Genomic DNA, 54002 nt, shown 5'->3' on the forward strand with positions numbered 1-54002 from the left:
TCGCCAGGCTTCTGAAAAGGCTGGGTTTTTGGGGACCGGTTGCCGCGCGAGTGCGGCTACCTGTCCCCGATTTGCGCGGACGGTTAGTGCGAGGGCCGGTCGCCAGCCGGCGCTGATCGGGGACAGGTAGCGGCTGCGCCGCAACCGGTCCCCTACCCCGTCACGAGCGAGAAGTCGGCGACCTTGCCCATGGAGGCCTGGACCTGTTGCAGCAGGCGCAGGCGGTTGTCGCGTTCGGCGACGACGTCGCTGTTGACCAGGACGGCGGTGAAGAAGGCGTCGACCGGGCCGCGCAGGGCGGCGAGAGCTGTCATGGCGCCGGTAAAATCCTCGGCGGCCAACGCGACGTCGAGCTTCGGCGTCAGGGTCTGGAGGGCGGCGAACAGGGCGGCCTCCTCGGCGGGCTGCGAGACGGCGGAGGGCGCGCCGGTCGGCAGGGCGCCCTTCTTCTCTTCGGCCTTGAGGATGTTGGCGGCGCGGCGGTAGCCGGCCAGCAGGTTGGCCCCGTCGTCGGTCTTCAGGAAGCCGTCGAGGGCTTCGACCCGGGCGACGATGCGGACCAGGTCGTCGTCATTGAGGGCGAAGACGGCGTCGACGAGGTCGAAGCGCTTGCCCTGGTCGCGCAGGGTGACCTTCAGGCGGTCGGCGAAGAAGGGCATCAGGTCGTTGGCCTGGACGCCACTGACGCTGTTGAGCGCCAGGCGCTTGCCCGACTCCAGAATGATGCGGATGACGCCGAGCGCGGCGCGGCGCAGGGCGTAGGGGTCCTTCGAGCCGGTCGGCTTCTCGTCGATGGAGAAGAAGCCGACCAGGGTGTCGAGCTTGTCGGCCAGAGCAACGGCGATGCTGACCAGCGCGGTCGGCACCGTGTCGCCCGGGCCTTGCGGGCGGTAGTGGTCGCGGATGGCGTCGGCCAGCACCGGGTCGAGACCGTCGGCGCCTGCGTAGTAGCGGCCCATGACCCCCTGAAGCTCGGGGAACTCGCCGACCATCTGGCTGGCGAGGTCGGCCTTGGCCAGGCGGGCGGCCTTTTCGGCAAGGGCGGGATCGGCGCCGACAAGGGGGGCGATCTCGCGGGCCAGGGCGGCGATGCGCTCGACGCGCTCGGCCATCGTGCCGAGCTTGGCGTGGAAGGTGACGCCGGTCAGCTTGCTAAGCCAGGCGTCGAAGCCCGACTTGCGGTCCTCGTCCCAGAAGAAGCGGGCGTCGCTCAGCCGCGCCGACAGCACCTTGGCGTTGCCGGCGGCAATGACCTTGCCGCCGTCCTGGGCGGCGATGTTGGCGACCACGAGGAAGTGGGGGGCCAGCTTGCCGGTCGCGGGGTCGCGGACGGCGAAGTATTTCTGGTGGGTGCGCATGGAGGTGCGGATGACCTCCGGCGGAAGGTCGAGGAAGGCCGGATCCATGTCGCCGAGGATCGGGACCGGCCATTCGGCCAGGCCCGCGACCTCGTCCAGCAGGCCCTGGTCCTCGACCAGTTCGAGGTTGCGGGCGAAGCAGAGGGTGCGGGCGCCCTCGAGGATGCGCTCCTTGCGCTCCTCGGCGTCGAGGACGACGTAGTGGCCGAGCAGGGCCTCGCGGTATTCGTCGAAGTCGCGGGCGCGGAACGACTGGGCGCTGCCCATGAACCGGTGGCCCTTCGAGATATCGCCGGCGGTCAGGCCCTCGAAGCTGATCGGCACGATCTCGCGGTCGAAGACGCAGAGGATCGACTGCAGCGGGCGCACCCAGCGCAGCTTGCCGCTGCCCCAGGTCATCGACTTGGGCCAGGGGAAGTTCCGCACGGTCTGTTCGACCAACTCGGCAATGATCTCGGTGGTCGGGCGCCCCTTGGACGAGATGCGGCCGAACCAGAGGCCGTCACGCTCCGACAGCTGGTCGCGGGTCAGGCCGGTCTTGCGCAGGAAGCCGTCGATGGCCTGGTCGGGCGAGCCGACGCGGGGGCCTTTGACCTCTTCATCGCGGTCGGCCTGGGCGACCGGCAGGCCTTCGATGACCAGGGCCAGGCGTCGCGGACCGGCGAAGGCCTTCATGCCCTCGCTGATCAGGCCGGCGGCCGAGAGGCCGTCGCGGATCATGCGTTCGAGGTCGCGCGCGGCCTGGGCCTGCATGCGCGCGGGGATTTCTTCGGAGAAGAGTTCGAGAAGCAGCTGGGGCATGGGAACTTTAGGGTTCGACCGGAGTGGCGGAGAACAGACCGTCGTACTGGGCGGCCTGCTCGGCAGGGAGGCGTTTGATCAGGATGCGGCTGGTGAAATGGCCCCAGATCTTGCCGTTGCGGGCATAGGACCAGTCCATGATGCGGGCCGGATCGACCTTGATCGTGTCGCCGGCCTTGATGTTGGTGACCAGCACCGGGTCGTTGTCGAGGACGCCGGAGATGGCGCCGCCCGGGCCGCGCTGCAGGTTGGCCACCCACATGGCCTCGGAACTGTCGCCCTGGATGAACTCGACCTTGAGGGCGGCCGATTGGCGGACCACCGGATCGTTCTCGAACCGGGTCCAGAAGCCAGGCAGGTTCCGCAGGGCCAAGGCCTTGGCGGCGTTGACCTCGGGATCGTCGCGGGAGACGTCGACGACATTGCTGTCGGCATCATCCTGGGCGAGCGCCGGCGCCGCGATGGGCGCGGACAGCAGCAAGCCCGCAGCAATTGCGATCAGCAGGCGGTTCATGCGGCCTCCTGCTGCTTGAGCCACTCGCTGGCGCAGAGCTTACAGAGGTCGCGGATGCGGCCGATGTAGCTGGCGCGCTCGGCGACGGCGATGGCGCCGCGGGCGTTCATGACATTGAACAGGTGGCTGGCCTTCAGGACATGGTCATAGGCCGGCAGGACCAGCTTCTGCCCCTGCGGACCGACGCCCTCGTCGAGGATGCGGACGACCTGGCGCTCCATGTCCTCGAACTGGCGCTTGAGGGTGTCGACGTCGGCGACTTCGAAATTGTAGGCGCTCATCTGGCGCTCGTTCTCAAGGAAGACCTCGCCGTACGACATGCCCCGATCGTTGAAGGGCAGGTCGTAGACGTTGTCGACGCCGAAGACGTACATCGCCAGGCGCTCGAGGCCGTAGGTCAGTTCACCGGCGACGGGGTTCACGTCGAGGCCGCCGACCTGCTGCATGTAGGTGTATTGCGACACCTCCATGCCGTCGCACCAGACTTCCCAGCCGAGGCCCCAGGCCCCGACCGTCGGGTTCTCCCAGTCGTCCTCGACGAAGCGGATGTCGTGCACCTTGGCGTCCAGGCCGATGGCGGCCAGGCTCCCCAGGTAGAGGTCCTGCATGTCCGGCGGGTTGGGCTTCAGCAGCACCTGGTACTGATAGTAATGCTGCAGCCGGTTGGGGTTCTCGCCATAGCGGCCGTCGCCCGGGCGGCGGCTGGGCTGGACGTAGGCGGCGTTCCACGGCTTGGGGCCGAGGGCGCGCAGAACCGTCGCCGGGTGCAGGGTGCCGGCGCCCACTTCCACGTCGTGCGGCTGCAGGATGACGCAACCTCGATCGCTCCAGTAGTTGTGGAGCGTCAGGATCAGGCCCTGGAAAGAGGTCGGTTTGGCGGCAATCATCTTCGTTGTTCGCAGGCGCAAAAAAAGTCGGCGGACCATAGGGCCCGCCGACTTCCGCTTCAACACTGCATGAGGGGCTAGTTGCCCTTCGGAGCCGTGCGTTTGCCCGCCCGCGACTGCGGCGGGTACTTGGCGCGGTTCTCGGCGGTGTCGAGGACCGGGCCGTTGGTCACCTTGGCCGGCTCGGCCGTGGCGGCCGCCACCGAAGCGGCGGGGTTCCGGGGATCGGTCGGGGCGGCCACCGGCGCGGGCGGGACCGCTTCGACCGGAGCGGCAGGATCAACCGGCGCGCCCGACGTCAGGTCGGTCGCGTTGGGGTCGGCCGGATCGGCCGGCGGGGCGGCGGCCGGGACCGTGGCGGCGTCGGCCGGCGGCGCACTGGGGACCGGCTGGTAGCTGGCCCGGATGATCCGGCCCTGCGGCATATCCGTCGTCATGTTCGCGGCCACGGGCGTGCCGGCGGGGGTCAGCACCTTGTCGACCACATGGATGAAGCCGTTGGTGGTTTTCACGTCGGCCTGGGTGACGGTGGCCGGACCGGCCGTGAAGGCCGCGCCGCTGTTGTCGAGCACGATCTCGCCGCCGGCGACCGTGGCCACCTTGCCGGCCCGCTCCTTGACCTTGGTCGAGTCGATGGGGGCGTTGATCAGGTGATAGGTCAGCAGCTTCTGCAGTTCCTGGGGATTGTCCTCCAGCCGCTTCAGTTCGCCGGGCGGCAGGGCCGCGAAGGCCGCGTCGGTCGGGGCGAACAGGGTCAGGCCCTTGTTGCCCTTGATCAGGCCGGTGAGATTGGTCTCGTCCAGAGTGCGGAGCAGGACGGTGAACTGGCCCGAGGCCTTGAGGGTGTCGACGATATCGCCCTTGGCGACAACGCTGCCGGCGGTCGGCGCGGCGGGCGTGGCCGGAACCGCGGGAGCAGCAGCCGGCGCGACGGGTTGCGCGGCAGCGGGCGCCGGGGCGGCGGTCTGGGCGAGGGCCGCGCCGCCGGCGAGAAGAGCGACAGTGGCGGCCGTGGTCAGGAGGGTCAGGGTCTTCATGGGGAGGGTCCTTTCTGATCGGGTCGGAACGTCGGCGCCGCCTCCGCCTTCAGGAGGAAGGCGGCCAGAAGCGACGCAAAGCGGCGGGCAGCCGGGAGGCGGCCCGCCGGAAGTTGAGGATTGGGAGCGGCTAGTTGCCGCGCGCGGCCGTCCGTTTGCCGGCCCGCGACTGCGGCGGGTACTTGGCGCGGTTCTCGGCGGTGTCGAGCACCGGGCCGTTGGTCACCACGGCCGGTTCGGCGGTGGCGGCGGCGATGGCGTAGGCCGGATCGCTGGCAGGCATGGCCATCGTCGTGGCCGGGGCGGCGCCCTCGACCTTCGCTTCCTGGTCGGCGGCGCGCATTTCGTCGTTCTTGTCGAAGGTGGAGCGCTTCTGATCGGGGCTGATCGGGCCGCTGGGGGTGGTGGTCTGGGTCGGCGGCGCCGGATCGGCGGCCGACTGGGCGGCGGCCTGGCTGGCGATGAGCACGGTGGCCAGGGCGGCGGCGGAGAACAGGATGTAGGGTTTCATGACGCTTGTCCTTGTACGCTTACGCGGAACGGACGGCCGGCGGACGCCGGCCGCGAGGGGGAAATCAGTTGCCGACCGGGCGGGTCTGGCGGCCGCCGTTGGAGTCCGGGCCGCCGTAGGCGCGGCGCGTGGCCGGGGTGTCGGGCACCGGGGTGTTGGAGACGACGGACGGGTCGCCGGCCTTCAGGAGATAGGCCTGGGCGACCGGGGTCGGCGAGCCGGTCGGGATGCCGGCCGGCTGCGAGGCCTCGGCGGCGACATCGGACCCGGGGGCGATGATCTGGCCGGTGGGCTGCGAGGCCGGGGCGGTTACATCGACGCCGGTGTCAGCCGGAAGCGGCTGCTCCTCGGCGGACGGAGTGGCGATCGGCGGGGTCTGGGCGAGGGCCGACCCGGCCAGGGCGCCGGCGAACGACAGGGCCGCCAGGCCGGCGGCGGTCTTGAGGACGGGGTTGAAACGCATGGCTTCCTCGACGGTCTTGCTTCATCAGCTGATGAAACGGTGAGCCCCCCGTCGGTCGTTGAGCGGTTGCCGGCCTGAGTCGGTTGCCCGCCATCACGCGCTCGTGAAGTCGCGCCGACCTACCGGCCGAGAAACACGAAGGCGGCGCCTAGGGCGATGAAGCCGAAGCCGACCAGGGTCGGCCAGCGGATCGGCTCGTTCAGCCAGAAGGTCGAGAAGATCACGAAGACGACCAGGGTGATGACCTCCTGCATGGTCTTCAGCTGGGCCGTCGACCAGACTGCCGAGCCGATGCGGTTGGCCGGCACGGCAAGCGCATACTCCGGCAGGGCAATCAGCCAGCTGGTCAGGATGACCAGCCACAGGGCGGCGCCCTTGTGCTTGAGATGGCCGTACCAGGCGAAGGTCATGAAAACGTTCGAGGCGATCAGAAGGCCGATGGGCGCCAGACGCGCGACCAGGGTCGAGGGCATGATTTGCTCCGTTGCGGGTGGCAGACCTTAGCCTTGGATAGCCCCGGAATGGGCGCCTCATTTTTGTGCACCGAGATTGGGCGCCGCCCAGTGAACGGGCGCGCCGCCGCTTTCTTGCCGATTCCCTAACGGCGCGGGCCCGGCCCCGGCGGTCCGTCCCGCTAGCGTGCCCCGGCACAAGAAACAGAGGGGCGCGCGCCTGACCGGCGGGCGAACAAGGCGGATGAAACTGATCATAGCGGTGGTCAAACCCTTCAAGCTGGACGAGGTGCGTGAAGCCCTCGTCGCGGCTGGCGTCGAGGGGATGACCGTCTCCGAGGTGAAGGGCTACGGCCGTCAGAAGGGCCAGACCGAGATTTACCGGGGCGCCGAGTACCAGGTGAACTTCGTGCCCAAGGTGAAGGTCGAGGTGGCGGTCGACGACAGCGCCGCCGGCAAGGCCGTGGAGGCCATCAAGGCCGCCGCCGCCACCGGCAAGATCGGCGACGGCAAGATCTTCGTCCTCAGCCTCGAGGACGCGGTGCGGATCCGCACCGGCGAGTCCGGCGCCTCGGCGCTGTGATCAAAGAACAAGGGGATAAGCAGATGAAATCACTCAAGTTCGGCAGGTTGGCGGGGCTGATGCTCGCCGCCGCCATTGTCGGAGCGCCGATGGCGGCTCCGGCCTTCGCCCAGGACGCCGCCGCGCCGGCCGCCGCTGAAGCGGCGCCTGCCGCTCCCGCCGCGGCGGCGCCGGCTCCCGCGCCTGAAGCTGCGCCTGCCGCCGCCGAGGAAGCGGCCCCGGCCCCGGCGCCCGAGAAGGGCGACACCACCTGGATGATGGTGTCCATGGTGCTGGTGCTGCTGATGATCGTGCCGGGTCTGGCGCTGTTCTACGGCGGTCTGGTCCGCTCCAAGAACATGCTCTCCATGCTGGTCCAGGTGACCACCGTGGCCTGTATCGGCATCCTCTGCTGGGTGGGCTGGGGCTACAGCCTGGCGTTCACCGACGGCGCGGGCCTCAACAAGTTCGTCGGCGGCCTGGCCAAGGTCGGGCTGAACGGGGCGATCTTCAACGCCGAGGGGGCCTTCACGAACGTGGAGACCTTCTCCAAGGGCGTGGTCATCCCCGAACTGATCTTCGTGGCCTTCCAGGCGACCTTCGCGGCCATCACCGCCGCCCTGGTGCTTGGCGGCCTTGCCGAGCGCATGAAGTTCCTCGCCGTAGTGGTGTTCGCCGTCCTGTGGCCGCTGCTCAGCTACTATCCGCTGGCCCACATGGTCTGGTGGTGGGCCGGCGCGACCAGCGGCTTTGGTCAGACGGCGGACGCCCTGTCGGGCAGCGCCGGCCTGCTCTGGGGCTGGGGCGCGCTGGACTTCGCCGGCGGCACCGTGGTGCACATCAACGCCGGTGTGGCCGCCCTGATCGGCGCCATCGTGCTGGGCAAGCGCACAGGCTATCAGAAGGAACCGATGCAGCCGCACAGCCTGACCCTGACCATGGTCGGCGCCGGGCTGCTGTGGGTCGGCTGGTTCGGCTTCAACGCCGGCTCCAACCTGGAAGCCAACGGCTATGCGGGCCTCGCCCTGATCAACACCCTGGTGGCCACCGCCGCGGCGGGCGTTTCCTGGCTGATCGTCGAGCAGGTGACGCGCGGCAAGGCATCGGGCCTGGGCCTGGCGTCGGGTATCGTCGCCGGCCTGGTGGCGATCACCCCGGCGGCGGGCTTCGCCGGTCCGGTGGGCGCGATCGTGCTGGGCCTGATCGTCTCGCCGGTCTGCGTCTTCTTCTGCTCGGTCGTGAAGAACGCGCTGAAGTACGACGACAGCCTGGACGCCTTCGGCATCCACGCGGTCGGCGGCATCGTCGGCGCCATCGCCACCGGCATCCTGGTCAATCCGAAGCTGGGCGGCGCGGGCGTGGTGGACTTCACCAACGGCACGACCGGTTACGACTTCGGCTTCCAGATCATGGCCCAGCTGAAGGCCGTCGGTGTGGCCGTCGTCTGGTCGGCCGTGGCCTCCTTCATCGTCTTCTTCCTGATCAAGCTCATCTTCGGCCTGCGCGTCAGCGCGGAAACCGAGGAAGACGGTCTGGATATCGCCGAGCACGGGGAGCGCGCCTATCACTAAGCGATAGGAACGCTTTCCCTCTCCGGGGGGAGATCAGCGGGGGGCGTGACGGGAAACCGTCACGCCCTTCGGCGTTTTGGGGGGGCAGGCGACAGCGCCGGCTAAACCGGAGGACGGAGGCTAGCCGCCCAACCGACACCTGCGCACCCACCAGTCGGGCCGCATGCTTTCCAGCCGTTCGGCCAGGCCTTCGGCTTCGATGTCGCCGGCGCACAACGCAAAGCAGGTGGCGCCCGAACCGCTCATCCGGGCCAGCAGGGTTTCCGGCTCGCCGCGCAGGGTTTCCAGCACCTCGCCGATGGCCGGCGTCAGGGCGACGGCAGGGGCTTCCAGGTCGTTGCGGCAGGTGGCCAGGACGGCGGCGACCTCGACCACATCCTCGAAGGCTTCCGGCAGCCAGGGCCGCTCGGCGTCGCCCGGCGCGCCGGCCTCGTCATAGGCGCGGTAGACGGCGCCCGTGGGCGAGGCGACACGAGGATTGACCAGCACGGCGTCGAGCACCGGCATGCCGGGGGCGACGACCAGCGTCTCGCCCCTGCCCTCGCCGATCACCGTCTCGCCCCACAGGCAGGCGACGCCGTCGGAGCCGAGCTCGGCGGCGATGGCGTTGAGGGCCTCGTCCTGCATCGGCAGGTCCAGGGCCTGGCGCAGCAGTAGCAGGGTGGCGCCGGCGTCGGACGAACCGCCGCCGAGGCCGGCCGCGATCGGCAGCTGTTTGTCGAGGATCAGGCGGAAGGGCGGCAGCGGCCGGCCGGCGGCCTTGGTCAGGGCCCAGGCGGCGCGCAGGACCAGGTTATTGGGCTCCATGGCCAGGCCATTGGCGAACGGTCCGGTGACCTCGAAATCGAGGGCTTCGGACGGCTGCACGGCGACGCGGTCGCCGACGTCGGCGAAGGCCATCAGGCTGCTGACGGGATGGAAGCCGTCCGCCTGCAGCGCCCCGACATGGAGGTAGAGGTTGATCTTGGCGGGCGCGAACCGGCTCAGGGACATCTAGCGTTCGGCCACGACCGGCTTCACGCCCGACAGCCCGTCCTTCAGCTTGCCCTCGGCCTTGGCCTTCATCGCCGCTTCCGGCTTCAGCTGCAGCACGCGGGTCCACTGGAAGCGGGCCTCGATCTGGCGGCCGACCATCCAGTAGGCGTCGCCCAGGTGATCGTTGATGTCCGGGTCGGCCGGCTCCAGCGTCACCGCCCGCTCGAGGAAGTCGACGGCGTTGCGGTAGTCGCCCATGCGGAAGTAGGCCCAGCCCAGGCTGTCGATCATCGCTCCGCTGCGCGGATTGGCCGAGACGGCGCGCTGAACCATGTCGAGGGCGGGGCCGAGGTTCTCACCCCGGTCGATCCAGGCGTAGCCGAGGTAGTTGAGCAGCTCCGGCTCGTCGGGCTGCAGGCTGAGAGCCTTCTGCAGGTCGGCTTCGGCGCCCTTCCAGTCGCCGGCCCGGTCCTTGGCGACGCCGCGCATGTAGAACAGGCGCCAGTCGGCCTTGTCACCGTCGATGTCGATGACCCGGCTGATGGTGGTCACGGACTCGCCGTAGCGCTCGTTGGCGCGCAGCAGGTCGGCGTAGGTCAGCAGGGCGTCGCGCTGGCCGCCGGCGGCGGCGTCAGCGGCCATCTTGAGGGCCTTGTCCTTGTCGCCGGCCGCCTGCAGCGACCAGGCCAGGCGGGAGCGGGCGGCGCTGTACTCGCGGCTGCCGGCCTTGACCTGGGCATAGGCCGAGCGGGCGTTCTCGGCGTCTTCCAGGCCGGTGTAGACGTCGCCCAGCTCCAGCCACAGCTCCTCGCGGTTGGGATCGAGACGAGCCGACAGGCGCAGGTAGGCGAGCGACAGCTGGTACTGCTTTTCGGCAAGCATTGCCGAGGCCGGGATCAACAGGGCGCGGGCCGAGCCCTCGCGGATGGTCGGCATGGCCGGCGCCTTGCGCTTCTTTGCCGCGCGCTCGCGGGCGGCCGTCAGCTGGGCGTCGTCCGGGCGGACCTTGAGGGCGCTGTCGTAGACGGCCACGGCTTCGGCCCCGCGCTTGCGGCGCTCAAGGAAGGCCCCGTAGTCGGGGGCGAAGATGGCCGAGGCGTCGCCGAAGCCCATCAGGATCTTGTAGTTGGCGTCGGCCTCTTCGAGCTTGCCGAACCGCTCGAACAGCTGGGCCTGGCCGAGCAGGCCGAAGACCTCGACCAGCCGGTCGCCGCGCAGGGTCGGACGGGCCAGGGCCTTTTCCTGATCGCCGGCCGCGGCGGCGGCCCAGGGTGACAGCAGGACCGAAGCCTGGCGGTGCGGGAAGCCGACGCCGGTGTCGATCATGATGGTCTTGGCGGTGGCGGCGTCGTTGACGGCCAGGGCCTCGACGGCTCGGGTCAGCAGGCCCAGGCGCACGACCATGACGCTGGCCTCGCCCTCGGCCGGGGCGCTGGCGGCGGCGCGGGTGACGTCGCCGGAGAACAGGGCGGCCTGGAAGATCCGCTGCTTGAGCGTGGCGGTCTCGGCGCCCAGCGCCTCGGCGCGGGCGAAGTAGCTGGCGGCCTCGTCGTTCTGGCCGTCGGCCTGGGCCTTCTGGCCGGCGAGGAACTGGCCATAGCCCGACTGGCCCTCGGTATCGAGCTTGCTCTGAGCGGGACGCAGGCCGGCGTCCTCGGCGCTGGGCGCGCTGGTGGTGGCGCAGGCGGTGAGCAACAGGGCGCAGGACGCGGCGGAAACAAGGGCAAGGCGCTTCATGCCCCGTAACTTGCCCCAATCGGTGGCGGGAGCAAGGCGCTTCGCGCCGCGCGTCGTGTCAGCGAACCGCCTTGAGGCCTACATGTTCGGATAGTTGGGTCCGCCGCCGCCTTCCGGGGTCGTCCAGACGATGTTCTGGGACGGGTCCTTGATGTCGCAGGTTTTGCAGTGGACGCAGTTCTGGGCGTTGATCTGGAACTTCGGGTTGTTCCCGGCCTCGTCATACAGCACCTCATAGACCCCGGCCGGGCAGTAGAGCCGGGCCGGTTCGCCGTACTTGGGCAGGTTGACGTTGATCGGGACCGTCGGGTCCTTGAGCTTGAGGTGGGCCGGCTGGTCTTCCTCGTGGTTGGTGGCCGAGAGGAACACGCTCGACAGCTTGTCGAAGCTGATGACGCCGTCGGGTTTGGGATAGACCTTCTGCTTGAAGTCCTTGGCCAGGCCCGTGGAGGCGGCGTCGGTCTTCTCGTGTTTCATCGTGCCGAAGAAGGAGAAGCCGCCGGTCAGGTGGCCCACCCACATGTCGAACATGCCGGCCGCGCCGCCCAGGAAGGTGCCCAGCTTGCCGAGCAGCGGCTTCGCGTTGCGGACGACCTTGAGTTCCTTGGCCACCCAGCTCGACTCGTAGGCGGCCTGGTACTCGACCAGTTCGTCGGCCTCGCGGCCGGCCTGCAGCGCCTTGAAGGCCTCCTCAGCGGCCAGCATGCCGGTCTTCATGGCGTTGTGGCTGCCCTTGATGCGGGGGACGTTCACAAAGCCGGCCGAGCAGCCGATCAGCACGCCGCCCGGGAAGGTCAGTTTCGGCACCGACTGGTAGCCGCCCTCGGTGATGGCGCGGGCGCCGTAGGCGATGCGCTTGCCGCCCTCCAGGTAGGGCTTGACCGACGGATGGTGCTTGAAGCGCTGGAACTCGTCGAAGGGCGAGATCCAGGGGTTCTTGTAGTTGAGGTGCACGACGTAGCCGATGGCCACGTAGTTGTCCCCGAAGTGGTACATGAAGCTGCCGCCGCCGGTGTCGTTGTCGAGCGGCCAGCCGGTGGTGTGCTGGGCCAGGCCGGGGCGATGGTTGGCGGCCGGCACCTGCCACAGTTCCTTGATGCCGATGCCGTACTTCTGCGGGCTCTTGCCCTTCTGCAGGTCGAACTTGTTGATCAGGATCTTGGAGAGGGAGCCGCGAACGCCCTCGGCGAAGAAGACGTACTTGCCGTGCAGCTCCATGCCCGGCTCGTAGGAGCCCTTCTTCAACCCGTCCTTGCCGATGCCGACGACGCCGACGATGACGCCCTTCACCGAGCCGTCTTCACGGTAGACCAGGTCGCTGGCCGCGAAGCCCGGATAGATCTCGACGCCGAGGTTCTCGGCCTGGGTCGCCAGCCAGCGGCAAACGTTGCCCAAAGAGGCGATGTAGCAGCCGTCGTTGTGCATGAACGGCGGCATGGCGAACATCGGCAGGTCCAGCTCGCCCTGGGGCCCCAGGATCAGGAACTTGTCGGTGGTGACCGGCGTCTCGAGCGGCGCGCCCTGTTCCTTCCAGTCGGGGATCAGTTCGGTCAGCGCCCTGGGATCGATCACCGCGCCCGACAGGATGTGGGCCCCGACTTCCGAGCCCTTTTCCAGCACGGCGACCGAGACTTCCGTCCCGGCCTTCTCGGCCATCTGCTTGAGGCGGATCGCCGCCGCCAGGCCGGAGGGACCGCCGCCGACGATGACGACGTCGTACTCCATGGCTTCGCGTTCTTCGGCGGCCGTGTCGATGTCGCTCATGGTCAGTCCCCGGTTCGATCCTCTAGGGCGGTTATCGTGATCTGACGCGGCGGCGGTCAAGCAGGAATGGCGTGCGATACGGCGAATAAGCACAACATGCCGGGGTGACCGGGGGCGTCCGGGCCCCTATCGTGTCCCGGCAATGACTCCCGCCTCCGACCGCCGCGCCGCCGAGGCCCTGCTCGCCTTCTGGGCCGAGGCGGGGGTGGAGGCGCTTTATGCCGACGCGGCGATCGACCGGCTGGCCGAAGGCGCCGAGCGGCTGAAGGCCCGGGCGCGGCCGGCGCCGCCTCCCCCGCCGCCAACCCCGATCCGTCCGGCGAGACCGGGCGTTCCCAATATCGACATCGGCGGGGCGCTGGCCCAGGCCCAGCAGATGGCGGCCGCCGCCAACAGCATTGAGGCGCTGGCCGAGGCCATCGCCGCCTTCGAGGGCTGTCCGCTGCGTTACGAGGGCGCCCGCCAGTCGGTCTTCTATCGCGGGGCCATCGATGCGCCGGTGATGGTCATCGGCGAGGGTCCCGGGGCCGACGAGGATTCCGCCGGACAGCCGTTCGTCGGCCGGGCCGGCAAGCTGCTCGACAAGATGCTGGCCGCGGCGGGCCTGGAGGGCCGGGTGTTCATCACCAACACCGTCTTCTGGCGCCCGCCCGGCAACCGCACGCCGACGCTGGCCGAACAGACGGTCTGCGCCCCCTTCGTCGAGCGGGCCGCCGCCCTGGTCAAACCCCGCATGCTGCTGCTGGTCGGGGCGGCGCCGGCCAAGGCCGTGCTGAAACGGGACGAGGGCATCCTGGCCATGCGGGGCCGCTGGTTTGAATGGAAGTCGACAGACGGCGCCCTCGATCTGCCCGTCATGCCGACACTTCACCCCGCCTTCCTGCTGCGCCAGCCGGCAGCCAAGAAGAAGGCTTGGGCTGACCTCCTGACGCTGACCGAAAGACTTGATCGCCAGGGGCGCCCTGCCTAAAGCTGCACGCCTCTTGCAGTGGGGGCCCACTGAAGCGAAGGCGGCCTTTCGGGTTTCGGGTGTTTTCGAGGCCGCCCGCGCTTAACCCTTTGTCGGTTCGATCACTGTATCGAGGCCGGCGAATTCGAGTTCGGGGGTTTTCGGCATGGTTGCAGCCGGCGTGAAGCTTTGCAGATTGGCGGCCGCCCTGGTCGTCCTGATGCTGGCCGCCGTCTGGTTGACCACCCCGGCCCTGGCCGCCGAGCGCGTCCTGTCCAAGCCCGATGAAGTCCGCTACCGCGCCGCCTTCGCCGCCGCCGACCGGGGCGATTTCGACGAAGCCGACGAACTGCTGGCCAAGGTCAAGGACCGCTCGCTGGTCGGGCACGTCCTCTTCGTCAAGCTGATGCACCCCACCGCCTACAAGGCCAGCTACGCCGAGCTGAGCGACTGGCTGGAGGACTATGCGGAACTGGGCGGGGCCGAGCGCATCTACACCCTGGCCCAGAAGCGCCAGCCGCGCGGCACGCGCGAGCCGGAAAAGCCCAGCTTCCTGGCCGCCGCCCGTGTCTGGATGCAGGCCGGCAACGACACCAGCGCCGCCGACGCCAGCTTCGCCGCCCGCGACGCCTACTACTCCGGCCGCACCGCCGAGGCCTGGGCCCTGGCGCCGTCGGCGGGCGAGCCCTGGATCGCCGGTCTGGCCGGCTGGCGTCTGGGCAACGTCAAGGAGGCCCAGGGCTATTTCCTCAAAGTCGCCGAGGACGACAGCAACGACGACTGGATGCGCTCTGCCGCCTGGTTCTGGGCCGGCCGCTGCGCCGAGCGGCTGGGCGACAAGATGACCGCCCGGCTGCATTTCCAGCGGGCGGCGGGGACGCCCTATACCTTCTACGGTCTGATCGCGACGCGGAAGCTGGAGATCGAGGGCGGCCGCACCATCGCGCTCAGCCAGGCGGCCCCGGCCCCGCAGCCCGTGACCCCACCGCCGCCATCGGTGCGCAACCCGCTGCTGATCCAGGTCTCGACCCGTGACCAGCGCAAGGCCGAGTCCCTGATGGACCGCGACCAGCGGGCCCAGCGGGCCGCCGCCCTGGCCCAGATCGACCGCCCGGTCGAGGCCGCCCAGGAACTGCGCGTTGGCCTGGCCCTGGCCCGCAGCGAGACCGACCAGCGCGACTGGCAGACCCTGATCATCACCCTGAAGGTGCCGCTGCAGGCCGCGCCCTCGCCGACCGCCGGGCCGGTTTCGGTGAAGAAAAAGGCCCGCCCCTACCGCGCCGAGCCCTACGACGCGCCGGAGCTCTATCCTGACGGCGGCTTCACGCTCGACAAGGCGCTGGTCTACGCCCTGGTGCGCCAGGAGAGCCGGTTCAACCCCTATGCCTACAGCCATGCCGGCGCCGTCGGCCTGATGCAGGTGCTGCCGACCTCGGCGGCCGAGGCGGCGGGCGACGATCACCTGCTCTACAACATCATGCCGCTGTTCGATCCGCCGGTGAATCTGCGGATCGGCCAGGATTACATGACCTGGCTCATGGAGCGGGGTCTGGGCGGCGGCGACGAGGCCTACGACCTGTTCCGCGTCATCGCCGCCTACAACGGCGGGGCCGGGGCGGTGCTGAAGACCCGCAAGCGCATGGAGCCGGACGCCGACGCCCTGCTGTTCATGGAAAGCCTGCCGGCCCGCGAGACGCGCGAGTATGTGGAAAAGGTGGCGTTCGGATACTGGACGTACCGGCGGATGTGGGGGCAATCGACCTCCACGCTGGACCAGGCGGCGCGGTACGACCGCCTCGTGGACCTGCGCAGCGACCGCTAGGGCTTATCGAAGCGGTCAACGATTATACCACGGCGCCGTGCCGGGAAGCGCCTCGTTTGCCGCAAGCCTCTGATCTGCTGTGATATTTCGGTAGCGGCAGGCGCTGTGAACGTTGGCGCCAGCGTTGACAGGGCGTAGGCGCCAGGGCGGGAAATGTTGGCGCCTTGTGAGACGGCCATGCCTACATGGCCCCCGGCGCCCGGAAAGTTACGGCGTTTTGCCGGTTTTCCTCGATGAATATGTCTAGACATATTGCTCAAAGGCCCGGCGGGCGGGCGTTTTAGCGGGTGATCAGGGCGTCCAGCCGGTCGATACGGCCAACCAGGCGCCTTTGCAAATCGCGCCCCTCCCCGCCCAGCTGGTCGTAGAGACGGCGCGAAATCAGCAAGCCCTCGTCACCCTTCAGCGGCAGCCGCAGGGCGTCGGCCAGCAGGCGCGAGGGGCGGCGGCCATCCTTCGAGGCGCGGAAACGGCCGGCCCGCTCCCATGTCCGGGCCATGTGCATGGCCGCCGCCGTTTCCCAGTCGGGCGACAGCTTGACGCCCGGCTCGAGGATCAGCAGCCAGTCTCCGCGCGCGGCAGCGCAGGCGGCGGACACGTTGCCTGGATGGACATCGGCCCCGGCGTCCTCGGCGATCTCGACCGTAGCGTCGGTTGAGCCGGCATCGGCGACCAGCACCTCCTTGACCAGCCCCTCCAGCGCGGCGCCGACCAGGCAGGTCAGGGTCACCGGCAGGGTGCGGGCGGCGTTGAGGGTAGGGATTACGACCGAGATCATCCGTGCTTCACTGCTCCTGAAATCAGCTTAGCCGGAGTCGGCCATGGTCCAGCCCTTGTCATTGAAGCTGGCGGCGATCGTCGCCCTGGCCGCGCTGGGCCTCGCCGCGCCGGCGCAGGCTTGCCGCCTGCTCGTCGCCCCGGATCACTATTGGACAGAGTACAGGGACGACGAAGCCGCCTTCGCAATCGCCCGGGTTACGGCAATCCGGCCCCATACAGCCGAGGAACTGGCGGACCTCCACAGCAAGGGCGTCACCGCACCCGGCGGCACCGGAAGGATTTCGGACAACTCAGGCCATGTCGATCTTCGGCTGGTGACGCTGCTACGCGGCGCGGCCCCGGCGACGTTTTCCGGGGTCTACGACGCCGGCCCGTCCTGCGGCCACAACTGGTCGCCGCAGATTGGTGAGTCCGTGCTCGTCATTGTCGGCAAATCCGGCTGGGTGCAGGCCTGGCCCTTTCTCGCAGCGCAGGTCAGCGAAAACTGACGGCTCTGCATGGACCCCGTTCGTACCGTTTTGTTAACCAAGATTACCAAAGCATAGTTCTTGTTTTGTTCGCGTTCGGGCCTATGCTCCGCCTGTGCCCCCCATACCGCTCCAGACCAAGGGCCGCGGCGCCCGCACCAACGACACCAGCCGCTTTCTCTCGATGGCGCGGGAGGCGTTCGACGATGGCTGGACGGCGGACGATGAGAAGCCGAAACCGCTGCGCACTGTGATCCAGGCCGACCAAGCCAAGAGCATCATCGCCAGCAACGACAGTCCCGACATCGGCTTCAACAAGTCGATCAATCCCTATCGAGGTTGCGAGCACGGCTGCATCTACTGCTACGCCCGCCCGGCCCATGCCTATCTCGGCCTGTCGCCGGGGCTCGATTTCGAGAGCAAGCTGTTCTTCAAGCCGCACGCCCATGAGCTGTTGGCCAGGGAGCTGTCGAGGAAGACCTACCGGCCCGAGGTCATCCACATCGGCGGCGACACCGACCCCTACCAGCCGGCCGAACGCAAGATGCGCGTCACCCGGCGGGTCATCGAGACCCTGTACCGGTTCAAGCACCCCTTCACACTGATCACCAAGTCGTCCCTGGTGCTGCGGGACCTCGACATCCTGGGGCCGGCCGCCGCCGAGGGGCTGTGCCGGGTGGCGCTGTCGATCACCACGCTCGACCGCAAGCTGGCCCGCAGCATGGAGCCCCGCGCCGCCACACCGGGCAAGCGGCTGGAGGCGGTCAGGGCGCTCAGCGCCGCCGGGGTGCCGACGGCGGTGATGTTCGCGCCGGTCATCCCGGCGCTGAACGACCATGAGCTCGAGGCGGTGCTGGAGGCGTCGGCCGAGGCCGGGGCGAGGACGGCGGGCTATGTCGTCATCCGGTTGCCACGCGAGATCGCCTCGCTGTTCCAGCAGTGGCTGTCGTCGGACCATCCAGGCCGGGCGGCGCGGGTGATGTCTCTGATCCGCCAGACGCGCGGCGGGGCCGACTACACCGCAGACTGGGGCAAGCGGCAGAAGGGCGAGGGGCCGGTAGCCGAATTGATCGCGGCGCGGTTCGCGGCGGCGAAGCGGCGGTTCGGGCTGGACGGCGAGATGCCGCCGATGGACCTCGCCGCCTTCAAGGTTCCGCCCAAGGCCGGCGACCAGATGGACCTGTTCGGCGAGGTGGTGAAGGCGGTGAAGCCGCAGCCGGACGTCACCGCCCTGCGCGGGGCGACGGCCAACCCGGTGCATGGGTTTCCGTTGAGCGAAGCGGCGAGCGCGGGGCCGGAGCCGTGCCTGCACAGGAAGCATACGTTCTGGCGAAACGGGGAGGACGAGGAGCCGCCGAGGCTGCCGGGTGTGAAGGAGGACGGGGCGGCGGAGTTTCCAGCCTCGCCGGCTCACGAACCCCGCGCACCGTCATCCCGGAAGACCGCGAAGCGGGCTATCCGGGACCCAGGGGGGCGTGATCTGGCTATCAAGCGCAGCGTTTCGGCCGGTGCGTTGCAGCCCCTGGGTCCCGGATAAGCGCTGCGCGCTTTCCGGGATGACGGGGAGTTTGTGCAGGCCTTACGCCGTCAGCGCGAGAACACACCCACGAGTTCAACGTGCGGCGACCAGAGGAACTGGTCGACGGGCAGGACCCGGTCCAGGGTGAAACCGGCCTCGACCAGCACTCTTGCGTCGCGGGCGAAGGTGGCCGGGTTGCAGGAGACGCCGACGACGCGGCCAACCTTGGAGCGGGCGATCTCGCCGGCCTGTTCCAGGGCGCCGGCCCGGGGCGGGTCGAAGACCACCGCGTCGATCTTGGCCAGCTCGCGTGACAGCACCGGCCGCTTGGCCAGGTCACGGGCCTCGGCGGTGATGGTCTTCAGGCCCGGCGCGCGGCCGGCGGCCGACTTGAGGGCGGCAATGGCGGGCGCCGAAGAGTCGGCGGCCAGCACCGTGCCGACCTCGGCCAGCCGGAAGGTGAAGGTGCCGACACCGCAGAACAGGTCGGCGATGCGGGCCGCGCCGCTGACCGCTTCCAGCGCGAAGTCGGCCATGGCCTTCTCGGCCTGGGGCACAGCCTGCAGGAAGGCGCCGGGCGGCAGGGCGACATGGGCCTGGCCGAGGGTGACGATGCATTCGCGGGTCGCGTAGATCGCTTCGCCGGCCATGGTGACGCGGGCGAAGTCGGCCTCCTGGGCGATCATCGCGGCCCGCACCCGGGCGTCGGCGGAGAGGCCGCCGCTCTTGGCCTCGACGCCGGTGACGTCGATGTCCAGGCCCGTGCGGGTCAGGGTGACATGCAGGGTCGGGGCCGACTTGGGGTGTTCGAGGAACGGCTTGGCCAGGGCCCGCAGGGCCGGCAGGGCGGCGACGATGCGCGGATCGGTGATCGGACAGGTCTCGATGGGGACCAGGGTCCAGCTGCGCCGTTCCTTGAAGCCGACCACGGCGCCGCCCCTGGCGGCGCGGGCGTGCAGGGCCAGGCGGCGGCGCGAGGCCGGCGGCGAGGCGAAGGTGGCCAGGACATCGGTTTCGAGCTGTTCGCGCGACAGGGCCTCGACGATGCGCTCGCGCTTCCAGGCCAGATAGGGCTCGGCCGCCCAGTGCTGCAGGGCGCAACCGCCGCAGACGCCAAAGTGCGGACAGGGCGGCGCCACCCGGTCGGCGCTGGTGGTCAGCAGGACGTCGATCTCGCCGCGCTCGCCGTCGATACGGGTCCGCACGGTCTCGCCCGGCAGGGTCAGCGGCACGAAGGTGCGGTCGCCGATTCCGTCGCCCTGGGCGCCGATGCGTGTGATTTCAATGTCACGGGTGGTGGTCAGCGGCTTGCTCCTGGCGGAACCCGCCGTGCGGCTGGTTGTTATGGCCCTGAGCGTCGCGGTGCAAGCCATGGACGCCAATCACATCCCGGCGCCTCCCTCCCCGGAGGCCCACCCCACGCAGAGAGAGGTATCTGTCATGCGCAAGATTGTTTCCCTGGCGACGATGGCCGCCCTGGCCATTCCGGCCTTTACCGCCCCGACCGTGGTGGCGGCCCAGTCCTATCGCGACTACGGCAACGGCAGCTCGCCCTGCCATTACGAGAAGAAGCAGGCCGAGCGTAAGGGCACCGTCGCCGGCGCCCTGATCGGCGGCGTGCTCGGCGCGGCCGTGGCCGGCGACGGCAACCGGGGCGAAGGCGCCCTGGTCGGCGGTACGGTCGGCGCCTTCGCCGGCAAGGAAGTCGGCCGCAAGAACGTGCGCTGCGCCAGCTATCCCAAGCGGATCAGCTATCGCCGCGACAACTGCCGCTGGGTGCAGGAGTACCGCGGCGGCCGCTGGCGCGGGTTTGAAGTCTGCCGCAACCGCAACGGCGACTGGCGTCCCAGCGGTCGTTATTGATCGCGGACTGACCTGAGACTTTGAAGGCGGGCCCCGGGAAACCGGGGCCCGTTTTCTATTTGCACTCTACGCGGGTCTTTTGGCCCAGAGCAGGAATTCGTGATTGCCGTCGCCGCCGGTGATCGGGCTGTCGGTGGCAGCCTCGACGGTCCAGCCCTGTTCGGAAACCCAGGCAGCGGTTGTGTCGAGGCAGTCCTGGCGGACAGCCGGGTCGGTGACCACGCCCTTGCCGACCCGGTCGCGGCCGGCCTCGAACTGCGGCTTGACCAGCAGGACCAGGTCCGCGCCGGGCGCGGCCAGCGCCAGGGCGGGGCCGAGCGCCTTGGTGACGGAGATGAAGGAAAGGTCGCAGACGACCAACTGAGGCGGCTCGGGGATCAGCTCTGCGTCGAGGGTGCGGGCGTCCTGGCCCGAGAGTTCGATGACCCGCGCGTCGCCGGCGATGCGTGGGTGCAGCTGGCCCTGGCCGACATCGACCGCGTAGACCCTGGCGGCGCCGCGCAGCAGGCAGACCTCGGTGAAGCCACCGGTCGAGGCGCCGACGTCGAGGACCGTGCGGCCCTCGACGGTCACCGGCCAGAGGCTCAGGGCGTGCTCCAGTTTCAGGGCGCCGCGGCCGACGTAGGGGTGGGCGGCGACGGCGGCAATGTCCGCGGACTCTTCGACGGCCTGCGAGGCCTTGGTGACCACGCGGCCATCGACGGTGACCCCGCCGGCCTCGATGGCGGCGCGCGCCTTGGCCCGGCTGTCGAACAGGCCGAGGTCAACAAGCAGGAGATCGAGACGGGTGCGCATAGCCCTCCATAGCCGTCATCCCGGCCGCAGCGAAGCGGAGAGCCGGGACCCAGGGGCCCCAAACGCAGAAAGGGCAGCGGCCCTTGCGGAGCCCCTGCCCTTCCTGGGTCCCGGGTCGGCCTGCGGCCGCCCGGGATGACGGTGATGGGTTATTTCTTCTTCGGATCTGCCGTCTTCGGTTTGGCGCGGATGGCGCCGGCCGGGAAGCCCGGCTTCATGAACTTGACCAGGACGCGCTGGCCGACCAGCAGCGGGGCGCCGTCGGCGCTGACCACCACCTCGACGACGCGCTCATCGCTGCGCTGGCTGGGATCGTCCGAGGCCAGCTTGCGGGCGCCGAAGACGCCGGCGCGGCGCAGGACCTTGCCGACATAGACCTTGTTGGGGTCCGATTCCGGCGTGATCTCGACCTGCTGTCCGTCCTTGATGTTGGGAATGTCAGCCTCGACGATTTCGGCGCGGACGATGCGGGCCGCGTTGGGCTCCAGATCGAACATGGTCGAGACGTTGAGGGTCGAGGCGCCGGCGCCGGGGTTGGCGTAGCGGCGGGCGATGCGGCCGTTGATCGGGGCGCGGATGATGGTCAGTTCCAGGGCGTACTCGGCCTCGGCCAGGGAGGCGCGGCTGGAGGCGACGGTGGCGCGCTGGGCGACGATCTGGGCTTCCCAGTCGCGGATTTCGTCCATCTTCTGGTCCATGCGCTGCTTGGCCACGAAGTTGCTGGCCGCCAGGTCTTCCAGGCGCCTGTACTCGCGGCGGGCGGCATTGAGCTTGACCTGCAGGACGCCGATCTGGGCCTCGGCCTGATGGACGCGCGCACGAGCGCTGGCCACGGCCAGGCGCGGATCGTCGTCTTCCTGGCGGGCGAGGATCTGGCCGGCGACGACCTCCTGGCCTTCCTCCACGTAGACGGCCTTGACCACCCCGCCACGGCGGGCCGCGACCTGGATGATGCCGCCCTCGACGTCGGCCTTGCCGTTGCCGATGGCCGCGAAGGGGCTGACCGGCATGGACTTGGCGGCCGCCTCGTCCTGTTTCTTTTTCTGGGCCGCGCCGGCCTTCATGAAGAAGAAGCCGCCGACCACCGCCACCACGATGACGGTGATGATCCAGAACCAGGGCCTGCGCAGAAATCCGGGCATTGAGAGGTCGTCCTTGAAAATCAGTGCGAGAGCGACGGCGGATTGGGATCGGGCGTGCGGCGCACGTCGTCCAGGATCTTGCCGTCCTCGATGTGGATCACCCGGTCGGCATAGGCCTCCAGGCGGGGGTCGTGGGTGACGCAGATCACCGCCGCGCCGTGCTCGGTCGCGGCGCGACGGAGGAGGCCGATGACGATCTGGCCGTTCTGGCCGTCGAGGGCCGAGGTCGGCTCGTCGGCGAAAATCAGGTCGGGGTTCTTGGCGAGCGCCCGGGCGATGGCCACCCGCTGCTTCTCGCCGCCCGACAGTTCGGAGGGGCGCTGGTTGATCTTGGAGCTCAGGCCGACCTCGTCGAGGGCCTGCAAGGCGCGGCGGCTGGCCTCGGCGGGGGAGACGCCCTGGTACTTGAGGGCGGTCATCACCTGCTGCTTGGCGGTCAGCGCCGGAAACAGGTTGAAGCCCTGGAAGATGAAGCCGCAATGGTCGAGGCGGAACTTGTCGATCTTGCCGGACGACAGGTCCCACAGGTCCTTGGCGCCGAGCGCCGAGACATGGCCCTCGTCGGGCTCCAGCAGGCCCGACAGCGCGGCGACGAGGGTCGACTTGCCCGAGCCCGAGGGGCCCATGACCATGGTCACGTCGCCGTGGCGGGCGTCGAAGTCGACGCCTTTGAGAACCTCGATATAGGTCTTGCCGGTCTTGAACCGCTTGACGATGCCGGTGGCCTTGAGGGCGATCTCGCCGACCTTGTTGGCGTGCTTCTGGCCATTCTTTCTGTTGGGGGCGCTCATCGCAGCAGGTCCGCGGGCTGGCTGTTCTTGAGGACGCCGAGGGACAGCAGGCCCGACAGCATGGCGATGATCAGCAGGAAGATGCAGACCATCCCGACGATCAAAGGCGGGAAGGCCATCGGCAGGGCGCCCATCGCCGCCAGGCCGGACACGCCCCAGGTCAGGGCCAGGGCCACCAGGATGCCGGCGATGCCGACCCAGAAGCTGAGCTCGATGACGATGACCCGCAGGTCGCCCATGGAGACGCCGAGGGCGCGCAGCGAGGCGAACTCCTTGATGTTGGCCATGATCGCCCCGCGCAGGGTCTGCCAGGTGATCGCCACCCCGATGAAGGCGGAGATGAGCACGGCCGCGCCCAGGATGATGGCGATGAAGCTCTCCTTGAACAGGGCGCCTTCGTTGGCTTCCGCCAGTTCGGCGCGGGTCCAGGCCTTGAACTTGCCGTCGCCCAGCTTGTTGAGTTGGGCCACGACGATGTCGGCGCGGGCCGGGTCGGCGATCTGGACCATCAGCGGCGCGACGCGCGGGCCGGTGTCGGCCTCGCCGAGCAGGCGCAGGGTGTCGCGCGACATGACCACGGTCGGCTGCATCATGTTGGGATAGCCGGTGGTGACCACGGCGACGGTCACGGTCTTGCCGTTGTAGATCGCCTTGTCGCCCTTCTTGACGCCCAGGCGGGCCAGGGCCGTCTGGTCGATGGCCACGGTGTAGGGCTGGCGCAGGGTCTCGACCATCTCGTCGGTGTAGTCGGTCGGCACCGTCACATAGCCCGGGATGGCGTCGATGATGTTGACGCTGACGAACTCCATCTTGCGGTTCTTCGGAACCGTGCCGGGCGGGGCCGTCGGGTCGATCTCGGTGATGTTCTGGAAGCGGCCGCCGGAGCCGTCGATGGGGGCGACCTGGATCACCTCGGGGTGGCCGATGACCAAGGGCATCAGGCGGCGCGGCAGGCCGGACGGGCCGCCGTTGAACAGCGCCGTGGCGCCGGGGCCCAGCACCATGATGTCGGCGCGGGCGCGGTCGATCTGGGCGGTGAAGCCCTTGCCGATGCCCATGAACATGCCGATGAAGAACAGCACGAGCAGGCCCGAACAGGCCAACGCGATGACGGCGGCCATGTAGCGGCGCCACTCGTAGATCAATGTAGCCAAAGCGAGCGACATAGGCGCCTGCAACCCTCCCGAACTGAACGCGGGTATGGACGAGAGCATCGCTCCCATCCAAGTTAAATCGGGGTAAGGCCTGCGCGAAAACCTAGCCACGGGGCATGACAGCGCGCTATTGCCGCATCAAGACGCAGCCAACAGCCGTCAATCCACTGAGAAGAGAGCGTTTATGACCCGTATCGCGTTGATGGCCGGCATTGCCGTCGCCACCGTTTGCGCCGCCGGCGCCGCCACTCCCGCCGCCGCCGATGAAGGCATGTGGACCTTCGACAACCTGCCGACCGCGAAGATCGAGGCCGACTACGGCGTCAAGCTGGACGCCAAGTGGCTGGACCATGTGCGGCTGTCGTCGGTGAGGATCGCCGGCTGCTCGGCCAGCTTCGTCTCCAAGGACGGGCTGATCCTGACTAACAACCACTGCGTCCTTGGCTGCACCAGCGCGCTGAGCTCCGCGACCACCGACTACGTCAAGAACGGTTTCCGCGCCAACCTGCGCGAGGAAGAGCTGAAGTGCCCGGGCCAGACGGCCGAGGTATTGCTGTCGATCACCGACGCCACCGCTGACGTCCGCGCCGCCGCTGCGGGCAAGACCGGTGAAGACTTCGTGCGGGCCCGTGACGCCGCGGCCAGCGCCGCCGAAAAGAACGTCTGCGGCGCCGAGACCGGCGTCCGCTGCCAGACCATCAGCCTGTACCGGGGCGGCCAGTACAAGGTCTACAAGTTCCAGCGATACACCGACGTGCGGCTGGTCTTCGCGCCGGAGCAGTCGATCGCCTTCTTCGGCGGGGATCCGGACAACTTCAACTTCCCCCGTTACGCCCTCGATTCGGCGTTCCTGCGGGCCTACGGCGCCGACGGCAAGCCGGTCCAGGCAAAGAACTTCCTGAAGTGGAACGCCTCCGCGCCGAAGGAAGGCGACCTGACCTTCGTGGTGGGCAATCCCGGCTCGACCGAGCGCCTGCTGACCGTCGCCCAGCTGGAGACCCAGCGCGACCTGACCCTGCCGATCGGCCAGCTGCAGCGCTCCGAGCTGCGCGGCCGCTATCAGGAATACGCCAAGGGCGGGCCCGAGCAGAAGCGCACCGCCGATGACGCCCTGTTCGGACTGGAGAACAGCTTCAAGGTCTTCTACGGCCGCGGGCTGACCCTCAACGACACCGCCTTCATGGACGCCAAGCGCGCCGCCGAAGCCGAACTGCGCGCCAAGGTGAAGGCCGATCCGGCGCTCTCGGCCAAGCTGGGCGATCCCTGGGCCGACATCGAAAAGGCGCAGGTCGCCTACCGCGACAGCTGGCTGGAGTACCGCCAGCTTGAGATCGAGGCCGGCGGCGGCGCCCGCCTCTACAACTGGGCCCAAACCCTGGTCCGGGCCGGCCGCGAGAAGGCCAAGCCGGCCGGCGAACGCTCGGCGGACTACAGCGACGCCGCCCTGGCGCGCATGGAACGCGGCCTGATGGCCAATACCCCGGTGATCGCCGGCATCGACCAGCTCAAGCTCGAGCACTGGATGCTGAAGACCCGCGAATACCTGACCGTCGACCACCCCGGCGTGAAGACCATCCTGGGCAAGGAAAGCCCGCAGGGTCTGGCCGCGCGTCTGGTCTCGGGCAGCAAGCTGGGCGATCCGGCGGTGCGCAAGGCGCTGTGGGACGGCGGCCTCGCCGCCCTGGAAGCCAGCGACGATCCGATGATCCAGTTCGTCCTGCGCACCGAGGGCCAGGGCCGCGTGCTCAAGCAGGCCTGGAACAACGAGGTCACCGCCCCGGTCGACGCGGCCGCCGAGCGCATCGCCCAGGCCCGGTTCGCGGTCTATGGCGAGAGCGTCTATCCGGACGCCACCTTCAGCCTGCGCCTGTCCTACGGCAAGGTTCAGGGCTGGACCTATCGCGGGACCACCGTGCCGGCCTTCACGAAGATCGGCGGGACCTTCGACCGCGCCACCGGCGAGGCGCCCTTCGACCTGCCCAAGAGCTGGGCCGACAAGAAAGCGGTGCTGAACCCCGACGTGGTGTTCGACTACGTGACCACCAACGACATCATCGGCGGCAACTCGGGCTCGCCCGTGATCGACGCCAAGGGCCAGGTGATCGGCGCCGCCTTCGACGGCAACATCCACAGCCTGGGCGGGGCGTACGGCTACGACGGCGCGCTGAACCGGACCGTGGTGGTCTCGACGGCGGCCATCACCGAAGCGCTGACCAAGGTCTACGGCCAGACCAACCTGGTGAAGGAACTCACCGGGAAGTAGGACGACCAGACCACCCTCCCCCTCCCCGCGAGGGGGAGGGACTGGTAGAGGGTCCCCATGGCCCTCTCCCCTGCCCTTCTCGCCGAGCTCGATGCCTTCCTGGTCGAGCTCAACCGTGCCTCCGCCGCCGCCATCCTGCCGCTGTTCCGGGCCGATCATGGGCTTGAGGACAAGGGTCTGGCCGGGCCGCCGGGGACGGTGTTCGATCCGGTGACCGAGGCCGACAAGGCCGCCGAGCGGGCCATCCGCGCCCTGATCAACGCGCGCTATCCGGACCACGGCATCATCGGCGAGGAGTACGGCGAAGAGAACGCCGACGCCGACTTCATCTGGGTGCTGGATCCCGTCGACGGCACCCGCGCCTTCATCGCCGGCCTGCCGCTGTGGACCACCCTGATCGGCCTGCGCCACCAGGGCAGACCCGTGCTCGGCTCCATCGGCCAGCCCTATATCGGCGAGCTCTACATCGGCGGCGCAGCCACCGGCTCGCGGCTGATGGCGCGCGGCCAGTCGACGCCGCTGAAGGTGCGTCCCTGCCCCAAGCTGACCGAGGCCACCATCTGCACCACCGACCCGGCCATCCTGACCGGCCCCGAGCTCGGCTCCTGGACACAGGTGCGGGCGGCGGCGCGGCTGGCCCGTCTCGGCCTCGACGCCTACGGCTACGCCATGGTCGCCATGGGCAAGATCGACCTGGCGCTCGACACCGGGCTGAAGGTCTGGGACGTCGAGGCGGTGATCCCGGTCATCGAAGGGGCCGGCGGTATCGTCACCCAGTGGGACGGCTCGCCCGCAAGGACCGACGGCGGCCAGTTCGCCTTCGCCGGCGACCGGGCCTGCCTCGAGGCGGCGCTGGTCACGCTGAAGCGATCAGCCCACTAGACCTTCGGAATCAGCGGATCGACGAAGCCGTCGAAGGCCGCCCAGACCTGGGCCCGGATGTCGTCGGTTTCCTGGAACAGTTCGTGATAGGCGCCCGGAACCTTGCGCCACTCGCCTTGCGGCATGCGCGCGACGATGGTCTGCTGGTCGTCGTTGTCGACCAGGGCCTCCAGCCCCGCCCCCAGGACCAGCACCGGCAGCTTCAGCGCCGCCACCTGCGGCGCCCGTTTCAGCCAGGCCGAGGCGGCGAAGGCGAAGTCGAGCCAGCTCCAGGTGCCGGCCCCCAGCCGCATCTCCGGACAGGCGGCCAGCTGGGCCAGCGTCCGGGCATAGCGGCCCTCGTCATGGGTCAGGATGTTGCCCTCGAAGGCGGTGCCGTGCGGGTCGCCGGGCTGGTTGAGGATGTAGTTTGCCCCCTGCAGCCGGGCCATCAACCAGGCCAGGGCGCGGGTCGGCCCCTTCGGACGGCCGGGCGTCTGCAGTCCCATCATCGGGGCCGACAGGAAGGCGCCGACGAACCGCTCCGCCTCGCCGTGGGTCAGTGCCAGCGTCGTCAGGCAACCGCCCATCGAATGGCCCACGGCGAGCCAGGGCTGGGGCACGCGGTCCGCGAAATGGTCGACCAGGCAGCTGTAGTCGGTGACGAAATCGCCAAACCCCACCGCATGGCCCTTCAGCCGGTCGGGCAGCAGCCGATGCGACAGGCCCTGACCTCGCCAGTCGTGGACCACGACCACGAAGCCGCGGTCCATCAGCTCGGTGACCACCTCATAGTATTTCTCGATGACCTCCGACCGTCCGGGGCTGAGCAGGACCGAGCCGCGCGCCTTGCCCGGCGGGATGAAGATCGCGCCGCGCAGCCGCGCTCCACCCGCCCCCTTGAACCACTCGGCCTTGCCGCCGGGCGGAACCGGCGCTTCGGGGATGTCGAGCAGGGGGGCGTCGATGTTCATGGTCGGGGGTTCATTTCTTCGGGCGCTCGTCGAGCTCGATGCGGCTGGGCGCGCGCGCAAGCTTGAGGGTGACAATGCCCGGCATCAGTTCGGGATCAAAGCTCGGCGCGCCGGCGGCGACCGGCAGCGGCCTGGAGGCGCCCTTGGCGTCGATGGCCGTGCCCGACCCGGCGCCGTGCAGCACCACACGCTTGATCTTGGGGGCGGCGAAACCGATCAGCCCGGCCTTGGCCTTGATCGCCTGCTGGCACTGGAAGACGGCGGCGTTCAGCTCGGCGGCGCTCAAGGTCGCGGCCGGAGCCACATTGGCCAGCATCATCATCTGGCCCTTGAACTTCGAGCCCTTCGGCGCGGATAGCTCGATCTTCGACTTGGCCTTGAACTCGGCCAGGGTCGGCAGGCGCGTCACCCGGCCATCGGCGCCGAGCGGCAGGGGTTTGCGGCTGCCGTCGGCCCCGACCAGGGTCATGGTCAGCGGGCCACCGGTCTCCATCTTGTAGAAGTAGGCAAGCGTGAACTTGGTCCGGCTCGCCGCCGGGATGCTCAGGAACAGGTCGAGGAACGGAAACAGCTTTCCGACCTCGATCAGCTTGGACTCGGCGAAGGCTTCGCCCGCCAGGCTGAGGGGCAGCAGGGCGGCCAGGCCCGTCAGGGCGGCGCGGCGCGTCGTGGTCATCAGTGGCCTCATGCGGATCGCCCCCCGGCGCCCCCAAACTGAAGAAAAGCAGGCTATCGCTCAAATGCAAAGCGGCGCGGAAGGAATGCCCCTCCGCGCCGCCCGCAAAGCCGTTTGGCTATGGCGTTTAGGCCATACGCGCGAACAGGGCGCCCATCTTCGGCTGCAGCGACATGGCGAGACCCATGTCCGACAGCTTCAGGCGGCCGCTCATGAAGGCCATGGTGGCGTCCAGCTTGCCCGCGCCCATTTCCAGCAGGTCCGCCAGGGAAATGGTCATGGTCAGGTCGGCCGGCGCGTCTTCGTTGGTGACCGTGCCGCCGTCGATGTGGATGAAGCCGTCGCCCTTGAGGTCGAACTTCAGGGTCTTGCCCAGACCGGAATCGTCGCCCACGGCGGCTCTCACGCGATCGGTAACTTCTTGCAGATTGCTCATGCCGCCTCTCCCTATTTATCAGGCGATCAAGCGATAGCTTTCTCGCGCCCGGCGAGCAAGCGAACAGCGATCTTGCGCGTCGAAAAAGGTGACGGGGGCGACACTTTCGTCTAACCTGCGATTTATTCGCAACAAGGACGCCGGGGACCGACCCATGCCCGACCTGACGCTGGAAGACCTCGACCGCCTCTACAAGCCGATGAGCCCGATCGTGAAGGCCAAGGTGCTGGACCGGGTCGACCCGCACGGGGCGAAGTTCATCAGCCTGTCGCCGTTCGTGGTGGTCTCGGCGGCGGGGCCGGACGGGTCCATCGACGTCTCGCCGCGAGGGGGTGAGCCTGGCTTCGTCAAGCTGGACGGCGAGCGCACCCTTTATGTGCCGGACCGGCCGGGCAACAACCGGCTGGACATCATCCGCAGCCTGCTGGCCGGTCCGGGGCGGATCGGGATGATGTTCATGATCCCCGGCGTCGACGACGTCTATCGGGTCAACGGCTCGGTCACGGCGACCGAGGACCCGGACCTGCTCGCGCGGTTTCCGGAGTTCGGCAAGCTGCCGAAGATTCTGCTGCGGGTGGCCGTCGAGGAGGCCTTCCTGCACTGCCCCAAGGCGCTGATGCGCTCAAGGCTGTGGGACGCCGAGGCCCAGATCGACCGGGCCCTGCTGCCCAGCGGCGCCGAAATGGTCATGGACCAGCTGGGCATGGGCAAGCCGCCGGTCAGCAACGAGGTGATTTTGGACAGCTACCGCGAGCAGCTGTAGCCGGCTCTAGCCGAACACCACGCCGGAGTGCTTTGGCCCGGCGAATTCCATCCGCCAGGGGGCCCTGGCGAAGCGCAGCTTGGCGGCGCTGGCCTGGGCGCTGGGGTTGTAGGCCGGAGCGCCCTTGAACATCGGCAGGGGCGCGGTCTTGCCGTCGGCCATCACCGCCGTGCCCGAACCGCCGCCCGGAAAGGCGACCTGGACCATCCGCGGGGCGACCATGCCGAACTTGCCGGCGGCCTTCTTCACAATGGCGTTGGCGTCGTTGAGGCAGCTTGCTACCTGTCGCGCGTCCATCTCGATGGCCGGCTTGGAGCCCCAGACCAGACCGATGCGGACCGAGAAGCCGCCGGCGTTGGGGCCTTCGAAGACCATCTTCGACTTCTCGACCAGCTGGCGAAGGTTCGGCTCCTTCTCGAAGCGGCCGTCGGCGGCGATCGGCACGTCGGTGCGCTTGCCGTCCTTGTCGATCCACCAGGCCTTGACGCCCTTGGGCGGGTTGCCGTTCTGGGTCAGGTAGAAGTCGACCTTCAGCCGCTGCTGCTCGGCCGGGCTCATGCGCAGGAAGTTGTCGAGGAAGACGAACACCTTGGAGACATCGGTCTCACGCGTGGCGGCCGCCGCCTGTTCCGCGAACAGCGGGACGGTCAGGAGCGGAGCAAAGAAGAGAACGCGGCGGCTGACGGTCATTTAGGCTTCACAAGCTTGAGGGTCATGCGATCGCTTTCGCCGATCGCATCATACTTGGCATGGTCGAAACCGGCCTTCGGCGGTTGCCCCCGGGGCGCCGACAGGCGCGTGGGCGGCAGGGTCCAGACCCCAAAGGGGTGCTTTCTGTCGTCTTTCGGGTTGGCGTTGATCTCACTGTCGGCGCTCAGCAAGAATCCTGCCTCTTTGGCCAGTTGGATCGCATAGTCCTGCTGGACGTAGCCATCGGCGGCCAGCGGGTCCTGTACAGCGCCCGGGACGCCGCGATGTTCCTCGATCCCCAACACCCCGCCCGGCTTCAGCGCCGCGAAGGCGTCGCGGAAGGCCTTGTCGGCGATACCGGCCGCCATCCAGTTGTGCAGATTGCGCAGGAACAGCACCAGATCGGCGCTTCCGGCCGGGGCCACGGGACCGCTGGTGGGCCCGAAGGCCGTGACCTCGACGGCGCCCAGGACCTTCTTGTTGTCGCTGAGTTTGCGCTTGTAGGCCTCGACCAGTTCGGTCGCCTGCGGGTCGGTGGTCTCGAGGTTGGCGACGTAGAGCTTGCCGCCGGTGGCGTCCAGGAACGGCGCCAGAATGTCGGTGTACCAGCCGGCGCCGGGCCAGAACTCGACCACCGTCTGTCCCGGTTTGAGACCCCAGAAGGTCAGGCTCTCCACGGGATGGCGCCAGGCGTCGCGGGCCTTGTCGGCGGGCAGGCGCCAGTCCCCGGCCACGGCGTCGGCGATGGTTGCGATCTTGCCGATCTCGGCGGGCTTCCCGCCATTCTGGGGGTCGGCCTTGGGCGCCGCCTCTTCCTTCTTGCCGCAGCCCGCCAGCGTCAGGCCGGCGGCGCCGGCCAACAGGGCCCGGCGCGACGGAAGAAACAGATCTGAACGCATGCGTACTGTCACTTTCAGGATCGCCCCCGCGCTCGCGACCGTGCCCATAGCGGCTATGGGCGCCCGCGTCAAAATCCCGATGTCTACTTCGGCTTCACGAACCGGAGGGTCATGCGGTCGCTTTCCCCAACAGAGTCAAAGGGGGCATGGTCGAAGTTCGGGTCGTCGGGCTGGCCGCGAGGGGCCGATTGCCGCACCGGCGGCAGGGTCCAGACGCCGAAGGGGTGATCCTTGTCGTCTTTCGGGTTGGCGTTGATCTCGCTCTTGGCGGCCAGCTTGAAGCCGGCCTTCTCGGCGGCGGCGACGACGAAGGCGGTCGACATGTAGCCGGTCGGGGCGCCGTCGGCCTGGGGCAGCGGATCGGCCCGGTGATCCTCGACGCCCAGCAGGCCGCCGGGCTTGAGCACCGCGAAGAAGTCGGCCAGCACCTTGTCGAGCATGCCGCCGCCCAGCCAGTTGTGGACGTTGCGGGCGGTGATCACCAGGTCGGCCGACCCGGGCGCGCCGAGCGGACCCGACTTGGGTCCGAAGTTCGCATAGGTGATGTCTCCGAACTTTTCCTTGTCGGCGTACTTGGCCTCGAAGTTGGCCCGGCCCCTCTTGGCGCCTTCCGACAGGGCCGGATTGGACAGGTCGGCGACGCCGGCGATGTAGGTCCCGCCGGTGGCCTTGGCGTAGGGGGCGAGGATCTCGGTCCAGTAGCCGCTGCCCGGGCTGATCTCGATCACCGTCTGCTTGGGCTTCAGGCCCCAGAAGGTCAGGCTCTCGTAAGGATGGCGATGCGGGTCGCGGGCGACGTGGGCCGCGCCCCGTTGCGGGCCGGCGATGGCGGCCTTGAGGGCCTCGTCGATCTTGCCCTTGGCGAAGGCGGTTCTGCTGGTCAGGGCGCTGGCCCCCATCAGAACCAAAGTTGCGCGCCGATTCAGCATGCCGTCCTCCCGAAAACTGGACGCGCACCCTAGCCCTCGAAGCGGGTCGTTGAAACCCTGTTCACCCACCCCTTGAAACCAAAATTCGGCTCACCAATTTAGACCTCGAAGGCGCCGCTAACGGGTCTTCACGGGTTCGTAGACGAGGCCATTCGGGTCGTCGAAGAGCTCGGCAAACCGCAACCTTGCTTATGCAAAGAAGGATGTGCCTACCCATGCGTACGATCGATTTTTCGCCCCTGTACCGTTCCGTCGTCGGCTTCGACCGGCTCGCCACCCTGCTGGACTCGGCGGCCGCTCAAGAGAGCCAGGCGGGCTATCCCCCCTACAACATCGAGCGCACCGGTGAAGACGCCTACCGCGTCGAGATCGCCGTCGCCGGCTTCCGCCCGGACGAACTGGCCATCGAGGTGAAGGAAAACCTGCTGACCGTCACCGGCCGCAAGGCCGCCAATGACGACACCCGCAAGTTCCTGCATCGCGGCCTGGCCGAGCGCAACTTCGAGCGCCGCTTCCAGCTCGCTGACTATGTGGTGGTGACCGACGCCCACCTCGCCGACGGCCTGCTGGCCATCAGCCTGGAGCGCCAGCTGCCGGAGGCCCTGAAGCCCCGCACGGTGACGATCAACACCGCCCCGACCTCGACCCTGATCGAGGGCGACAAGGCCGCCTAACGGTTTAGGCAGAGCCTCACCAAGGGAAAGGGCGGCGATCCCCAGCGCCGCCCTTTTTCTTTGGCTGTCAGGCGAGAACCGCGGCTATCAAGGGACGAGATGGCCGCCCCGACTTACATCCACCTGCCGGCCGGCAACCAACCGCCCATCGACGCACCGTCTCGACCCTTCAAGGCGATCGTCGTTTGCGAGCAATCGACCAGCGCTGATTGGCGCAAGCAGATCAGCGAATGGCTGGTCGACAGAGGCTGCCTCTACCTGATCGCCTGGGGGCGCGATTGCGGCGATTGGGAATATGAGGTCGATTGGGCCAACCTCGCGAAGTTCGATTTCGGCGACATTCCCGAGGCGGATTTCATCATGACCACCAGTCATGATGACGAAAGCCTGTCCGAAGCCTTCTGGTTCGCCGGCCAAGTCGCCTGGCATTCGACCGTGCCGCTGCCCGATACGCTGATCCTCCACGTCGCGCCCGACCAGAAACGCACTAGAATGCTCAGCGCCTATCGCGAAGCACAGACCATGGACCTTGGCCCCTTTAGATTCGACCGGTTTCAGCTCGATCCGGAAGACCGCCTGCTGACCTGCGACGGGGCGCCGGTAGAGCTCAACGCCCGCTATCTCGACGCCCTGACCCTGCTGGTCCGCGAGGCCGGCAAGCTGGTGTCCAAAGACCGCTTTCTCGAAGATGTTTGGCGCGGCGTGCCGGTGACCGACGAGGCGTTGACCCAGTGCATCCGCACCCTGCGCCGGCAGCTGGGCGACGACGCCGCCAAACCGCGCTTCATCGAGACGGTGCCCAAGCACGGCTATCGGTTCATCGCGACGCTTGAGGCCGCTGAGACGCCGGCTGCCATGCCCTCCCCTCCGGCCGCCGAGGCGCCAGGCTGGCAAAAGGCTCTGTTCATCGCGGGCGCCGGAACGCTCGGCGGTGGCGCGGCCGGCGGCTTTGGCGGTCTCTTCTATGGCTTCGCCGGCGCCGCCCAGACCGCGACGCCGGGCCAGGGCTCAGCCTCGGTGCTGGCGGTGATGGTCTGCCTGTGCCTGCTGACCGGACTGCTCGGCGGGCTCGGCGTCGGCGGCGGGATCGCCGTCAGCGGCCTGATTCGCAAGGACTGGTGGAGCGCCATCATCGGCGGCGCTGTTGGTGGCCTGGTCATCGGGGCGGTGGTCAAGCTGCTGGGCCTGGACGCCTTCAACCTGCTGTTCGGCGCGGCCCCGGCCAGCATCGCCGGCGGCTTCGAAGGTCTGGTGCTCGGCGCCGCCACCGGCGCGGGGGCCAGTGTCATCGGGCGCACGACGCCGGCACGGGTGCTGGCCGTCGCCGCCTTAGAGGGCGCCTTGGCCGGGCTGGTGATCGCTTTTTCCGGTGGGCGACTGATGGCCGGCAGCCTCGATGCGTTAGCCCAGCAGTTTCCGCAATCACGGCTGAGCCTGGAGCCGCTGGGCAAACTGTTCGGCGAAGCCAGCTTCGGGGTCGTCAGCCGCTATGGGACCTCAACCCTCGAGGGGGCGCTGTTCGCGGTCTGCGTGGCCGGTGTGATCCTCTACGCCCGGCGCGAACGACCCTAGGCCGTCTCCATCCCGATCGTCTGGCCCAGGTCCGTGTCGCGGAAGCTGGTCGAGATCAGCTTGGCGCCCGTCAGATTGGCCCCGCGCAGGTCGGCGCCGTCGAGGATAGCGCTGGTCAGGTCGGCGGCCTGGGCATGGGCGTAGCGCAGCCGCGCCTGGTTCAGGGTCGCCGGGTTCTCGCGACCGGGGCCGAGCGGCAGCACGCCGACCGCCGCGCCCCGCAAGTCGGCCTTGGTCATGTTGGCCCCGGCCAGCTTGGCGCCGCGCAGATCGGCCCGCTGCAGATTGACCCCGCGCAGGTCGGCGCCCTCGAAATTGGCCCCCTGAAGCTGGGCTCCGGCCAGGTTCATCCCGACCAGGCAGGCGCCGCGCGCGCTCATCGCCGTCAGCCGCATGCCCTTCATCGCCTCGCCCAGCGGACGCAGGTCGGCGCCGTCAAGCTTGGCGGGTGTGCCTTCCTTGCCGCCGGTCTCGCACCAGGCCTGGTTGGCCTTGAGCTTTTCCAAGGCGGCGACGGCGAGGGTCAGGGCCTCGCGCGTCGGGCTGGAGAGGGCCCCGGCCAGTTTGGCGCCGCTCATCCTGGCGGCGGCGGTGTCGACGCCCGACAGCACGGCCCCCGAGAGATCAGCGCCCTCGAGGTTGCAGTTGCTGACGTTGGCGCCGGCCAGGTCGGCGCCAGTCAGGTTGGCGTCCTTGAGATTGGCCCCGGTCAGGGTGGCGCCCTTGAGCGAGCAGTCGGTGAAGTCGGAGGCGAAGGCCGAGGCGCCCTGGAACTTCGAGCCGTCCAGCGTGGCGCCGGTGAAGTTGGCCTCGTCGGCCGAACCGATACGCGGTTCCTGGCGCAGGCTGTTTAGGCCCTTCTGCGGATGCGGGATGGCGATCTGGCCTTCGCGGAAGTCCGCCTGGGTGAGGTCCGCCTGGGTCAGGTTGGCGCCGCGCAGGCAGGCGCCGCGCAGGTCGGCCCGCACCAGCGAGGCCTGGGTCAGGTTAGCCTTGCGCAGGTCCGAGCCGAACAGGTTGGCGCGGTCCAGCCGGCAACGGATCATCCGCGCGCCGTCGAGGATAGAGGCGGAAAGGTCGGCGTCGGCGAGGTTGCGGCCGGAGAACTCCAGGCCCGACAGGTTGAGGAACCGCAGGGAGGCGCGCTTGCCCCCCGGCTTGCCCCCCAGGAATCGCTCATGCGCCGAGACCATCATGTCCAGCTCCGCCTGCGTGATGCGGCGTCGACCGGTCATCGGCGTGGTGGTCAGAGTTACCAAGGTCCTCGCCCCGAAAGGACAGAATCAGAAGACGAACATGTTAGCCGAACAATGGGCGCCGAAGCGTTAAGCTTAATAGGCTCACCTTGGGGTCAGCGGTGACCAGTCCAGTCCTCTCACCCCGACCCGTACCGTATCGCGCAGGTCCGCGCCCTTGGTGTGGGCGTTGGTGAAGTTGGCGCGCGACAGGTCTGCGCCGGTCAGCCGGGCCTGGCGCAGGTCGGCCCGGGCCAGGTCCGTGCCCTTGAGCTGCGCGCCGCTCAGGTCGGCCGGCAGCAGGCGGTCGGCGGCGATCATCAGCGGACCCAGCTGGACTTCGCGCAGGTCCGAACCGGACAGCTTGGCCCCGGCCAGCCGGGCGCCGCGCAGGTCGGCGCGGCGAAGATTGCAGTTGCGCAGATCGGCGCCTTCAAGGTGCGCGCCCTGCAGCTGGGCGCCTTCCAGGTCGAGGCCGTAAAAGACCGCGTCACGGGCCGACAGGGCGGTGAGGTTCAGGCCCTTGAGCGAACCCAGGGCCCGCAGGTCGGCGCGATCGAACTTCGACGGCGCTCCGGCCGCCCCGGCCGTTTCGCACCAGCGGGCGTGGTCGCGGATCATCTGTTCGTAAGGCAGGTCGGCGACCGGTTCGCCGGCCGGCTTATCGGTCAGGGCGCCCTTCATGTCGGCGCCGTCGGTCTTCCACATGGCGGTCTTGGCGCCCACCAGGATGGCGTCGTGCAGGTCGGCGCCGGAAAGATCGGCCCCCGACAAGTCGGCGCCCGACAGGTCTGCCCCGCCCAGCGAGCATTGCTTGAGGTTGGCACGGACCAGCTTGGCGTCCTTGAGGATGGCGTCGCTGAAGTCGGCCTTGACCGCCACCACGCCCGACAGGCGCGAGCGTTCCAGATTGGCCCCCGACAGGTTGGCCCCGCGGGCGTCGCCGGCTCGCACCTGATGTTCGAGGATGCGCAGGCCCTTCTCGGCGTCGGCGGCGGCAATGGCCCCCTCGCGCAGGTCGGCCTCGAACATGTCGGCGCCCGACAGGTTGGCGCCGCGCAGGCAACTGCCCCTCAGGTCGGCGCGGCGCAGGCTGGCGTCGGTGAAGTCGGCGCCCTGCATGTCGGCCCCGAAGAAGCTGGCGTTGTCGAGCTTGGTCCCGACGAGCCTGGCGTCGCCCAGCTGGGCGCCAGTGAAGTCGGCGTCGCAAAGATTGCGGCCCGAGAGGTTCAGGCCCGACAGGTCGGCGAAGCTGAACACCGCGCGCGCCCCGCCGCCCCGGCCCGACCACAGACGGTCATGACGGGCGCAGATCAGGTCGACATCGGATTGCGTCAGGCGTCTCGGCCCGGACGCCGCAGCGGCGCTCATGCGCGTGTGACTCCTCAAGGAGCCCACAGATGCCTGATTTTGCTTAACGTTGGCCTTACACCTTTTGGGTCAGGAACCAGGCGCCGTAGTCCAGCGCGTCGATCGCTTCCTGGGCCAGCAGGCCGGTCTCGACCGCAATGCCCGCGGATTGCAGACGCTCCGACCCGCGTCCCGCCGCGAAGGGCGAGGGATCGTCACAGGCGACCACCACCCGCACCACCCCGGCCTCGACCAGCAGCTGCGAACAGGGCGTTCCGCCGGACGACCGCGCGCCACAGGGTTCGAGTGTGACATAGGCCGTGGCGCCCCTGGCCTCGCCGGCGGCTCTCAGGGCCTGGCCCTCGGCATGGGGACGGCCGCCGGGCGCGGTGGCTCCGCTGCCCAGGATGACGCCGTCCCGCACCAGCACGCAGCCGACGACGGGATTGGGCGCGGTGAGCCCCAGGTTGACCTTCGCGGCGGCGATGGCCGCCCGCATGAAGGTCTCGTCGGTCATCAGACCGCCGGCAGCGGCTGAGCGCGGTCGGTGTCGAGGTAGCGGGCCGCGGTCGGCTTCAGGCCGGCGTCCAGCTCGATGACCAGCGGATTGCCGGTCGGGATTTCGACCCCGACGATGTCGCTGTCAGGCACGTTGAACAACAGCTTGACGATGGCCCGCAGGCTGTTGCCGTGCGCCGCCACCAGCACTGTCTCGCCGGCCTTGAGATGCGGCGCGATCTCGGCGGTCCAGTAGGGCTCGACGCGGTCGAGCGTGGTCTTCAGGCTCTCGGTATCGGGGATGGCCTTGCCGGCATAGCGTTCGTCAGCCGAGAAGTCCCACTCCCCGCCGGGCGCCAGGGGCGGCGGCGGCACGTCGTAGCTGCGCCGCCAGATGGTGACCTGCTCATCGCCGTGCTGGGCGGCGGTCTCGGCCTTGTTCAGGCCCGTGAGGCCGCCGTAGTGGCGCTCGTTCAGGCGCCAGTCGTTGGTGAAGGTCAGATCGCCCTGCCCGGCCGCGGCCATCGCCAGGGCCCCGGTCCGCTGGGCCCGCCTGAGCACCGAGGTGTAGGCCTTGTCGACGATCAGGCCCGCGGCCTTGATCAGCTCGCCGCCCTTGGTCGCCTGGGCTTCGCCTTCTGCGGTGAGGTCCACGTCCACCCAGCCGGTGAAGCGGTTTTCAAGGTTCCACTGGCTCTGGCCGTGGCGGAGGAGGATGAGGGTAGCCATGGGCCGGTGGGCTAAGGCGATGACGGCGCGGGGTCAAGCCGCCTTCACCGCCCAAAGCGGGGTTCAACCGGGAGACGGCGCAGGCTATAGCCACCTGATGCGTGACCGCTTCTTCTATCCGCTGACCATCGCCCTGACCGCCGGCATGATCCTGCTGGCCCTGGTCTGGCCGCAGGGTCAGGGCCAGCGTTCCCCGGCCCCGTTCGGTCATGAGCCCACCACGCCGGCCAAGGCCGCAGGACTGCGCAACGCCCAATGAGCGACATCGACCCCGTACAGGCCGGCAGACGCGTTCTGACGACCGAGGCCCGCGCCCTCGACCAGCAGGCCGCCGAGCTGGGCGAAGACTTCGCCCGCGCCGTCGAGACCGTCTTCGCCGCCAAGGGCCGCGTGGTCTGCACCGGCATCGGCAAGAGCGGCCATGTGGCCCGCAAAATCGCCGCCACCCTGGCCTCGACCGGCACACCGGCGATGTTCGTCCACGCGGCTGAAGCCAGCCACGGCGACCTGGGCATGATCGACAAGGGCGATGTCGTCCTGGCCCTGTCCAAGTCGGGCGAGGTGCGTGAGCTTTCCGACATCATCGCCTACTGCCACCGCTTCGGCATTCCGCTGCTCGGCATGACCGCCAATGGGGCCAGCGCGCTGGGCAGCGCCTCGACCATCCTGCTGAAGCTGGCCGACGCGCCGGAGGCGACCGGTGACCTCAACGCCCCCACCACCTCGACCACCCTGCAGATCGCGCTCGGCGACGCCCTGGCGGTGGCCCTGCTGGAGCGTCGCGGCTTCACGCCGAAGGACTTCCACGTCTTCCATCCGGGCGGCAAGCTGGGCGCCATGCTGCGCACGGTCGGCGACCTGATGCACAAGCTGGCCGAGGCCCCGCTGGCCCCGCTGGACATGCCGATGCCCCAGGCCATGCAGGTGATGACCGCCCGGCGGCTGGGCGTGGTCGGCGTCACCGATGCGGACGGGCGGCTGGTCGGGGTCGTCACCGACGGCGACCTGCGCCGTAACTTCGAAGGCCTGTCGGCCAAGACCGTCGAGCAGGTGATGAGCCGCAACCCCAAGGCCGTGACGCCTGCGACCCTGGCCGCCGACGCCGCCCGGATCATGAACGAGAGCCGCATCACCGTGCTGTTCGTGGTCGATGACGGCCGCCCGGTCGGGGTGCTGCACGTCCATGACGTGCTCAGCGCCGGGGTCGTCTGAGTCACCAAATCTGGTGATAGGCATGACCCCAGCCTGCGTATAACGTCGTTATCAGTTAAGAGTGCGCGTGCCCCACCGGCGTTCCCGGAGGTTCCATGACGCGTCTGCCCGTCTTCGCCATTCTCGCCGTCGTGACGGCCTGTCTCATTGCGCCGCTGTCGGCCTGGAGCCAGGGCGGCGCGCCCCAGGGCGGCCCTCCCATGACGCGGGCCGAGCACATGGCAAAGCTGAAGGCGGACCGTGAGCAGCGGTTCGCCGAGGCCCGGGCCAAGTCCGAGGCCATCCGGGCCGAACAGCGCCGCGTAGACGCCGAGCAGGACGCCAACGCCCAGAAGGCCGCCGAGGAAGCCAACGCCCGCTGGGAGGAAATGCGGGCCCGTAACGCCGAGCAGATCAAGAAGTTCGACGACGCCATCGAAGACTGGCGCGAGGACAACCCCAGTCCGCCCGGCACGGTCGAGGAGTTCGTCTCATCCAGCTACGACGAGGACACCGCCCTCGGCGAGAGCGCTCGCATCGTCTTCTACAATCGCCAGGACGTGCCGACCCACCAGATCGAGTTCGGCCCCGACGGCCAGCCCACCGGCCCTGTCACCCTGACCCAGCAGGGCAAGGCCTGGGAGACGATCGGCCCACAGTTGAAGGACGGCGCCCAGTGGGAGCCAGTCTACGGCCGCAGCCCCGAGGGCGACGTCATCATCGTCTCGGCCGACATCATCAAGAACGGCCGCGTCGACACCCGCTTCTTCTTCAACGAGGAGGGCGTGCCCTGGAAGGGCCAGCGTTGGTCCTACGAGGGCGTGCCACCGGGGGAGCCGGGCATCACAAGAGGCGGCTTCTATGACCCCCGCCTGGAGCCCAAACCGGACACCCTGGGCGCCGGCTTCGACGTGCCCGCCTCGCCGCGCCTGATCACCGGCGTCTGTCCCGAATGCCGCGAGAAGGCCGACCGCTACAACGAGCTGGCCAGCCGGGCCCGCAACCTGCTGAACCAGATGCGCCAGCAGTCCGAGGAGCACAAACACCACCACCGCGCCGCGCAGCTTCCGATCGAGCAGCGATACACCCACCTCAAGGCAGAGTACGACGCCCTGCTGCCCGAGCTGGAAGCCGCGCGCGCCGCCGCCCTCGAGTGCGAAAAGATCTGCCGCCCGCAATCGAAGCTGCCGGCCCCTGACCTGACCCGCCCCAGTCTGATCCCGGTGGCCAAACTCGAACCGCCGGCCAGCTTCTGCGACGAGTTCGCCCGCGTCGCCTACATGAACGAGGTCTACACCCCGGCCGCTAAGGCCAGCCTGGCCAACGCCCAGACCGCCACGGCGCACCTGGGCAAGCTGGGCGGCATGTTCACCGACTACATGAAGAACGAGGGCGGCCCCGGCTGGGCGGCGGTGCGCGAGGAGCAGACCGCCTATGGCCCCATCGCCCAGACGGCGACCGACGATTCCAACGCCATCAACGCGGTGTACCAGCGCATCCTGGCCATCCCAATCGTCCCCTGCCCGGATCAAAAGCCGCGCATCGCTACCGGCGATCCCGCGCCGCCTCCGGTCGCACCGGCCAGCGAGGACGTCGGCGTCATCCCGGCCCGCATGGTCGAACAGGCGACCGGCGGCAAGAAGCCCTGCCCGCCCAAGACCCCGCGCAAGCCCATCGTCGTCGGCCCCAACAGCAAGGTCGGCTCGGGCGCCCAACTGACCAAGAAGCTCGGCGGCATGCTGGTCGGCGGCCTGCTAGGCGCAGCCGGCGTCGGCGGTGGTGGCGGGGGCGGCGGCGGTCCGCAGCTCTACACCTGCAGGATCAAGGACAGCGAGATGACGCTGTTCACCCACCCCAGCGGCATCGCCCTGCGGGTGGGCGCCAAGCGCGGCAAGGGCGACACGGTCAACATCTTCGCCGACATCGCCAAGTCGCCAGACAAGGGCACCTTCCAGGCCGCCCTGCTCGAAACCCCCGATGGCGGCAAGGTCCAGGCGCCGTCCGACGCCGGCCCCTGCGATCTGTGGGGCGACTGGCAGCTGACCGTCTCCTGGACCAAGACCACCTATGTCGACGGCCAGATGGTCAGCCAGGAATCCGGCGGCTGGTCGGAAGGCGGCAAGTTCAGCCTGCCCGGCATGCTGACCAAGTCCGGCCCGCAACCGATGTGGGCCAGCATGGGCTTCTCCAGCGCCAGCCACGGGGCCAAGGAAGCCTTTATGAAGTTCAGCGTGCCCCAGGGTGGCGGCCCGCTGACCTTCATCACCTACATCACCCAGCCCAAGGGCGACCCGGTCATGGCGGTGCCCTTCGTAATGACCATGACCGAGACCTCGCCCGGCGTCTTCACCTTCACCGAGGGTGAGGCGAAGGAGGATTGTCCGCCGGCGGTCTTCAACACCGTCTCCACCACGACCCCGCCGGCGGCACCCGTGTCCACGCCTCAGCAGGACCCGAACATGACGGATGCCGGCAAGGAGGCCTTGACCACCGGCATGTTCGTGGACCTGCAGACTGACACCTGGCTGTACGAAGACCTCAAGCTCATCGACGAGCTGATGTCGAAATATGACTGCAAGCCAGGGACGCGCCAGAAGCTGATCGACCAGATCCGGGAACGGCTGGCCCGCTTTGACAATCCAAACCTTGGCCACCGGGGCCGTGCCGCGCTGCTGGCTGACAAGGGGCGGATGGAGGCTCTGCTGGACTGGCTCTCGGAGGATCCCGCCGCCTGCCGTCCCCCTGGGGAACCGCCCAGGTCGACGAGCCGGGAAGCCAGATTCGAACCCGCCCCGGCACCCTACACGCCGCCGGCTGGCGAGGTCGAAGGTCCCGACCTCGGCGCCGGTCCTGCCGGGCGCGATTCGACCGGCCAGCCCCCGATCGTTCCCGAATGGTACTGGAGCTACATCGGCAGCGAACTCGCCACCCTCCGGGAACTGATCGACGCCGGCGACAAGGACCCCTGCGGCGGCAGCTACGAGGCCGCCCTGCGGCAGCTCCAACGCATTCGTCAGGCCATCGCCGATCTCCGCGGCTCGGGCGAAATCATCTCGGACCGCGGACGCTTTGAGGTCGAGGAAACCGAGACGCGCGTCGACCAGATCGAGGCGGAGCTCAAAGCCAAGATGGCCGCACGGTCCGAGAAGGCCTGCCCGCCGCCTGACGGCCAGCCGCCCAAGCCCGTTGATCCGGCCAAACCCGACGAAGCGCCCGAGAGCATCCTCGACGAGATTGAGGAGGTCTACGTTCCCGCGTGACGCCCCGCCCGTGACTCAACGCCGCTGACGCCGGCCGCCGCAACGCGCTATAGGAGCCGTCCAAAGAAAAACGGCTTCTCGAGTCCCCCATGCCCTTCATCCCGCGCGCCGACCTCGTTCCCAACACCGTCGCCTACGAGACCGAACCGCTGGTCAAGGCCACGGGGTTCCGCGAGTACGACGCCCGCTGGCTGTTCGGGCCGGACATCAACCTGCTGGGCATCCAGGCCCTGGGCCTCGGCCTCGGCACCTATATCCAGAGCCTCGGCCACAAACGCATCGTCGTCGGCCACGACTTCCGCAGCTATTCGCTGACCATCAAACAAGCCCTGAGCCTTGGCCTCATCGAAACCGGCTGTGAGGTGCTCGACATTGGCCTGGCCCTGTCGCCGACCGCCTACTACGCCCAGTTCGACCTCGACGCCCCCTGCGTGGCCATGGTCACCGCCAGCCACAACGAGAACGGCTGGACGGGCGTGAAAATGGGCGCCGCCCGGCCCCTGACCTTCGGCCCCGACGAGATGGGCGCCCTGAAGGACATCGTGCTGGGCGCCAAGTTCGTCTCTCGCGACGGCGGCAAGGTCACCCGCATCGAGGGCATGGCCGAGCGCTACATCGCCGACGTCTCGCGCCGCGCACGGATCGTCCGCCCGCTCAAGGTCGTCGCCGCCTGCGGCAACGGCACCGCCGGCGCCTTCGTCCCCGACGCCCTGCGCCGCATGGGCGTGGCCGTGGTCTACGAGATGGACTGCGAGCTGGACTGGACTTTCCCCAAGTACAACCCCAACCCCGAAGACCACGAGATGCTCCACGAGATGAGCAAGGCCGTGAAGGAGTTCGGGGCCGACCTGGCGCTGGGCTTCGACGGCGACGGCGACCGCTGCGGCGTCGTCGACAACACCGGCGAGGAGATTTTCGCCGACAAGATCGGCCTGATGCTGGCCCGCGACCTGGCGCCGCTGAACCAGGGCGCCACCTTCGTCGTCGATGTGAAGTCGACCGGCCTCTACGCCACCGACCCCATCCTTGAGGCCAATGGCGCGACCACCGTCTACTGGAAGACCGGCCACAGCTACATCAAGCGCAAGTCGGCCGAGCTCGGCGCCCTGGCCGGCTTCGAAAAAAGCGGCCACTTCTTCCTCAACGAGCCGCTGGGCCGGGGCTACGACTGCGGCCTGACCGCGGCGGCCGCCATCCTGGCCATGCTCGACCGCAACCCGGACAAGACCCTCAGCGATCTGAAGGACGCCCTGCCGGTCGCCTACACCTCCCTGACCATGAGCCCCCATTGCGGCGATGAAGAAAAATACGGCGTCGTACAAAAGGTCGTGGCGGAATACGAAGCCCTTGCAGCCCGGGGTGGTGAAATCCTCGGCCGCGGGATCACCGACGTCATCACCGTCAACGGCGTCCGCGTCGCCCTGGACGACGGCAGCTGGGTCCTGGTTCGCGCCAGCTCCAACAAGCCCGAGATCGTGGTCGTCGTCGAAAGCACCCGCGACGCAGACGACATGCGCGCCCTCTTCCACAAGGAAGTGAAGCCCCGCCTCGCCGCCCACCCGCAGGTCGGCAAGTACAACCAGGAAATCTGACGCGTCGGATGCCGACGTTTCCGGCCTTTCACGAGGACGCTTACGACCGCGCGATCGCGGCGGGCTACACCGTCCGCCAGCTGTCGCGGCATGATCACTGGCTGACCGAGGAAGAATTCCTCACCGTCCCCTTCCTCTTCTACCGCGAGGCCTGGGAGAGCGGTCAGCATCAGGCCTTTGTCGAACTGGAGGCTCGCTTCCTCGCCTTCTTCGACCGGCTGGCCGAAGGCGGCGCGCGCCAGGTGGTCGGGCGGGAGACAGACCGGCCGCTGAATCCGCGTTCGGCGCGCTGGCGCCGCTTCATCCAGCGTTGCCTGCGCGACCTCGACGACCTCGACCTCTACTTCCCCCGCCACAAGGCCCGGTTCATCGCCGCCTTCGATCTGGAATTCCTGGTGTTCCTGACGGACCCGGCCGCCGTGCCCGTTCTGGAGGCTGAAGCCGCGCGAGCCGGCCTCTGCCTGCTCGAGCCGAGGGCGGCTCGTACCTAGAGCGCCTTCCGCGCGCCACCCCACGCGTAGCCCTCGGCGAACGGCGCGCCCTCGAACTCCAGGGCATAGATCACGTGGTCGCGGCAAGGGCCGGTTGAGCCGTTGCGCCAGATGGCCGGCCTGAGCGCCTGAACGAAATCGGGCCGCGCCTTGAGGAACTTCTTCGCCGCCGTCATCTCCATGTCGGGCCGGAAAGGCTGGCCGCCCATATCAAAGGTCCCGGCGAAGATGATCTCGCCCGCCTTGATCTCGAACGAGGGCGATCCGAGGCACAGGTTCAGCACCGAATAGAAGCCCAGCGAGGCCAATCGCCACTCGCCCGGTGGCACGACGACAGCCACGAAGCGCCCGTCCTCGTTCGCTCCCATCAGGGGTTGATAGACCCCGAATTCCGAAACCTGGCCGTCGACCGACCAGGCGGGGACAGCAGGATCGGACGAGACCCGCTCGAAGGCGAAGCCGATGCTGTTTCGGCTGCTGACATCGCGCACCCGGGTGACGATCACGGCGCTGCCGGCCGGGACATCGGCGAGCTGGTTGGCCTTCAACAGCCGGGCTCTTGCGCTCTCCGGCGCCTGCGGCGGCCTGGGCATCCAGCCGGGCGTGCTTACCGCTTTTTTCAGGTCCCAGCTTAGCAGGCCCTTGACGCTGATCGATCCCCTGCCGGCGACGCTTGGATCACCTCCGAAGCGCTCGGATTCGGGGTTGGCGGCGTCGTTGCTCCAGGACCGCACGACGCCTCCGGAGACCACCGGCGCGCCGACCCGGTCCGCCAGGAAAGCCTTGGCCAGCTGCGGCTCATCCGGCGCCATGATTTCCTTGCCGACGGCCTCGGCCACGGTGACGATCTCCCACCCCTTCACCACCATGCAGTTCTCGGTGTTCACCGAGATGTTTCTCTGGGCGCGGAAACCGCTGAGAAATTCGTCCAGCTTGTCCAGCTTCTGGACGTTCAGCCCTCCCCGCAGCGACTGGGTCTGGCCGGCCTTGCTCAGGCAGTCGATCAGCTCGGCGTCATGCGTCGCCAGGTCTGCGCCGACGCGGTGGAAATAGCTGTAGGACCTGGTCATCTCGGTCAGGTCGGCCTGCGCAGCGACGGGCCCGGCGAAGGCGGCCAGCAAGGCGGCGGCCAGGACGACAACTCTCATCGAAACTCCCCCTATCCGGCCCCTTCTAACAGCGCAGGTCGCTTTCACCAGTCCCGCCGTCTAGTGCCCAAATGCCACCCTTCGGACGAACCGCGACAACGCCCCCTTCCTGAGGTTGCCCTCTCCCCCCACGTCATGCTCAAAGCCGCCTCATAAAGCGGCGCCCAGGGGCGCGCCCTCCTAAGACAGAGACACTCCCATGCGTGTTGCGATGATCGGCACCGGCTATGTTGGCCTGGTGTCCGGAGCCTGCTTCGCCGACTTCGGCCACACCGTCACCTGCATCGACAAGGACGCCGGCAAGATCGCGCGCCTGCATGACAACATCATGCCGATCTACGAGCCGGGCCTCGACGATCTGGTCGCCCGCAACGTCAAGGCCGGCCGCCTGTTCTTCGCCACCGAGGCCAATGACGCGGTCCGCAACGCCGACGCGGTCTTCATCGCCGTCGGCACCCCCTCGCGCCGCGGCGACGGCCACGCCGATCTCTCCTACGTCTACGCCGCCGCCGAGGAGATCGCCGACCTGATGGACGGCTTCACCGTCGTGGTCACCAAGTCCACCGTCCCGGTCGGCACCGGCGACGAGATCGAGCGCATCATCCGCGAGCGCCGCCCGGACGCCCGGTTCGCCGTCGTCTCCAACCCCGAGTTCCTGCGCGAAGGCGCCGCCATCGACGACTTCAAGCGGCCGGACCGCGTCGTCGTCGGCACAGATAACGACCAGGCAAAAGAGGTGATGCAGGAGCTCTACCGCCCGCTGTTCCTCAACGAGACGCCGATCGTCTTCACCGGCCGCCGCACCAGCGAGCTGATCAAGTACGCCGCCAACGCCTTCCTGGCCCTCAAGATCACCTTCATCAACGAGGTCGCCGATCTCTGCGAGGCCGTCGGCGCCGACGTCCAGCAGGTGGCCAAGGGCATCGGCCTCGACAACCGCATCGGCAGCAAGTTCCTCAACGCCGGCCCCGGCTACGGCGGCAGCTGCTTCCCGAAGGACACGCTTGCCCTTGTGCGCACCGCCAGCGACGCCGGAACGCCCATCGAGCTGGTCGAGGCCACCGTCCGCGTCAACGACCGCCGCAAGAAGTCCATGGCCGCCCGGGTCACCAAGGCCCTGGGGGCCGAGGACCTGACCGGCAAGACCATCGGCGTTTTGGGCCTGACCTTCAAACCCAACACCGACGACATGCGCGACGCCCCCAGCCTCGACATCGTCCCGGCCCTGCTGGCGCTCGGCGCCAAGGTCCAGGCCTATGACCCGGAGGGCCACGAGGCCCGCCAGATGCTGCGCGACGTCGACTTCAAGGACGGTCCCTACGACGCCGTCGAGGGCGCCGACGCGGTGGTCATCATCACCGAATGGGACGAGTTCCGGGCGCTGGACCTGGACCGCGTCAAGCTCCTGATGCACACCCCCATCGTCGTCGACCTGCGCAACATCTACCGCACCGACGACATGCGTCGGCGGGGGTTCGAGTATTCGAGCATCGGGCGGGGCTGAGGCCCGGTCACCCGGCCGTCAGGATCTTCCAGGCCAGCAGGCCCCACAGACCCATCAGCACCAGCATGCTGAGCGTGAAATACAGCGCCCGGAAGCGGACGATGTTCGACGTCACATGGACGATCGAATGCAGCACCCGCGCCGCCACATAGGCCCAGGCCAGGCCGATGGCGAAGATGTCGGCGGTCCCCGTCACATAGAAGGCCAGCACCGCCGGATAGAACAGCACCGGGGCCTCGAACAGGTTGGCGAAGTTGCGGTTGGGCAGTGACACCTCGGTCGGCACCCGCGCCGACTCCCCGAGCGCGAAGTCGTCCTGGCTCAGGCCGTGCTTCTTGCTGAACCGCCGGAGCGGGATCAGGAAGCTGACCACGAAGGTCAGCGCCGCCATGGCGATCATCGGCAGCAGGATGGTGGTGTCTTGCATGGTGCGCCCTCCCCGGCGTTGGCGGCACTGTCCGCTGACCCGCGTTCGCTGACAAGCAGGCCCTTGGCCTCCCCGGCGGCAGGCGCGCTATAGTCCAGGGACGCTTCGCCCACCTCGGCCGTGCGCTACCGGAGACCGCCGTGCCGACGTCGACCACGACCCGCTTTCCCGCCTACCTCTTCACCCACGGCGCCTGGTTCCTGGCCTTCGGGGTGCAGCTGGTGCTGTTTCCCTATCTGGTCCGGGTGGTCCTGCAGGAGGACGAGATCCGGTTCGGCCTGGCCCAGATGTGCCTGCAGCTGCCGACCACCTTGTTGATCCTGATCGGCGGCTTCACCGCCGACCGCATCCCGCCGCGCCGCATCGTCGCCATCTCCTGCGCGCTGTCGGTGCTGACCTTCGCGGCCCTCAGCTTCATGGTGATGAGCGGTCGGCTGACCTACGGCCTGGTCATTGCCTACGCCCTGTCGGTGGGGACCATCGGAGCCTTCGCCATCCCCGCCCGCGACAGCCTGCTCAGCCTCGTCGCGCCCGGGGCCGACGGGACCTCGGTGCACCGGGCCGTCACCTTCGCCTCCCTGGCGCAGTTCGGCGCCCAGATCCTCGGCATGGCCTACGCCACCCTGGCGCCGGTCGTCGGCGTCGGCCGCATGCTGCTCAGCCTGTCGGGCCTGATGGCCGCCGCCGCCCTGGCCGCCGTCAGCCTGCGCCCGCGCCCGGCCCATGTCGCCGAGAAGGGCGACGGCCATCTGGTCCGCCGCATGGCCGCCGACATCGCCGGCGGGGTGAAGGGCGCCTTCTCCTCGCCGATCATCGCCCCGACCGTGGTCTGCGCCCTGTTCGTCGGCATCTGCTTCATGGGCAGCTTCTTCGTCCTGCTGCCGTTGATCGTGCAGAGCTACTTCCCGCCGAACGATCCGGACCCGACCCATATCGCCACCGCCCTGGCCCAGTTCAGCCTCTGCTTCTGGGTCGGTTCTCTGGTCTCGGCCCTGACCCTTGCGCGACTGGGCCATCTGCGCCGCAAGGGGCGGATCTACATGGCCGCCCTGCTGACCGGCGGCCTGGTGCTGATCGGCTGTTCGATCCGCATGCCGTTCCCGGCCCTTTGCGTCCTCAACTTCATCTGGGGCCTGGGCGGCGGGGTGGCGATGACGCTGGGCCGGGGCCTGGTCCAGCAGTACGCGCCGGCCGAGAGCCGGGGCCGCATCCTGTCGGTGTTCACGCTCGGCCTGATGGGCGGCGGACCACTGGGCGCCGTGGTCTACGGCTTCCTGGCCAAGGCCTTCGGGCCCCACGCCTCGATTCTGGTTCCCGGCGTCCTGATGATCGGCCTGGTCACCACCGTCTTCTTCCTCTCGCCCCTGCGCCATCTCGACGAGGACGCGCCGGTAGACGGCTGATCAAACTGCGGCGACTGTCTCGCCAAACAGGAGCCCGCTCGATGAGTCTCTGGCCGCTGATCGGCATCGCCGTCGTCGTTGTCGGCTTCGTGCTGCGGTTCAATCCGCTGCTGGTCGTCGCCGCCGCCGCCCTGGCGACGGGCATCGCCTTTGGCCTGTCGACCGGCCTCGACCCCGTCGCCGCCGCCAGGACGACGCTGGAGACCTTCGGCAAGGCGTTCAACGACAACCGCTACATCACCCTGACCTGGATGATCCTGCCGGTCATCGGCCTGCTCGAACGGGCCGGCCTGCAAGAAAAGGCCCGCGATCTCGTCGCCGCCATCAAGGGCGCCACCACCGGCCGCCTGCTGATCCTCTACCTGCTGGTTCGCCAGCTCACCTCGGCGGCCGGTCTGACCTCGCTTGGCGGTCACCCGCAGATGGTCCGCCCGCTGATCGCCCCCATGGCGGAAGGCGCGGCGGAGGCCAAACTCGGCCTGCTCGGCCAGGCAGCCCGGATGCGCGTCCGGGCCATGAGCGCGGCGACCGACAACATCGGCCTGTTCTTCGGCGAGGACATCTTCATCGCCATCGCCTCCATCCTGCTGATCAAGGGCTTCCTCGAGCAGAACGGCATCATCGTCGATCCCCTGGCCTTGTCGGTATGGGCCATCCCGACGGCCATCCTGGCCTTCATCATCCATGGGGTACGGCTCTGGCGGCTCGACGCCCATGTGGCGAAGCTCAACGCCGAGGATGAGTTCCAATGATCGGCCTGTCCGTCCTTTACGTCATCGGCGGCGTCTTCTTTGCGGCCATGGCCCTGCTCGGCGCCTTCGACGCTGCGAACCCCAAGCGCTGGGGCAACCTGGCCTTCTGGGGCCTGCTGGCGGTCAGCTTCCTGTTCGGCAGCTACATCGGCGACCTCGCCAACGGCGTCCTGGTCCTGGCCCTCGCGGGCCTGGCCGGCTTCGGCGCCCTGGGCCAGGGCAAGCCCGCCACCACAACGCCCGAGGAACGCCGCGAGAGCGCCGCCCGCCTCGGCGCCAAGCTGTTCATCCCGGCCCTGGTCATCCCCGCGGTGACCCTGATCGGCACCTTCGTCTTCAAGGGCTGGGAGCTGGTTGGCCTGACGCCCCTGACCATCAACGGAACGGCCCTCGTCGATCCCAAGCAGGCCACCCTGGTCGCCCTGATCCTCGGCATCCTCGTCGGTCTGGTCATCGCCGTAGTCATGATCCGGCCCCGGCCGACCGTCCCCGCCCAGGAAGGCCGCCGCCTGCTCGACGCCGTCGGCTGGGCCGCCCTTCTGCCCCAGACCCTGGCGGCCCTCGGCGCGGTCTTCGCCGCCGCCGGGGTGGGTCAGATCATCGGCGCGTTCGCCGGCTCCAGCCTGCCCAGCAGCGGCCCCGCCGGCGCCATGCTGGCCGTCGTCGCCTACACCTTCGGCATGGCCATCTTCACCATCATCATGGGCAACGCCTTCGCCGCCTTCCCGGTGATGACGGCCGGCATCGGCCTGCCTCTGATTGTCGGGACCTTCAAGGGCGACCCGGTGATCATGTCGGCGATCGGCATGCTGTCGGGCTTCTGCGGCACGCTGATGACCCCGATGGCCGCCAACTTCAACATCGTGCCCGCCGCCCTGCTGGAGCTGACCGACCGCTACGGCGTCATCAAGGCCCAGATCCCCACCGCCCTGATTCTGCTGATCGCCAACACCGTGCTGATGTATGTCTATGTCTACTGAGCTCTCCGCCGAAACGGCCTCCCGCTTCGCCGCGATCGCCCTGGGCCACGTGCGCCAGCCCTGGCCGCACAAGGCCGACCATGTGTTCATGAGCGCCGGCGATGTCGCGCCGCACCAGGACTTCCACCCGATCTTTTTCGGCAGCTACGACTGGCACAGTTGCGTCCACGGCTACTGGACCTTGGCGACCCTGCTGCGGCTCCATCCCGGCATTCCCGAAGCCCCTGGCATCCGCGCCCTGTTCGACGACGCCTTCACCCCCGCCAAGGTCGCCGTCGAAACCTCCTACCTCGGCCGCCCCGGCTCGCGCGGCTTCGAGCGCCCCTATGGCTGGGGCTGGCTCCTGATGCTGCAGGCCGAACTGCTGCGCCATGACGACGACTGGTTCGCCCATCTGCGCCCGCTGGCCGACGGGTTCGTTCAGCGGTTCCACGCCTACCTGCCCCTGGCCACCTATCCGGTCCGCACGGGCGTGCACTCCAGCACCGCCTTCGCCATCACCCTGGCCCTCGAATACGCCGACGTCATCGAGGATCACGACCTCTCGGCCCTGCTCAAGGCAGCCCTGCGACGCTGGCACCTGGACGACACCGACTGCCAGGCCTGGGAGCCCTCGGGCGAAGACTTCCTCTCCCCGGCCCTGATGGAAGCCGAAGCCATGCGCCATGTGCTGGGCGCCGACTTCCCCGCCTGGTTCGACCGCTTCCTGCCCAGGGCCGCCGAACGCCTGCCGGCGACCCTGTTCCAGCCGGCCACGGTCAGCGACCGCACGGACGGCAAGATCGCCCATCTGGATGGATTGAACCTGTCACGCGCCTGGTGCTGGCGGAACATCGCGGGCGCCTTGCCTGAAGGCCACCCGGCCTCGGCGGCGGCGAAGGACGCTGCCGCCCGCCACCTGGCCAGCGCCATCGACCACGTCGCCGGCGACTACATGGGCGAGCACTGGCTGGCCAGCTTCGCCCTGCTGGCGCTGCGGCCCTGACGGAGGAGGCTAGACCCCCGCCGCCTTCACGGCCCCGACGATCTCGCCGACCATTTCGGCCACCAGCGCCTCGTCGTCGCCCTCGGCCATGACCCGGATCAGCGGTTCGGTGCCCGAAGCCCGCACCAGCACCCGGCCCGAACCGTTCAGCCGGGCCTCGGCGGACTTGATCGCATCCTTGACCTTGTCGCTGTCCAGCGGCTTGGCGCCCTTGCTGAATCGCACGTTCTCCAGCAGCTGCGGCACCGGCTCGAACTGGCGGGCCAGGGCGCTCATCGGCTGCACCGTCTGGATCATGACCGCCACGACCTGCAGCGCGGCGATCAGGCCATCCCCCGTCGTCGAGAAGTCCGACAGGATCACATGCCCCGACTGCTCACCGCCCAGGTTGAAGCCGCCCGAGCGCATCCGCTCCATGACATAGCGGTCGCCGACCCCGGTGCGCTCCAGGCTCAGGCCCTGGGCCTGCATGAACCGCTCGAGGCCAAGGTTGCTCATCACCGTCGCGACGATGCCGCCGCCCGCCAGCTTCTGATCCTTGGCCCAGGCGCCGGCGACGATGGCCATGATCTGGTCGCCGTCGACGACCACGCCGTTCTCGTCGCAGATGGTCACCCGGTCGGCGTCGCCGTCGAGCGCGATGCCGATGTCGGCCCGGTATTCCTTGACCGCCGCGCTCATCGTCGCCGGATGGGTCGAACCGCATAGGTCGTTGATGTTGAAGCCGTTCGGCTCCACCCCGATCTCGATGACTTCGGCGCCCAGCTCATGCAGCACCAGGGGCGCCACCTTGTAGGCCGCCCCGTTGGCGCAATCGATGACGATGCGCAGGCCGTTGAGGTTCAGGCTCTTGGGGAAGGTCGCCTTGGCGATCTCGACATAGCGGGCCTGGGCGTCATCGATCCGCCGCACCCGGCCCAGTTCCGTCGGACCGACCAGGCCCTCCTGCAGGCCCTCGTCCATGTGTTTCTCGATCTCCGCCTCGCGGGCGTCCGACAGCTTGTAGCCGTCCGGCCCGAACAGCTTGATGCCGTTGTCGGAGAAGGCGTTGTGGCTGGCGCTGATCATCACGCCGAGGTCAGCCCGCATCGAGCGGGTCATCATCGCCACGCCGGGCGTCGGCAGCGGCCCGAACAGCCGCACGTCCATACCCATGCTGGTGAAACCCGCCACCAGCGCCGGCTCGATCATGTAGCCCGACAGGCGCGTGTCCTTGCCGATCACCACCAGGTGACGGCGGTCGGCCTCGGTGCGGAACAGCTTGCCCGCCGCCAGGCCGACGCGCAGGGCGACCTCCGCCGTCATGGGATGGCTGTTGGCGCGGCCGCGGATGCCGTCGGTGCCGAAATAGGAGCGTTTGGCCATAGGTCCCTCTTGAACGCGGGTTTTGCCCCCGACGCGCGAGTTCGCCAATAAACTTTTGGCGACCGTCTGTTTCTTGTCGGAAAGTCTTAACGCAACAGTCTGCAACGCATTTTCATGCCCCGCTCCGCCCGGGCGGTGCTAATGGCGCCTTCGCTTACTCGTTGAACTACAGGACGGTCCCAGCATGTGCGGCATCATCGGCATCGTCGGCAAGAGCTCCGTCTCCGAACGTTTGATCGAAAGCCTCAAGCGCCTCGAGTACCGCGGCTATGACTCGGCTGGCATCGCCGGCGTCGTCGGGGCCGGCGTCGAACGCCGCCGCGCCAAGGGCAAGATCAAGGCCCTGGAAGAGGTCCTGGCCGCCGAGCCGCTGAACGCCACGGTCGGCATCGGCCACACCCGCTGGGCCACCCACGGCGTTCCCAACGTGCCCAACGCCCA

The 54002-nt window shown here is 68.7% G+C and carries 53 protein-coding genes (1 of these 53 running past the window's edge); 24 read left to right on the top strand and 29 right to left on the bottom strand.

Annotated elements, in window-relative coordinates:
* Window positions 1-152 precede the first annotated feature (152 nt).
* The 7 genes from glyS to AC2YG9_RS16540 form a co-directional block, all read right to left on the bottom strand.
* Window positions 153-2159, bottom strand: coding sequence for a glycine--tRNA ligase subunit beta (gene glyS / locus AC2YG9_RS16510; protein ID WP_487299078.1), 2007 nt, complete (start codon window positions 2157-2159; stop codon window positions 153-155).
* A gap of 7 nt (window positions 2160-2166) precedes the next feature.
* Window positions 2167-2673 (bottom strand): YegJ family protein, encoded by a 507-nt coding sequence (locus AC2YG9_RS16515; protein WP_487299079.1) that lies wholly within the window; start codon window positions 2671-2673, stop codon window positions 2167-2169.
* Window positions 2670-3560, bottom strand: a complete 891-nt coding sequence (locus AC2YG9_RS16520) for a glycine--tRNA ligase subunit alpha (protein WP_487299080.1) — start codon at window positions 3558-3560, stop codon at window positions 2670-2672. The genes AC2YG9_RS16515 and AC2YG9_RS16520 overlap by 4 nt, the downstream gene beginning before the upstream one ends.
* Before the next feature lie 77 nt (window positions 3561-3637).
* Window positions 3638-4597: a fasciclin domain-containing protein gene (locus tag AC2YG9_RS16525; RefSeq protein WP_487299081.1), complete on the bottom strand. Its 960-nt coding sequence runs from the start codon at window positions 4595-4597 to the stop codon at window positions 3638-3640.
* A gap of 130 nt (window positions 4598-4727) precedes the next feature.
* Window positions 4728-5108 carry a hypothetical protein gene (locus AC2YG9_RS16530; protein WP_487299082.1) on the bottom strand — a complete coding sequence of 127 codons (381 nt, stop codon included), beginning with the start codon at window positions 5106-5108 and terminating at the stop codon, window positions 4728-4730.
* Window positions 5109-5172: 64 nt separating this feature from the next.
* Window positions 5173-5571, bottom strand: a complete 399-nt coding sequence (locus tag AC2YG9_RS16535) for a hypothetical protein (protein WP_487299083.1) — start codon at window positions 5569-5571, stop codon at window positions 5173-5175.
* Between the two features lie 119 nt (window positions 5572-5690).
* Window positions 5691-6044: a DMT family protein gene (locus AC2YG9_RS16540; protein WP_487299084.1), complete on the bottom strand. Its 354-nt coding sequence runs from the start codon at window positions 6042-6044 to the stop codon at window positions 5691-5693.
* 223 nt (window positions 6045-6267) lie between these two features.
* Here AC2YG9_RS16540 and AC2YG9_RS16545 point away from each other — a divergent pair, with 223 nt between their 5' ends.
* Together AC2YG9_RS16545 and AC2YG9_RS16550 are read left to right on the top strand one after the other, a co-directional pair.
* Window positions 6268-6606: a P-II family nitrogen regulator gene (locus AC2YG9_RS16545; protein ID WP_487299085.1), complete on the top strand. Its 339-nt coding sequence runs from the start codon at window positions 6268-6270 to the stop codon at window positions 6604-6606.
* 23 nt (window positions 6607-6629) lie between these two features.
* Entirely contained in the window at window positions 6630-8156 is a 1527-nt protein-coding gene (locus AC2YG9_RS16550) for an ammonium transporter (RefSeq protein ID WP_487299086.1), read from the top strand.
* Window positions 8157-8276: 120 nt separating this feature from the next.
* On the opposite strand, the gene AC2YG9_RS16555 is transcribed toward AC2YG9_RS16550, so the two are convergent.
* The 3 genes from AC2YG9_RS16555 to AC2YG9_RS16565 form a co-directional block, all read right to left on the bottom strand.
* The gene (locus tag AC2YG9_RS16555) at window positions 8277-9149 is read right to left on the bottom strand and encodes a 4-(cytidine 5'-diphospho)-2-C-methyl-D-erythritol kinase (RefSeq protein WP_487299087.1); all 873 of its coding nucleotides are present in this window, start codon (window positions 9147-9149) and stop codon (window positions 8277-8279) included.
* The gene (locus tag AC2YG9_RS16560) at window positions 9150-10868 is read right to left on the bottom strand and encodes a tetratricopeptide repeat protein (protein ID WP_487299088.1); all 1719 of its coding nucleotides are present in this window, start codon (window positions 10866-10868) and stop codon (window positions 9150-9152) included. It abuts the gene before it with no gap.
* A gap of 78 nt (window positions 10869-10946) precedes the next feature.
* Window positions 10947-12632 (bottom strand): electron transfer flavoprotein-ubiquinone oxidoreductase, encoded by a 1686-nt coding sequence (locus AC2YG9_RS16565; RefSeq protein WP_487299089.1) that lies wholly within the window; start codon window positions 12630-12632, stop codon window positions 10947-10949.
* Window positions 12633-12774: 142 nt separating this feature from the next.
* Here AC2YG9_RS16565 and AC2YG9_RS16570 point away from each other — a divergent pair, with 142 nt between their 5' ends.
* On the top strand, window positions 12775-13602 hold the full coding sequence (locus AC2YG9_RS16570) for a uracil-DNA glycosylase (RefSeq protein ID WP_487299090.1): 828 nt from the start codon (window positions 12775-12777) through the stop codon (window positions 13600-13602).
* A 145-nt stretch (window positions 13603-13747) separates the two neighbouring features.
* A complete protein-coding gene (locus tag AC2YG9_RS16575) occupies window positions 13748-15403 on the top strand; it encodes a lytic transglycosylase domain-containing protein (protein WP_487299091.1) in 1656 nt (551 codons plus the stop codon).
* A gap of 280 nt (window positions 15404-15683) precedes the next feature.
* On the opposite strand, the gene AC2YG9_RS16580 is transcribed toward AC2YG9_RS16575, so the two are convergent.
* Window positions 15684-16181, bottom strand: coding sequence for a glycosyltransferase (locus tag AC2YG9_RS16580; RefSeq protein ID WP_487299092.1), 498 nt, complete (start codon window positions 16179-16181; stop codon window positions 15684-15686).
* A gap of 43 nt (window positions 16182-16224) precedes the next feature.
* On the opposite strand from AC2YG9_RS16580, the gene AC2YG9_RS16585 reads away from it, so the two are divergent.
* Window positions 16225-16671 (top strand): hypothetical protein, encoded by a 447-nt coding sequence (locus AC2YG9_RS16585; RefSeq protein WP_487299093.1) that lies wholly within the window; start codon window positions 16225-16227, stop codon window positions 16669-16671.
* A 94-nt stretch (window positions 16672-16765) separates the two neighbouring features.
* Window positions 16766-18187 (top strand): PA0069 family radical SAM protein, encoded by a 1422-nt coding sequence (locus AC2YG9_RS16590; RefSeq protein ID WP_487299094.1) that lies wholly within the window; start codon window positions 16766-16768, stop codon window positions 18185-18187.
* A gap of 50 nt (window positions 18188-18237) precedes the next feature.
* Here AC2YG9_RS16590 and AC2YG9_RS16595 read toward each other — a convergent pair whose 3' ends face one another.
* Window positions 18238-19542 (bottom strand): class I SAM-dependent RNA methyltransferase, encoded by a 1305-nt coding sequence (locus tag AC2YG9_RS16595; RefSeq protein WP_487299095.1) that lies wholly within the window; start codon window positions 19540-19542, stop codon window positions 18238-18240.
* Between the two features lie 67 nt (window positions 19543-19609).
* On the opposite strand from AC2YG9_RS16595, the gene AC2YG9_RS16600 reads away from it, so the two are divergent.
* On the top strand, window positions 19610-20032 hold the full coding sequence (locus AC2YG9_RS16600; protein ID WP_487299096.1) for a glycine zipper 2TM domain-containing protein: 423 nt from the start codon (window positions 19610-19612) through the stop codon (window positions 20030-20032).
* A gap of 66 nt (window positions 20033-20098) precedes the next feature.
* Here the strand turns inward: AC2YG9_RS16600 and AC2YG9_RS16605 are convergent, their stop codons facing one another.
* Window positions 20099-20827 carry a TlyA family RNA methyltransferase gene (locus AC2YG9_RS16605; RefSeq protein ID WP_487299097.1) on the bottom strand — a complete coding sequence of 243 codons (729 nt, stop codon included), beginning with the start codon at window positions 20825-20827 and terminating at the stop codon, window positions 20099-20101.
* Here AC2YG9_RS16605 and AC2YG9_RS16610 point away from each other — a divergent pair.
* Entirely contained in the window at window positions 20820-20966 is a 147-nt protein-coding gene (locus tag AC2YG9_RS16610; RefSeq protein WP_487299098.1) for a hypothetical protein, read from the top strand. The two genes, AC2YG9_RS16605 and AC2YG9_RS16610, sit on opposite strands and share 8 nt — an antisense overlap.
* 10 nt (window positions 20967-20976) lie before the next feature.
* On the opposite strand, the gene AC2YG9_RS16615 is transcribed toward AC2YG9_RS16610, so the two are convergent.
* Genes AC2YG9_RS16615 through AC2YG9_RS16625 form a run of 3 tightly spaced genes read right to left on the bottom strand, consistent with a single transcriptional unit; the run spans window position 20977 to window position 23926 of the window.
* Window positions 20977-21969 carry an HlyD family secretion protein gene (locus AC2YG9_RS16615; protein ID WP_487299099.1) on the bottom strand — a complete coding sequence of 331 codons (993 nt, stop codon included), beginning with the start codon at window positions 21967-21969 and terminating at the stop codon, window positions 20977-20979.
* 20 nt (window positions 21970-21989) lie between these two features.
* The gene (locus tag AC2YG9_RS16620; RefSeq protein ID WP_487299100.1) at window positions 21990-22760 is read right to left on the bottom strand and encodes an ABC transporter ATP-binding protein; all 771 of its coding nucleotides are present in this window, start codon (window positions 22758-22760) and stop codon (window positions 21990-21992) included.
* Window positions 22757-23926 (bottom strand): ABC transporter permease, encoded by a 1170-nt coding sequence (locus AC2YG9_RS16625; protein ID WP_487299101.1) that lies wholly within the window; start codon window positions 23924-23926, stop codon window positions 22757-22759. Before AC2YG9_RS16625 ends, AC2YG9_RS16620 begins: the two co-directional genes overlap by 4 nt.
* A gap of 172 nt (window positions 23927-24098) precedes the next feature.
* Between AC2YG9_RS16625 and AC2YG9_RS16630 the strand changes: the two genes are divergently transcribed.
* Together AC2YG9_RS16630 and hisN are read left to right on the top strand one after the other, a co-directional pair.
* The gene (locus tag AC2YG9_RS16630) at window positions 24099-26177 is read left to right on the top strand and encodes a S46 family peptidase (protein ID WP_487299102.1); all 2079 of its coding nucleotides are present in this window, start codon (window positions 24099-24101) and stop codon (window positions 26175-26177) included.
* A 57-nt stretch (window positions 26178-26234) separates the two neighbouring features.
* Window positions 26235-27059, top strand: coding sequence for a histidinol-phosphatase (hisN, locus tag AC2YG9_RS16635; protein WP_487299103.1), 825 nt, complete (start codon window positions 26235-26237; stop codon window positions 27057-27059).
* Here hisN and AC2YG9_RS16640 read toward each other — a convergent pair.
* The 3 genes from AC2YG9_RS16640 to AC2YG9_RS16650 form a co-directional block, all read right to left on the bottom strand.
* Entirely contained in the window at window positions 27056-28012 is a 957-nt protein-coding gene (locus tag AC2YG9_RS16640) for an alpha/beta fold hydrolase (RefSeq protein WP_487299104.1), read from the bottom strand. The genes hisN and AC2YG9_RS16640 overlap by 4 nt on opposite strands.
* 10 nt (window positions 28013-28022) lie before the next feature.
* Window positions 28023-28688 carry a hypothetical protein gene (locus AC2YG9_RS16645; protein ID WP_487299105.1) on the bottom strand — a complete coding sequence of 222 codons (666 nt, stop codon included), beginning with the start codon at window positions 28686-28688 and terminating at the stop codon, window positions 28023-28025.
* 127 nt (window positions 28689-28815) lie between these two features.
* Entirely contained in the window at window positions 28816-29124 is a 309-nt protein-coding gene (locus AC2YG9_RS16650) for an SCP2 sterol-binding domain-containing protein (protein WP_271065740.1), read from the bottom strand.
* A 154-nt stretch (window positions 29125-29278) separates the two neighbouring features.
* Here AC2YG9_RS16650 and AC2YG9_RS16655 point away from each other — a divergent pair, with 154 nt between their 5' ends.
* The gene (locus AC2YG9_RS16655; RefSeq protein WP_487299106.1) at window positions 29279-29887 is read left to right on the top strand and encodes an MSMEG_1061 family FMN-dependent PPOX-type flavoprotein; all 609 of its coding nucleotides are present in this window, start codon (window positions 29279-29281) and stop codon (window positions 29885-29887) included.
* A 6-nt stretch (window positions 29888-29893) separates the two neighbouring features.
* Here AC2YG9_RS16655 and AC2YG9_RS16660 read toward each other — a convergent pair whose 3' ends face one another.
* The 3 genes from AC2YG9_RS16660 to AC2YG9_RS16670 form a co-directional block, all read right to left on the bottom strand.
* Complete coding sequence (locus AC2YG9_RS16660; RefSeq protein WP_487299107.1) at window positions 29894-30577, bottom strand: hypothetical protein; 684 nt, start codon at window positions 30575-30577, stop codon at window positions 29894-29896.
* On the bottom strand, window positions 30574-31476 hold the full coding sequence (locus AC2YG9_RS16665) for a class I SAM-dependent methyltransferase (RefSeq protein ID WP_487299108.1): 903 nt from the start codon (window positions 31474-31476) through the stop codon (window positions 30574-30576). The genes AC2YG9_RS16660 and AC2YG9_RS16665 overlap by 4 nt, the downstream gene beginning before the upstream one ends.
* Window positions 31477-31559: 83 nt before the next feature.
* Entirely contained in the window at window positions 31560-32405 is an 846-nt protein-coding gene (locus AC2YG9_RS16670) for a class I SAM-dependent methyltransferase (RefSeq protein WP_487299109.1), read from the bottom strand.
* Between the two features lie 215 nt (window positions 32406-32620).
* Here AC2YG9_RS16670 and AC2YG9_RS16675 point away from each other — a divergent pair, with 215 nt between their 5' ends.
* Both AC2YG9_RS16675 and AC2YG9_RS16680 read left to right on the top strand, forming a co-directional pair.
* Entirely contained in the window at window positions 32621-33079 is a 459-nt protein-coding gene (locus tag AC2YG9_RS16675) for an Hsp20 family protein (RefSeq protein WP_487299110.1), read from the top strand.
* 99 nt (window positions 33080-33178) lie between these two features.
* The gene (locus tag AC2YG9_RS16680) at window positions 33179-34651 is read left to right on the top strand and encodes a winged helix-turn-helix domain-containing protein (protein ID WP_487299111.1); all 1473 of its coding nucleotides are present in this window, start codon (window positions 33179-33181) and stop codon (window positions 34649-34651) included.
* Here the strand turns inward: AC2YG9_RS16680 and AC2YG9_RS16685 are convergent.
* The 4 genes from AC2YG9_RS16685 to gpmA form a co-directional block, all read right to left on the bottom strand.
* On the bottom strand, window positions 34648-35910 hold the full coding sequence (locus AC2YG9_RS16685) for a pentapeptide repeat-containing protein (protein ID WP_487299112.1): 1263 nt from the start codon (window positions 35908-35910) through the stop codon (window positions 34648-34650). The genes AC2YG9_RS16680 and AC2YG9_RS16685 overlap by 4 nt on opposite strands.
* Window positions 35911-35991: 81 nt before the next feature.
* On the bottom strand, window positions 35992-37257 hold the full coding sequence (locus AC2YG9_RS16690) for a pentapeptide repeat-containing protein (protein WP_487299113.1): 1266 nt from the start codon (window positions 37255-37257) through the stop codon (window positions 35992-35994).
* Between the two features lie 55 nt (window positions 37258-37312).
* Complete coding sequence (locus AC2YG9_RS16695) at window positions 37313-37753, bottom strand: bifunctional diaminohydroxyphosphoribosylaminopyrimidine deaminase/5-amino-6-(5-phosphoribosylamino)uracil reductase RibD (protein ID WP_487299114.1); 441 nt, start codon at window positions 37751-37753, stop codon at window positions 37313-37315.
* Window positions 37753-38463 carry a 2,3-diphosphoglycerate-dependent phosphoglycerate mutase gene (gene gpmA, locus AC2YG9_RS16700; protein WP_487299115.1) on the bottom strand — a complete coding sequence of 237 codons (711 nt, stop codon included), beginning with the start codon at window positions 38461-38463 and terminating at the stop codon, window positions 37753-37755. Before gpmA ends, AC2YG9_RS16695 begins: the two co-directional genes overlap by 1 nt.
* On the opposite strand from gpmA, the gene AC2YG9_RS16705 reads away from it, so the two are divergent.
* The 5 genes from AC2YG9_RS16705 (at window position 38462) to AC2YG9_RS16725 (ending at window position 44997) form a co-directional block, all read left to right on the top strand.
* Window positions 38462-38722, top strand: a complete 261-nt coding sequence (locus AC2YG9_RS16705; RefSeq protein ID WP_487299116.1) for a hypothetical protein — start codon at window positions 38462-38464, stop codon at window positions 38720-38722. The genes gpmA and AC2YG9_RS16705 overlap by 2 nt on opposite strands.
* Window positions 38719-39675, top strand: a complete 957-nt coding sequence (locus AC2YG9_RS16710; protein WP_487299117.1) for a KpsF/GutQ family sugar-phosphate isomerase — start codon at window positions 38719-38721, stop codon at window positions 39673-39675. The genes AC2YG9_RS16705 and AC2YG9_RS16710 overlap by 4 nt, the downstream gene beginning before the upstream one ends.
* A gap of 95 nt (window positions 39676-39770) precedes the next feature.
* Window positions 39771-42914, top strand: coding sequence for a F0F1 ATP synthase subunit B (locus AC2YG9_RS16715; RefSeq protein WP_487299118.1), 3144 nt, complete (start codon window positions 39771-39773; stop codon window positions 42912-42914).
* Window positions 42915-43003: 89 nt separating this feature from the next.
* Window positions 43004-44506 (top strand): phosphomannomutase/phosphoglucomutase, encoded by a 1503-nt coding sequence (locus AC2YG9_RS16720; protein WP_487299119.1) that lies wholly within the window; start codon window positions 43004-43006, stop codon window positions 44504-44506.
* A gap of 8 nt (window positions 44507-44514) precedes the next feature.
* Window positions 44515-44997, top strand: a complete 483-nt coding sequence (locus AC2YG9_RS16725) for a hypothetical protein (protein ID WP_487299120.1) — start codon at window positions 44515-44517, stop codon at window positions 44995-44997.
* On the opposite strand, the gene AC2YG9_RS16730 is transcribed toward AC2YG9_RS16725, so the two are convergent.
* On the bottom strand, window positions 44994-46145 hold the full coding sequence (locus tag AC2YG9_RS16730; RefSeq protein WP_487299121.1) for a hypothetical protein: 1152 nt from the start codon (window positions 46143-46145) through the stop codon (window positions 44994-44996). The two genes, AC2YG9_RS16725 and AC2YG9_RS16730, sit on opposite strands and share 4 nt — an antisense overlap.
* Window positions 46146-46344: 199 nt before the next feature.
* On the opposite strand from AC2YG9_RS16730, the gene AC2YG9_RS16735 reads away from it, so the two are divergent.
* Window positions 46345-47649 carry a UDP-glucose dehydrogenase family protein gene (locus AC2YG9_RS16735; RefSeq protein ID WP_487299122.1) on the top strand — a complete coding sequence of 435 codons (1305 nt, stop codon included), beginning with the start codon at window positions 46345-46347 and terminating at the stop codon, window positions 47647-47649.
* A gap of 7 nt (window positions 47650-47656) precedes the next feature.
* On the opposite strand, the gene AC2YG9_RS16740 is transcribed toward AC2YG9_RS16735, so the two are convergent.
* On the bottom strand, window positions 47657-48076 hold the full coding sequence (locus tag AC2YG9_RS16740) for an MAPEG family protein (RefSeq protein ID WP_487299123.1): 420 nt from the start codon (window positions 48074-48076) through the stop codon (window positions 47657-47659).
* Window positions 48077-48216: 140 nt separating this feature from the next.
* On the opposite strand from AC2YG9_RS16740, the gene AC2YG9_RS16745 reads away from it, so the two are divergent.
* Genes AC2YG9_RS16745 through AC2YG9_RS16760 form a run of 4 tightly spaced genes read left to right on the top strand, consistent with a single transcriptional unit; the run spans window position 48217 to window position 52196 of the window.
* The gene (locus AC2YG9_RS16745) at window positions 48217-49479 is read left to right on the top strand and encodes an MFS transporter (protein WP_487299124.1); all 1263 of its coding nucleotides are present in this window, start codon (window positions 48217-48219) and stop codon (window positions 49477-49479) included.
* A gap of 41 nt (window positions 49480-49520) precedes the next feature.
* Window positions 49521-50231 carry a DUF969 domain-containing protein gene (locus AC2YG9_RS16750; RefSeq protein ID WP_487299125.1) on the top strand — a complete coding sequence of 237 codons (711 nt, stop codon included), beginning with the start codon at window positions 49521-49523 and terminating at the stop codon, window positions 50229-50231.
* Window positions 50228-51211: a DUF979 domain-containing protein gene (locus tag AC2YG9_RS16755; RefSeq protein WP_487299126.1), complete on the top strand. Its 984-nt coding sequence runs from the start codon at window positions 50228-50230 to the stop codon at window positions 51209-51211. The genes AC2YG9_RS16750 and AC2YG9_RS16755 overlap by 4 nt, the downstream gene beginning before the upstream one ends.
* Window positions 51201-52196, top strand: coding sequence for a DUF2891 domain-containing protein (locus AC2YG9_RS16760; protein ID WP_487299127.1), 996 nt, complete (start codon window positions 51201-51203; stop codon window positions 52194-52196). Before AC2YG9_RS16755 ends, AC2YG9_RS16760 begins: the two co-directional genes overlap by 11 nt.
* A gap of 9 nt (window positions 52197-52205) precedes the next feature.
* Here the strand turns inward: AC2YG9_RS16760 and glmM are convergent, their stop codons facing one another.
* The gene (gene glmM / locus AC2YG9_RS16765) at window positions 52206-53561 is read right to left on the bottom strand and encodes a phosphoglucosamine mutase (protein ID WP_487299128.1); all 1356 of its coding nucleotides are present in this window, start codon (window positions 53559-53561) and stop codon (window positions 52206-52208) included.
* 184 nt (window positions 53562-53745) lie between these two features.
* Between glmM and glmS the strand changes: the two genes are divergently transcribed.
* Window positions 53746-54002, top strand: the beginning of a protein-coding gene (gene glmS / locus AC2YG9_RS16770) for a glutamine--fructose-6-phosphate transaminase (isomerizing) (protein WP_487299129.1). Its footprint extends 1561 nt past the window's final position; only the first 257 of its 1818 coding nucleotides appear in the window; its start codon is at window positions 53746-53748; its stop codon lies beyond the right edge, outside the window.

The organism is Caulobacter sp. SRI_014 (genome assembly GCF_057586315.1).

Bases quoted from the DNA above. Each gene is read 5' to 3' on its own strand.
- AC2YG9_RS16625 (WP_487299101.1), bottom strand. From the start codon at position 23,926: ATGTCGCTCGCTTTGGCTACATTGATCTACGAGTGGCGCCGCTACATG.
- AC2YG9_RS16670 (WP_487299109.1), bottom strand. From the start codon at position 32,405: ATGCTGAATCGGCGCGCAACTTTGGTTCTGATGGGGGCCAGCGCCCTG.
- AC2YG9_RS16750 (WP_487299125.1), top strand. From the start codon at position 49,521: ATGAGTCTCTGGCCGCTGATCGGCATCGCCGTCGTCGTTGTCGGCTTC.
- glmM (WP_487299128.1), bottom strand. From the start codon at position 53,561: ATGGCCAAACGCTCCTATTTCGGCACCGACGGCATCCGCGGCCGCGCC.
- AC2YG9_RS16760 (WP_487299127.1), top strand. From the start codon at position 51,201: ATGTCTACTGAGCTCTCCGCCGAAACGGCCTCCCGCTTCGCCGCGATC.
- AC2YG9_RS16615 (WP_487299099.1), bottom strand. From the start codon at position 21,969: ATGCCCGGATTTCTGCGCAGGCCCTGGTTCTGGATCATCACCGTCATC.
- AC2YG9_RS16520 (WP_487299080.1), bottom strand. From the start codon at position 3,560: ATGATTGCCGCCAAACCGACCTCTTTCCAGGGCCTGATCCTGACGCTC.
- AC2YG9_RS16515 (WP_487299079.1), bottom strand. From the start codon at position 2,673: ATGAACCGCCTGCTGATCGCAATTGCTGCGGGCTTGCTGCTGTCCGCG.
- AC2YG9_RS16575 (WP_487299091.1), top strand. From the start codon at position 13,748: ATGGTTGCAGCCGGCGTGAAGCTTTGCAGATTGGCGGCCGCCCTGGTC.
- AC2YG9_RS16585 (WP_487299093.1), top strand. From the start codon at position 16,225: ATGGTCCAGCCCTTGTCATTGAAGCTGGCGGCGATCGTCGCCCTGGCC.
- AC2YG9_RS16600 (WP_487299096.1), top strand. From the start codon at position 19,610: ATGCGCAAGATTGTTTCCCTGGCGACGATGGCCGCCCTGGCCATTCCG.
- AC2YG9_RS16640 (WP_487299104.1), bottom strand. From the start codon at position 28,012: ATGAACATCGACGCCCCCCTGCTCGACATCCCCGAAGCGCCGGTTCCG.
- AC2YG9_RS16630 (WP_487299102.1), top strand. From the start codon at position 24,099: ATGACCCGTATCGCGTTGATGGCCGGCATTGCCGTCGCCACCGTTTGC.
- AC2YG9_RS16535 (WP_487299083.1), bottom strand. From the start codon at position 5,571: ATGCGTTTCAACCCCGTCCTCAAGACCGCCGCCGGCCTGGCGGCCCTG.
- AC2YG9_RS16545 (WP_487299085.1), top strand. From the start codon at position 6,268: ATGAAACTGATCATAGCGGTGGTCAAACCCTTCAAGCTGGACGAGGTG.
- AC2YG9_RS16580 (WP_487299092.1), bottom strand. From the start codon at position 16,181: ATGATCTCGGTCGTAATCCCTACCCTCAACGCCGCCCGCACCCTGCCG.
- AC2YG9_RS16570 (WP_487299090.1), top strand. From the start codon at position 12,775: ATGACTCCCGCCTCCGACCGCCGCGCCGCCGAGGCCCTGCTCGCCTTC.
- AC2YG9_RS16525 (WP_487299081.1), bottom strand. From the start codon at position 4,597: ATGAAGACCCTGACCCTCCTGACCACGGCCGCCACTGTCGCTCTTCTC.
- AC2YG9_RS16645 (WP_487299105.1), bottom strand. From the start codon at position 28,688: ATGACCACGACGCGCCGCGCCGCCCTGACGGGCCTGGCCGCCCTGCTG.
- AC2YG9_RS16620 (WP_487299100.1), bottom strand. From the start codon at position 22,760: ATGAGCGCCCCCAACAGAAAGAATGGCCAGAAGCACGCCAACAAGGTC.
- AC2YG9_RS16710 (WP_487299117.1), top strand. From the start codon at position 38,719: ATGAGCGACATCGACCCCGTACAGGCCGGCAGACGCGTTCTGACGACC.
- AC2YG9_RS16565 (WP_487299089.1), bottom strand. From the start codon at position 12,632: ATGAGCGACATCGACACGGCCGCCGAAGAACGCGAAGCCATGGAGTAC.
- AC2YG9_RS16715 (WP_487299118.1), top strand. From the start codon at position 39,771: ATGACGCGTCTGCCCGTCTTCGCCATTCTCGCCGTCGTGACGGCCTGT.
- AC2YG9_RS16530 (WP_487299082.1), bottom strand. From the start codon at position 5,108: ATGAAACCCTACATCCTGTTCTCCGCCGCCGCCCTGGCCACCGTGCTC.
- AC2YG9_RS16690 (WP_487299113.1), bottom strand. From the start codon at position 37,257: ATGAGCGCCGCTGCGGCGTCCGGGCCGAGACGCCTGACGCAATCCGAT.
- AC2YG9_RS16665 (WP_487299108.1), bottom strand. From the start codon at position 31,476: ATGCGTTCAGATCTGTTTCTTCCGTCGCGCCGGGCCCTGTTGGCCGGC.
- AC2YG9_RS16605 (WP_487299097.1), bottom strand. From the start codon at position 20,827: ATGCGCACCCGTCTCGATCTCCTGCTTGTTGACCTCGGCCTGTTCGAC.
- AC2YG9_RS16735 (WP_487299122.1), top strand. From the start codon at position 46,345: ATGCGTGTTGCGATGATCGGCACCGGCTATGTTGGCCTGGTGTCCGGA.
- AC2YG9_RS16705 (WP_487299116.1), top strand. From the start codon at position 38,462: ATGGGCCGGTGGGCTAAGGCGATGACGGCGCGGGGTCAAGCCGCCTTC.
- AC2YG9_RS16695 (WP_487299114.1), bottom strand. From the start codon at position 37,753: ATGACCGACGAGACCTTCATGCGGGCGGCCATCGCCGCCGCGAAGGTC.
- AC2YG9_RS16680 (WP_487299111.1), top strand. From the start codon at position 33,179: ATGGCCGCCCCGACTTACATCCACCTGCCGGCCGGCAACCAACCGCCC.
- AC2YG9_RS16540 (WP_487299084.1), bottom strand. From the start codon at position 6,044: ATGCCCTCGACCCTGGTCGCGCGTCTGGCGCCCATCGGCCTTCTGATC.
- gpmA (WP_487299115.1), bottom strand. From the start codon at position 38,463: ATGGCTACCCTCATCCTCCTCCGCCACGGCCAGAGCCAGTGGAACCTT.
- AC2YG9_RS16650 (WP_271065740.1), bottom strand. From the start codon at position 29,124: ATGAGCAATCTGCAAGAAGTTACCGATCGCGTGAGAGCCGCCGTGGGC.
- AC2YG9_RS16550 (WP_487299086.1), top strand. From the start codon at position 6,630: ATGAAATCACTCAAGTTCGGCAGGTTGGCGGGGCTGATGCTCGCCGCC.
- AC2YG9_RS16555 (WP_487299087.1), bottom strand. From the start codon at position 9,149: ATGTCCCTGAGCCGGTTCGCGCCCGCCAAGATCAACCTCTACCTCCAT.
- AC2YG9_RS16675 (WP_487299110.1), top strand. From the start codon at position 32,621: ATGCGTACGATCGATTTTTCGCCCCTGTACCGTTCCGTCGTCGGCTTC.
- AC2YG9_RS16720 (WP_487299119.1), top strand. From the start codon at position 43,004: ATGCCCTTCATCCCGCGCGCCGACCTCGTTCCCAACACCGTCGCCTAC.
- AC2YG9_RS16725 (WP_487299120.1), top strand. From the start codon at position 44,515: ATGCCGACGTTTCCGGCCTTTCACGAGGACGCTTACGACCGCGCGATC.
- hisN (WP_487299103.1), top strand. From the start codon at position 26,235: ATGGCCCTCTCCCCTGCCCTTCTCGCCGAGCTCGATGCCTTCCTGGTC.
- AC2YG9_RS16655 (WP_487299106.1), top strand. From the start codon at position 29,279: ATGCCCGACCTGACGCTGGAAGACCTCGACCGCCTCTACAAGCCGATG.
- AC2YG9_RS16730 (WP_487299121.1), bottom strand. From the start codon at position 46,145: ATGAGAGTTGTCGTCCTGGCCGCCGCCTTGCTGGCCGCCTTCGCCGGG.
- AC2YG9_RS16560 (WP_487299088.1), bottom strand. From the start codon at position 10,868: ATGAAGCGCCTTGCCCTTGTTTCCGCCGCGTCCTGCGCCCTGTTGCTC.
- AC2YG9_RS16595 (WP_487299095.1), bottom strand. From the start codon at position 19,542: ATGGCTTGCACCGCGACGCTCAGGGCCATAACAACCAGCCGCACGGCG.
- AC2YG9_RS16660 (WP_487299107.1), bottom strand. From the start codon at position 30,577: ATGACCGTCAGCCGCCGCGTTCTCTTCTTTGCTCCGCTCCTGACCGTC.
- AC2YG9_RS16755 (WP_487299126.1), top strand. From the start codon at position 50,228: ATGATCGGCCTGTCCGTCCTTTACGTCATCGGCGGCGTCTTCTTTGCG.
- AC2YG9_RS16740 (WP_487299123.1), bottom strand. From the start codon at position 48,076: ATGCAAGACACCACCATCCTGCTGCCGATGATCGCCATGGCGGCGCTG.
- glyS (WP_487299078.1), bottom strand. From the start codon at position 2,159: ATGCCCCAGCTGCTTCTCGAACTCTTCTCCGAAGAAATCCCCGCGCGC.